Here is a 57671-nt window from a genome sequence, read left to right as displayed (position 1 = left end):
ACAACCGGTGGAACTTCTGATGCAAGATTTATTAGAAAAATTGCTCCATGTTTAGAATTTGGTCTAGTAGGTAAAACTATGCACAAAGTAGATGAGGCAGTGTCTATTTCAGATCTAAAAAAATTGACTAAAATATATTATAATATTTTAGAAAATTATTTTAAATGAAAACTGGTTTAATAACCTCTGGCACTTATCAAAATCATAATACAGGCGACGGTCATCCAGAGAAAATTGATAGAGTTACAGTAGTTATCGATAACTTTAAAAAGTTAGATAATAAAGATTTAGTTTGGAAAAAACCTTCAAAATTTGACCGATCACTTTTAGAAATAACACACAATTCTGATTATATAAATTTTGTAGAAAAATCTTTTCCTGAAAAAGGATTATCTTTTTTAGATGGAGATACAATAGTCTCCCCTGGGAGTAAGGATGCCACATCAGATGCCGTAGGTTCAATCATAACAGCTATTGATGGTGTTCAAAATAAAGATTTTAAAAATGCTTTTTGTGCCGTTAGACCTCCAGGGCATCATGCAGAGAAAAATAAAGCTATGGGTTTTTGCATTTATAACAATGTCGCTGTTGGAGCCAATTATCTTATAAATAAATATAAACTTAAAAAAATAGCAATTATTGATTTTGATGTGCATCATGGAAACGGCACTCAAGATATTTTTTATGATAATGAAAAAGTTTTATATATTTCTACTCATCAATACCCTTATTACCCAGGCTCAGGCACTAAAGATGAAAAAGGAAAACATAACAATATATTAAATATTCCTTTACCAGCAGGAACAACTTCTGAAGAGTATTTAAATGCTTATGAATTTGTACTTAATAAAATTAAAGAGTTTAAACCTGAATTTATCTTGCTTTCTGCAGGGTTTGATGCTCATAAAGATGATCCATTGGCACAACTTCAATTAGAGTCAAAAGATTTTTATAGTATTACCAAAAGAACACTCGAGTTATCAAAACAATATTGTGATGGAAAAGTAGTGTCAATTTTAGAAGGTGGATACGATCTACAAGCACTTCAAGAAAGCACTGAGATGCATGTAAAAGCTTTACTAGAATTTAATTGATAATTTCTCAATACGCATTAAAGAACTCACAATGAAACTTTACAAAATTAAAAAATCTGACATCGATAAAAAAGGCCGTGGCCTATATGCTGCAAAAGATATCAAAAAAGGTACTAGAATTATTGATTATGTGGGTAAAATTATCACTAAGAAACAAACAGAAGAATCACAAAAGTTTGATAATGCAAAGCCCATATATTTATTTAATTTGAATAAAAAATATGACTTGGATGGAGATGTTTCTTGGAACACAGCACGTTTAATAAATCACTCTTGTTCTAATAATTGCGATTATAACGGGACAGGTTTAAAGTTATGGGTGGTTGCTATAAAAGATATTAAAAAAGGTGAAGAAATTACAGCCGATTATGGTTTTGGCTATGATGAAGATTACAAACAATTTCCATGCAAATGTAAGTCAAAAAATTGTTGTGGCTATATTGTTAGAGCAGAATCTAGATGGAGAATTAATAAAAAATTTAGCATTGGCCGACAAAAAACTAGTAAATAACTTTTTCTAAAAATAATCCCTCAGCAGGTGCTGGTGGTGCACAAAGAATTCTTTTTTTTGATTTAATAACAAATTCAAATTTTTTTAAATCCCATTTATTTTCAGCTAAGTATTTTAAACTACCTACCATTGATCGTACTTGTTGTTGTAAAAATGATTGAGATTTAAATTGTATTTCAATTCTTCCATCTTTTGATTTAATCTTAACAGATTTCATAGTTTTGATTGGACTTTTTGCATTACAGCTTGATGCTCTAAAAGTAGAAAAATCTTTAGTACCTAAAAGTTTTTTTGCCCCTTTTTTCATTAACTCAATATCTAATTTTTTGATTATGTGCCAACCTCTTTCTTTTTCAAGAGAAGGCTTACTTAATCTATTAAAAATTATATATTTATAAATTCTTTGTTTGGCAGAATGTCGTGCATGAAATTTTAGACTTCTTTTTTTAATTGCTAAAACAGAAATACCTTTATCATTTATAAAATGATTAATTGATTTTAATAACTTATCTAAATTTTGAATTTCTTTTTTGCTATCAAAATGGGCTGACTGCTCTATTGCATGAACGCCTGCGTCTGTTCTTCCAGATCCTATCAAAACCACTTTTTCTTTTAAAAATTTTGATAACTTGACTTGTATTTCTTTTTGAATTGATTTTCCTTTAGATTGTATTTGCCAACCAACAAAATTAGTTCCTATATATTCTATTAAGACTTGATATCTAAACATTTGTTATTCTTGAGCCTTTTGTAATTTGAGAACCAAGAACAAATTCTTTAATATTTTGGGGCTTTTTTCCTTGTCTTTGAATTTCAATAATTTTGATAGATTTTTGGTTACCGCAGCTAATTTCTAAATCACTGGACATTACTTCACCTATCTCACCACTTTTATTTCCTAATTCTGCTTTTAAAATTTTGTATCTTTCATCATTAAAAATAAAAAAGGCCCCAGGGCTTGGGTATAATCCGTTTATTTTTCCAATAATACTTTCTGCATTATCATTCCACTTAATTTCACCCTCTGATTTTTCAATTTTAGAAGCATAGGTTGCGCTTGTCTCATCTTGTTCTTTAAATGTTAATTTATCTTCAAATATATTTTCTACATTTTCTATGATTTTTTCTGAAGCTAAAATTGAGAGTTTAGTTGATATTGTTTCTGCATTATCACTATCTTTAATTTTTATTCTATAACTATTGCCAACTGGACCAGTATCAAGTTTTTCTCCTATTTTCATAATACTAATTCCTGTTTCTTTCTCTAAATTCATAATAGACCTTTGAATGGGTGCAGCACCTCTCCACTTTGGCAGAAGGGAGGCGTGAATATTTATAAAACCTTTTTTGGCAAGATTTAAATATTGTTTGGGTATTATTTGACCATAGGCCACAACAATTACCAAATCTAAATCTAGTTGTTTTAAATATTCATATTCTTCTTTATTTGCTTTTAATGTGTCTGGTGTTCTACAATCCATATTATAATCTTCTGCTACAATTTGTATTGGCGACTTATTTATCTTTTGACCTCTTTGAGATTTTTTTGGTGGCTGTGTATATACAGCAGGTATTATATAATTTTTTTCATATAAAGATTTTAAAATTGGTACAGCAAAAAATGGTGTACCCATGAAGACAATTTTCTTTGTCATTTAAACGATTATTCTATTCGACTTAATCTTAGAGAGTTTTTTAATTATCATAGATTTTTTTAATTTAGATAAATAATCTATAAACAAAACTCCTTCTAAGTGATCCATTTCATGTTGAATACAAGTAGCCAATAATCCATCTGCTTTTAATAATTGTTTTTTTCCATTGTAATCTAAATATTCAACTTTACATTCATTTGGTCTTTCTATTTCAGCAAACTGATCAGGAACTGACAAACAACCCTCTTCATATTTTGACATTATATCATTTTTATTTTTGATTACTGGATTAACAAAATATCTTGGCTCCTTTTTGTCTTCATCTCTACTTATATCCATTACTATAATTCTTTTTGGTACCCCTATTTGAATTGCTGCAAGACCTATTCCCGGTGCTGCATACATAGTATCCAACATATCATCCATAAGTCTTCTTTCTTCATCACCAACATTTTCAACTGGTTTAGAAATCTGCCTTAATAGTTTATTTGGTTCTGTTAAAATTGGTTTAACTGACATTATGGTTGATTATTTTAGTATAAATTTTAAACTTTTAAAGGAAGAACTTTAAAGAGTATTTTATTTCTTAGTGGATCCGCATTTAGCTGATTAAGTGTGCTTATAATAAAGTATAACGTATCCTCATCAATAGCATTTAAGCTGTCCTGCCCTATAACCTCAACAATTCTAAGCAATGCAGCAGCCATATCACCGCTGTTAACAAATATTTGAATATCAGATGGTATTTCTGAATCGTTTATTTGGTATAAATCATCATACTTATCTAAAATCTTGACACCATCGGACTTGAAGGTCTCAACTAAAATTACATCTTTTTTAGAAAAAAAATATTTTTTATCTTTTTTTATCTTTTTTAAGAAATCATTTATATCTTTTGTGGGATCATTTTTAGATTTTTCTAATTTTAAATAATTTATTAATTTTGATTGATGTAAAATTTTATTATTTATTTTAATATTTGCTTGTTCTGTCTCTTCATTACCTAAATTATTTTGATAAAATGTTGTAAAATTTGAAGGCACCTTGTTCTCTTCTATATCTTTTAAAAAATTTTTTAATTCTATATTAAATGCATTTTCAATACCGTCATTCTTGAAAGAATTTTTGAGGGCGTTCATTAACTGTAACTTATTCTCAATTTCAGTAGTAATTAAAATTCCTTGATAAATAAGCGCTCTTGTTTCTGTTTTTGAGAGTACTTTTGTTGATTCTTTAATATTTAATAATTGATTAATATTAAATTGAAATCTCTTATAAAGTTCAAATAATTCTTTTTCTGCATAATTTCCCTCATGTGTTGCTTTTTCAATGCTCGTAATTTTCTCTATATCTGTAAGCTCAATATCACTGATATCATCTAATAGATTTGAAGTTGATAGATATTTCCATATTTGCCTGGATGTAGTATTTTTTGGTTCAAATTTAAATTCTGGGTTCGTTCTGTGAGATAAATGGAAATCTAAAATTGTTTTTTCTGAAACTTCTGTTGCTGGTTCTGTATTATACCCCATTAAATAATCAATTTTTTTATTAAAAAACTTATCTGCAATGCCTAATTCTAATTGAAGATCGATAAGCAATTGAGCTTCATCTCTTTTATTATTATTAATTAAGCAATAAATGTTGAATTTAGATAAATATAAATCTTGTATCGGTTCATTAATTTTAGAAAAAATTTCACAAGCTTTTTCAACATCTGATTGAGACAAATAATGATCTACTAAATGTTTGGTAAGTTTTGGATGCTCATTAATAATCTCATTATTTAATAAATATTTTTCAATCAAGTCAAAGTTTGAGCGCTTAATAAGCCACTTTGATTTAATTTCTAAAAATTGTTCTTTTGAAATATTCATTTCTGGATAATGTGCATTTGTTAATAATAAAACATCTAAAATCTCTGCAGCATCTCTTGAAAGTTCCAATTTATCTATTCTTTTAAAGATATTTAAAATTTGATCTCCATTAGAATTGGACCACATATTAATATCCAACCCATTTTCTGCAGGGTCATAAATTCCGATTAATTTTTTTTCTTTTGAAATTAAAGTTTGCGTTTCTTCTATGCTTAATTCCACTTCTTTTTGGGATTGCATATCATAAATACTATTCTGGGGAATATTTTTTTCCAATTCATCTTCTATTAAGATTAAGTTTTCTTTAGGTTTTTTTTCTCCCACTTCCCAGATATCCACTGGTTCTTGTGAGTTGGTTGCAAAACCAAAAAATAAAGAAAATAATATAACTAAAAAATAGTTTTTACTTAACAATTTTAAGTTTTTCATTAGGGATGATTTTTTCAATGTCTTTATTTGGAGATGGAAATTCAATTTTACCAAGTAGTACTATGGCTCCAATAAAAATAATTAACACAAATACTATTTTGATTAATAAACTTTTACTACTCCGATTACTTGTGTTTTTTGAAAATTGCATATATTCTTTAGTAATTTCAAATTAAGACATATTTGTGTTTTTTCAATAAAGAAAGCTTATGAATTCAAATAAAAACCTCGTTTTTTTAGGTATGATGGGGTCAGGCAAATCTTCTATTGGGGCTATGGTTTCCAAAAAATTGAATATTCCATTCATTGATATAGACAATTTAATTGAAGAACATGCTGGTAAGACCATCTCAGAAATATTTAAAGTAAATGGCGAGGCATACTTTAGAAATTTAGAAGAAAAAATAACTATTAAGTCTTTAAAACATAAAAAAGTTGTTGTTTCTTTAGGTGGGGGCAGTTTTATTAATGACAAGATAAGAAAAGATATTTTAAAAAATCATTTTTCTTTTTGGCTCGATTGGGATGATTTAATTTTAATTAAAAGAATTAAAGGTAGTAAAAAAAGACCCTTAGCCTCAAATTCAACTGATCTTGAAATTAAAGCCATTATTAATAAAAGAAAGAAAGTATATTCAAAAGCTAATTTTAAAATAAACTGTAATAAATTAACAAAAAGTGAAATAGTTAAAACAATAATAAAAACATATGAGCTTAATTAAATTAAAAGTTAACACCAACAGTCAACAATATTCAATTATTATTGGAAATAATATTTTAAAAAAAATAAATAAATTTTTGAAAGAAAATTCTATTGATTTTAATCAATGTCTTCTAGTAATTGACAAAAATATTCCAAGAAATTTAGTAAAAGATACTTTAAAATCTTTGCCAAAAGGATCTGTTTCAATTCATTATTTTAATGCGAGTGAAAAAAATAAAAATCTAAAAAGTGTCAATGAAATCACATCAATTCTTTTAAAAAAAAGTTTTAATAGAAATGATTGTTTAATTTCTATTGGTGGTGGTATTACTGGTGATGTATCAGGCTTTGCAGCAAGCACTTTTAAGCGAGGCTTAAAGTTTGTAAATATACCAACTACACTACTTTCACAGGTCGACTCATCAATCGGAGGCAAAACAGGTGTAAACACCAAATATGGTAAAAACTTAATTGGCTCATTTTATCAACCTAGTCTAGTTATATCAGATACTAACTTTTTAAACTATTTACCAAAAAGAGAAGTTGTATGTGGCTATGGTGAAATTTTAAAACACTCACTTATTAATGGAAAAAAATTTTTTTATTTTTTAGATAAAAATGGAAAAAAAATTATCCAATTAAAAAGTCCCTTTATACAAGCGGCTATTCATCAAAGCTGCTTGATTAAAAAAAAAGTAGTTGAAGCTGACGAAAAAGAATTAGGTATAAGAAAAATACTAAATTTTGGACATACCTTCGCTCATGCCTTTGAAGCAACACTGCGTTATTCAGCAAAGTTAAATCATGGTGAAGCAGTTATCCTCGGTGTTAAAACTGCTGCTAGATTTAGTTTATTAAATAAAATTTTAAATAAAAAAGAATTTGAATTAATTGATGGTCACTTAAATGACCTAAATCTTCCAAGAGATATTAATAAATTCTTTTCAATAAAAAATTTAAATACAATTTTATCTTTTATGAAAAAAGATAAAAAAAATAATACAAAGAAAATTAGTCTAGTTTTGCTTAAAAGAATAGGTTCTCCAGTTTACAAATTACAGTTTAATGAAAAAACTATTAATCTCTTTTTAAAAAAAGAATTAACTAAGTAGTATTTGGATAGAATGTATGTGTTCTTTCAGCTCATACTCTAAAATATTATAGATTTTCTTGGTTGATTTTATCTTATTTAATTTTTTAAGCTCTTCAGATTTAATAATTAATTTTAGATGGAACATTCCTTCTTGATTTCCTTTATGATTTTTATGTAAAAAACTTTTATCTTCGATTTTAAGATCTTGTATAATAATTTTTGCTTCAAGTTTATTTTTAACAATTTTAATTAATTCGTTTATATTCATAAATAATAATTTATTACTATACAGCATGAAAAATATTTGTGATTGGAATAATTGCTTTGATACTGGTGAATATAAGGCACCAATTGAGAAAGATAATAGCAAACGCTACAGATTGCTTTGCTTAGCTCATGTTAAAGAATTTAATAAAAATTGGAATTATTTTAAAGGAATGGATGATGAGCAGGTATTTGATTTTTTAAAGTCTGACATGACCTGGCATAAACCCACTCAAAGCTTTGGCTCTTCAGATAATTTTTTTAAAGTTCTGTGGAACAATACGTTAAAAGATGAATTTGATAAAACCAAACTTAGAGGTGAATATAACCACATGAATCAATTCAAATTTGATGCTAATGATATTAAAGCTTTTAGTATTCTGGGTGTTTCAGTTGGCCAAAAATGGGAACAAATACAAGATCAGTTCAAAACTCTTGTCAAAAAATTTCACCCTGATATTAATTTGGGAAATAAAGAATACGAAGAAAAACTTAAATTAATTACTTTAGCTTATACTCAGCTAAAAAATACTTATAAGGAAAAAATTGACACCTAATTTAAACATACAGCCAGACATTAAAATATCTTTAAAGCAAAGTTTTGGAATTGACTCAGATATGGAAGTTGACGCTTTCTCTAAAAGAAGTGAATACGTTCCCGAAATAGATAAAAATTATAAGTTTGATAGAGATACTACCCTTGCTATCATATCAGGTTTTGCTTTTAATAAACGTGTCTTGGTTCAAGGTTATCATGGTACAGGAAAGTCTACTCACATTGAACAAATCGCAGCTAGATTAAACTGGCCTTGTATTAGAGTAAATTTAGACAGTCATGTAAGTAGAATTGATCTTATTGGAAAAGATGCAATTGTTGTAAAAGATGGAAAACAGATTACTGAGTTTAAAGAAGGTATTTTACCTTGGTCCATTCAAAACCCTGTTGCACTTGTTTTTGATGAGTATGATGCAGGAAGACCAGACGTGATGTTTGTTATTCAAAGGGTGTTGGAAGCTGAAGGTAATTTCACTCTTTTAGATAAAAATAAAGTTATAAAACAAAATAAATTTTTTAGATTATTTGCGACTTCAAATACAGTTGGTCTAGGGGATACAACAGGATTGTACCATGGTACTCAACAAATTAACCAAGGGCAGATGGATAGATGGAATATTGTAACATCTTTAAATTATCTTAGTCTTGATAGAGAAATGGAAATCGTTCTTGCTAAAAATAAAAATTTAAACAACCCAAAAGGTAAAGAAAAAGTCTCTAACATGATTAAAGTTGCATCTTTAACTAGAAAGGGCTTTATAGCTGGAGATATATCAACTGTAATGAGTCCAAGGACGGTACTTCATTGGGCTGAAAATGCTGAAATTTTCAAAGACACAGGTTATGCTTTTAGGGTCACTTTTTTGAATAAGTGTGACGATATAGAAAAAAATACAATAGCTGAATATTATCAGAGATGCTTTGGAGAGGAATTACCAGAGTCGATGGTTAATATTCAGATCTAAATGAGCTCAAAAGAAAACAATTTTAAAGAGCAATTTAAACAAGCATTAATTTCTACAGCTAAAGTAATTTCCGAAGATTATAAATTAGATGTTAAAAAATTAGATAAAGATTTAAGTAATAAAAAAACTAATTTTTTTGATATAACCAATTTATCAAATAAAAATGATTTTGTTAAACTAAGAGCAGAAACTGACTCTGGTGCCTTAAAGAAAAAATTTTCAAATAAAGAAATATTTAATAAAAACCTACCTAATAATCCTTCTTGTAAATCTTTATATAATATTGCCGAAAAAATCAGGTATGAGCTTCTTGGCAGCAAAATGCTTAAAGGTGTTGGAAAAAATTTAAGTGAAAATTACAACCAAAAAATACTTTCTAATCATAAAGAACAATTAAAAAATAAAGAAGATGTTCCTGTGAATGAAGCTTTTGAATTATATATGTTAAACAAATTCTTTAAATTAGAACTCAATGATGTGTCTACAAAAATGTTAGATTTTTGGAAGAAAGAATTTGACGAATCTATTGATAAGCATTTTGATTTTTTAAGTAAAAATTTGGAAGATCAAAATAATTATAGTTTAAAATTTTCAGAAATTTTAGAGAATATGGATGTCTTTGCTTCAAATAATGAAGAAAATAATGAAGAAAACGATGAACAAGAAAATGAGCAAGACAATAAATCAGAGAACGATAATGACGGCCAGTCTGATGACAAAGAGGAAGAAAATAAACAAGATGATAGCCAGAGTAGTTTAGATGCTGGCTTTGATCTAAGCGACCAGCAGATGGAAGAGCAATTAGAAGACTCAGATTCTTTAAAAGAGAGTGCAGAAAGCGTTTTACAAAAAACAAATGTTGATAATATTGATCAAGATTACAAAGTATTCACCACAGAATTTGATGAAATTGCAAAAGCTGAAATATTAGAAGATATAAAAGAAACACAAAAATTAAGAAAAAATTTAGACCAACAACTTGTCGGGTTTCAAGATTTAATTACTAAGCTTGCTAACAAACTACAAAGGCAGCTCCTTGCAAAACAAAATAGAGCATGGGAGTTTGACTTAGAAGAAGGTTTATTAGATAGCTCAAAATTAACTAGAATAATTATGGATCCTTATAATTCTTTATCTTTTATGAAAGAAAAAGATCTTGATTTTAAGGACACAATCGTAACTTTGTTAATAGACAATTCTGGTTCCATGAGAGGTCGGCCAATAACAATTGCTGCACTTTGTGCAGATATATTATCTAGAACCTTAGAAAGATGCTCAGTGAAAGTAGAGGTTTTAGGCTTTACTACAAAAAATTGGAAAGGTGGTAAAAGCAGAGAAGCTTGGACTAAAAATGATAAGCCAAAAAATCCTGGAAGATTAAATGATTTAAGACATATAATTTATAAAGGTGCAGACACACAGTGGAGACAGGCAAAAAACAATATAGGCTTAATGCTTAAAGAAGGATTATTAAAAGAAAATATTGATGGGGAAGCTATTTCGTGGGCCTATAATAGAATTAAAAAAAGAAAAGAAGAAAGGAAAATACTGATGGTTATTTCAGATGGTGCCCCAGTTGACGACTCAACTTTATCAGTTAATTCAGGAGATTTTTTAGAAAAACATTTAAAAAAAATGGTTAAATTTATAGAAACTAAGAGTGACGTTGAAATTTTAGCTATCGGTATTGGGCATGATGTTTCTAGATATTACAATAAAGCTATTAAAATAACAGATGTGCATGAACTTGGAGATGTTATGGTTTCACAATTGAGTGGCTTATTTGAAAATAAAAAAAAACTACATTAAAGTTTTAAAAGATCTTCATTTTTCCATTTAATACTTACTTCAGCCCCACTTCTTGTTTGGGAATTTCTGCATAAAATATTTGCATAATTTTTTTCAAGTAAAGTTTTGCCTATAAAAATTCCAAGACCTAATCCAGATTTAGATTTTATTGAAGACTTAAAAGATTTAATATAAGGCTCTCCAATTTTACTCAAAACATCTTTTGGGTACCCCTCACCATCATCTTCAATCATAATTTCTGTGAAATCACTATCACTTTTTATATTAATAAAAATCTTATTTTCAGAAAACTTATTTGCATTACCAATAAAATTTCTTAGTCCATAAACAATTTCTATTGATTTAGTTATATTTAGTGGATTTGAATTTTGATCATAATTTACAATAAAATCTTTTTTACTTGTTTCTTGGAATGATTTGACTATTTCACTCACGTATTCTGCCATTGTTAAATCACGATCAATAAAATTATCTTCGATTATTGGGTTTAATGTTAATTTTTTTAAAATTTCACTACATCTCTCTAATTGACTGGATAATAACTCAATATCTTTTTTAACATCTTCATTATCTTTAAATCGCTTCAATAAATCAGTGGAGATAATCTTCATTGTTGAAAACGGTGTACCTAATGAATGTGCAGCGGCAGCAGCCTGCCCTCCTAATGATAATAGCTCATGTTCTTTTGACATGATTTCTTCCATTTTATTTAGTGCCTCTTTCCTTATTCTAGATTCTGATCCAAAGGTTAAGGCAAAATAATTTAAAAAAATTAAAGCAATAATTAATGCGATTGGAATTGAATAGTAATAATAGCTGTCTACGTGAAAATGTTCTTTAATTGGATAGGGCAAAGGTTGATTAAAAAAAGTAAGAAAAATAATCACTAAAACTGTGAAGCTGACTAACAATAAATTGCTCCTAAAACCTAAATTAGATGAGGAAAATATAGCTGGGATAATCAAAAAAATTGAAAAAGGATTTATAATTCCACCTGTTAAATAAATCAAACAACTCAGTTGTAAAATATCAATAGATAAAAAAAGAAATGCTGTTTTATCTGACAGTTGTGTGTTTTTGTTAATATAGATTAAATAAAGATTGCTTAGCGCTCCAATCAAAATTATTGAATTTTCTAGAATTAGATTAAATCTAAAATCAAAAACAAAATAAATAACATTAACTGTTATAAGTTGGCCAATAATAGCAATCCATCTTAGATTGATGTAGGTCGATTTTTTTAATGAAAAATATTTAGAAGTTTCGAAAAACTTCATTATTAGATATCTAGATTTTGAACATTAATTGCATTTGAAACAATAAAATCTTTTCTCAATGCAACATCATTACCCATTAATGTGTGTATTAAATCTTGATCTTTTTTTATATCTTTTGAGTATTGTACTTGTAATAAATTTCTTGTTTCAGGATCTAACGTAGTATTCCATAGCTCTTCTGGGTTCATCTCTCCTAATCCCTTAAACCTTTGAATGCTCATTCTAGATTTTTCATCTTCATAAGCTTTAGTGAATTCTTTTGTTCCTTTTTTAATTTTTTGTAATTCTTTATTATTCTTTAAAATATAATCCTCTAACTCTTTCTCATCTTTTATATAAATGCCTTTTGTTCCCTTATTGATCTTGAATAAAGGTGGCTGTGCAAGATAAACATGTCCATTTTCAATTAGTTTATTAAATGGCTTATTGTTAAAGAATGTTAGTAATAATGCTCGTATATGAGAACCATCAACATCAGCATCAGTCATGATAATAATTTTTCCATATCTTAAATCTTTCAAATCAATATCTTCAACTTTTGGATCAAGGCCAAGTGCGTTAATTAAAGTCACAACCTCATTAGATGACATCATTTTTGATAAAGATTTTGTTCTATGTTCGCTACCATCTCTATTGCTATTTTTTTTAAGAACAATTTCTTCCACATAGGTATTAAGAATTTTACCTCTAAGTGGTAAAACAGCTTGATTTGACCTATTTCTTCCTTGTTTAGCAGAGCCACCCGCAGAATCTCCCTCAACAATAAACAATTCTGTTCCTTCTTGTTTGCCTATTTGACAATCTGCTAATTTTCCAGGTAATCCACTTAATTCTAAAGCACCTTTACGTCTAACATTTTCTCTAGCTTTTCTAGCAACGTCTCTTGCTAGAGCTGCCTGCATTACTTTAGCTAAAATAATCTTAGATAAAGTTGGGTTTTGATCAAACCATATTGAAAGTTTTTCACTAACAATGCTTTCTACAATCATTCTAACTTCTGATGAAACAAGCTTATCTTTTGTTTGAGAAGAAAATTTAGGATCAGGTATTTTTGCTGAAATTACACATGTAAGACCTTCTTTAATATCATCTCCTGAAATAGTTAATTTATTTTTTTTTAATAAATTATGCTCTGTAGCGTATTTATTGATAACTCTAGTAAGAGCGCTCCTAAATCCTAATAAATGAGTACCACCATCTTTTTGATAAATGTTATTTGTATAAGGATAGATGTCTTCTCCATAACTTGCATTCCACTTTAAAGAACATTCAATTTCAATATTGTCTTTTTTTCCTTCAATATAAATAGGCTTCTTAAATAAATCATTTCCCGTTTTATTTACAAGTTTTTCTCTTTTTTCGTCTAAAAAATCAACAAATTCTAAAACTCCTCCATCAAACTTAAATACAATTATTTTTTCTTTTTTTTGATTTAAATCGTTAACAGTTATTTTTATTCCCTTATTCAAGAATGCAAGTTCACGCATTCTTTTAATAATTATACTTGGAGTAAATTTAATTGAAGAAAATATTTCTTTTGATGGTAAAAAAGTTATTTGTGTTCCAGTTTCTTTTGATTTTCCTATAACTTTAAGAGGTGCTTTTGAGGCTCCATCTTTAAATTCTATAAAATATCTATTTCCATCTCTATCGATTTCTAATTTTAATTTTTCTGATAATGCATTTACAACTGAAACTCCAACACCATGTAAACCACCCGATACTTTGTATGAATCATGATCAAATTTTCCTCCAGCATGAAGCTGAGTCATAATAACTTCTGCGGCAGACATTTTTTCACCCTTATGCATATCAACAGGTATTCCTCTACCATCATCTCTAACTGTAATTGTTCCGTCAGAGTTTATTTTAACATCTATATTTTTACAGTGTCCTGCTAAAGCTTCATCTATTGAGTTATCAACAACCTCATAAACCATATGATGCAAGCCCGTTCCATCATCGGTATCACCAATATACATTCCTGGTCTTTTTCTAACAGCCTCAAGACCTTTTAAAACTTTAATGGAGTCTGCTTGGTATGTGGAACTATTTTTCATTTTTGATTAATATAAGTTATTATTTATACCATTTATTTAAAAAATTATCTTAATTTTTAAATTTCCTAAAAATTTTTGTTTAAATAAGTATTGATTTTCAGGGCTTATTTACTAAATGAAAACTCTATTTTTGGATGATGCTTAAAACATTCTTGATCTAAATTTTCTAAAGGGAACTGATAGTTAAAATCATTTTCATAATTTACCAGGTTTGTCTTTTTCACAAAACTAATTTCTACCACATCAAAGAAATAGTCACTATCTTTAGGTTCTATATAATTGTTTGCATGTATGTGTATAATCACAAAGTTTTCTTTTAACCGTTTAATGGAATTTTCAAATAAACTTTTATTTTTATTTATCCAGTGAAATTCAATAATTAACATCTCAATACTTGATTGGAATTTAACAATTTTATCAATTATTTGATATTCACTTCCTTCTATATCTATTTTTAATAAATTATTATTTTCAGATTTTAGTCTAAAAAAAATTTTTTCTAAATTTATATCATTTTTTTCTTTAATTGTAGCAACTACTTTTTCTTTAAAAAGTTTTACATTTTGTTGTTTTATAAATTTTTGAAAATTAAATAAATTATTTACACTATCTGTTATTCTAAAAAAATTTGTCCTAAAGGTTAAAAAACGTCTTGAATATTTTAAGATTATTTTAAAAAATAACATATAACTAACTGTGTAGTCATAAAGGTGAATATTTTTTGGTTTTACTAGTCTATCAAAATCTCTCTCAAAAGATATATCATCTCCAACACCAAGCGTTATTAAATTTTTACACTTATTTAATGTATCCTTGCACACTAAATACCCACCATCATTGTCTCTTCCTAGTCTAACTAAATTCTTAATTTTTTTTGGTAGTAAATAATTTAGTTCTACTTTAAGTGTTTTCATGTGTGCAATTTAATTATAAATATTTAGTTATAATAATACAAAAAACATAATTAATGAAGAATATTTTAGTAATTGTTGGACATCGTGGTATTGGAGATTTGATTTATCATTTACCTTTGCTTAGGTCATTACATCAAACTTATAAAAAAAAAATAGTTCTTATTTCTAATAAGATAAATAAAGCAAAAGATGTTTATAGATATGAAAAATTTTATAGTGAAATTTTAGAATTTGATCATAATAGATATTCTTTTATAAAATCAATTAATAAAATTCTCACTTTTAAAAACCTTATCAATAGCTTCAATCCTAGCTTAACTATCTTAACCTCTAATGCCAGCAGGTTGGCTATTCCCGTGCACTTTTCAAATTCTAAAAAAAAAATTATTTTTGATAAAAAAAAATTTTTTTTTATCAGAAATAAAGGTAGCATCTTACTCACAAGCAGTGAAAAATTACACGATCAAACAAAAAAATTAGCTCTCAAGTCAAATTTTATCAATAATTTTTATTTAGATACATCGGAAATAAAAAAAATTAAAATTAAAGATACTTATTTAAAAAAAATATTAATTAATCTTGATTCCCATCATGATCAAAATAATTGGAAAATTGAAAATTTTATTAATCTAATAAAAATATTTTTAACTTATAATTTTAAAATTTTTATTAATTTTTCTCCTTCTAAATTTGAATACTTTAATGCTCATTTAAATGAATTATTTAATAATAATAAGATTACTCCTATTTACAAAAAAAATATTACAGAAATTATTGAAATTATAAATTTTTGTGATGTTGTGATTGGAAATGAGTCTGGCCCTATTTGTTTAGGTGCCTCACTTAAAAAAGAAGTTCATTCAATATATCTTCCAAAACACACAAAGCCTGAAAGCCAGATAATAAATAAAGAAATTAAGTACTATAATATTGATTTACTTACAGATGAAAAAATTACAAATAAAATTTTAAGATCAGTTATGAATAAAAACTGATTTGGCGGAGAGACAGGGATTCGAACCCTGGGTACTTTTAACAGTACACACACTTTCCAAGCGTGCGCTTTAAACCGCTCAGCCATCTCTCCAGCTACTGGTCTTTATTAATTTTAAGCACTCCTATAAATGCTTCTTGTGGTATTTCAACTTTTCCAAACTGTTTTCCTCTAGCTTTTCCTTTTTTCTGCTTATCTAGTAGTTTTCTTTTTCTATCTCTAGCTCCACCACCATGAATTTTTGTTAAAACATCTTTTTTAAAACCTTTAATAGTTTCTCTTGCTATAATTTTTCCTCCAATTGCTGCCTGCACTGGAATCATAAAATTATGACGTGGAATTAAATCTTTTAATTTTTCACAAACTTCTCTTCCAACTGTTTGAGCAAAATCTTTATGAACCATCATTGATAAAGCATCTACTGGCTCAGCATTAACAAGTATTCCTAATTTTACTAAATCTCCTTCTCTATGACCTATGATCTCATAATCAAAACTTGCGTAGCCACTAGTCATTGATTTAAGCCTATCATTAAAATCAAAAACAACTTCATTTAGAGGGATTTCATAATTTAAAACAGCTCTATTACCCGAATAGCTTAAGTTTGTTTGTACTCCTCTTTTATCCTGACAAACTTTTATAATTGCTCCTAAATATTGATCTGGTGTAATAATTGTTGCTTTAATCCAAGGCTCTTCAATAAACTTGATTAAAGTAGGTTCTGGTAAACTTGAAGGGTTTTGTAACTCTATTATGTCTCCTTTGTTCATATGAACTTTATAAACAACCCCTGGTGTTGTGGTTAATAAATTTATATCAAATTCTCTTTCTAATCTTTCAGTTATAATTTCTAGATGCAGGAGACCTAAAAAACCACATCTAAAGCCAAGACCTAACGCAGATGAAGATTCTGCCTCATATGAAAAACTAGCATCATTTAATTGAAGTTTACCTAAACCATCTTTTAATTTTTGATATTCAGAGCTGTCAACAGGAAACAAACCACAAAATACAACTGGCTTACTTGGTTTAAATCCAGGTAGCGCTTCTTGAGGTGGTTTAGTTGCATCACAAATAGTATCTCCCACTTTTGTTTCTGATAAAATTTTTATTCCTGTTGTTATAAAACCAATTTCTCCTGCATTTAATTCATTAACATCAGTTGCTTTTGGAGTAAATACACCTACTTTTTCAATTATATATTCTTGGTCAGTAGACATCATTTTAATCTTCATATTTTTTGAAATTTTTCCATTAATAACTCTAACTAGAATAACCACCCCTAAGTAAGTGTCATACCAACTGTCAACTAATAAACATTTTAAATCAGCATCTTTTTCTCCCTCTGGAGCTGGTAGTGACACAATAATTTGTTCTAGAATGTCTTCTATACCCTCACCTGTTTTCCCAGAGCAAGGTATGGCATTTTCAGTATCAATACCTATGACCTCTTCTATTTGCTTCTTTGTTTTTTCTAAGTCTGATGCTGGTAAATCAACTTTATTTAGTACAGGTACTATCTCATGCTTGGTGTCTAAAGCTTGATAAACATTAGCCAATGTTTGAGCCTCTACTCCTTGGGTACTATCAACAATTAAAATAGATCCCTCACATGCATACAGAGATCTACTAACTTCATAGCTAAAATCTACGTGTCCTGGAGTATCAATTATGTTTAGAATATAGTCTTTACCATCTTTTGCTTTATAATTAAGTTTAACTGTTTGAGCTTTAATAGTTATGCCTCTTTCTCTCTCAATATCCATTGAGTCTAGAACTTGTGCCTTCATTTCTCTTTCGGTTAGACCACCACAACTATGAATTATCCTATCTGCAATTGTTGATTTACCGTGATCAATATGCGCAATGATTGCAAAGTTTCTGATGTGATCAATTTTTGTCATGATTATGATCTAATCTTAGCACCAGTTTTGGATTCAACAGCAGAAATAATAAGTTGATTAATTTTGTTTAAATCATCCTCAGCCAAAGTTTTTTCTAAAGATTGAATAATTACATTTAATGCAATTGATTTTTTACCTTCAGGAATATTTACTCCTTCATAAACATCAAATACTTTGACAGATTTTATTAACTCTTTGTCTACATTAGAGATGGTTTCAATTAATTCTTGAACTTTAAAATTTTTATCTAAAACAAAAGCAAAATCTCTTTCTGATTTTTGAAAATCTGAATATTTATACTGAGTTTTTTGATCTTTTAATGATTTTTTTGGCTGTTTTAAATTGTCTAAAAATATTTCAAAACCCACTAAAGACTCAACTTTAATATCTAATTTTTTTAATATACCTGGGTGAATATCACCAAAAAAAGCAACTATTTTTTCTTTTCCTTTGTTAAGAAATATTCTTCCTGATTTTCCAGGGTGATAATAGCTTGGTGTTTCATCATCAATATAGAGCTTATCTTTATTATAACCTGCTTCAACTAAACTTTTGATAACATCACTTTTAACATCAAACACATCTATTAATCTTTCTTTTTCCAGCCAGCTTTGCCTAGCCAATTTTCCTGATCTTAATCCAGTAGCGACTGTCTGTTGCTCACCTGGCTCAGATCCTAAAAAAGTTGGACCTATTTCAAAAAATGACAAATCTTTAAATCCTCTTCCTAAATTCTTATTTAAATGAATTATCAAATTAGAAAAAATTGAACTTCGCAAAACGTTCAAATCAGAACTTATAGGATTAATTATTTTAATTTCTTTGTTATTTTCAATGAATAGTTGATTAATTTTACTGTCGGTAAAAGACCATGTGATAGCTTCAAAATACCCCTTAGAAGCAATAGATCTTTGTAAAAAATGAAATAATTTTTGTTTTAAATTTAATGTTTGTTTTTTTCTAACTTTTTCAGGTTCAATAATTTTAATTTGATCATAGCCCTTAATTCTTACAAGTTCTTCTACCACATCAACCTCCTGTGAAATATCTGGTCTCCAAGATGGTATAACGGCATCTAGCATTCTCTTGTTTTCTTTAATTTCAAATCCTAGGTTATCTAAGATTTTTATCATTTCTTTTATATCAATATTAAATCCAGTAATTTTTTCAAACAAAGAAGGATCAAATTTTAATGATTTTTTTTTAACATCTTCAATTTTTTGAATATCAAATTCACTAACTTCACCGCCACATATTTCTTGTATTAAATTAGCTGCTCTTTCAAGTCCTTGATCAATTGATAATGGATCAATACCTCTTTCAAATCTAAATTTTGCATCCGTATCTATATTCAAGATTTTAGATGATTTTCTGATTGATCGCGGACTAAAGTAAGCGGACTCAATTAACACATTCTTTGTATCTAGTTCAGTTCCAGTTCTTGTGCCTCCTATTATGCCTCCAAGACCTAATACGCCTGACGCATCTGATATGACACACATCTCATCCTCTAATTTATACTCCTTATTATCTAATGCTTCAAATGTTTCACCTTTTTTAGAATTCCTTACAACTATTCCTTTATCTATTTTATCAACATCATATGCATGAAGTGGTCTATTCAAATCAAACATTACATAATTTGTAATATCAACTATTGCCGAAATAGGTTTTTGGCCTAGAGCAATTATTTTGTCTTTTAGCCACTCTGGACTTTCAGTATTTTTTACTCCTTTAATTAAACAACTACCAAAGGATATGCATGCTTGATTTTTTTCATTTTCAATTTTTACACTAATTGTTTGTTTATTTTTTTTATCAAGTTTTTTTTCTTTTTGATTTATTAATCTTCCCGCGCCTGCAGCAGCTAAATCTCTTGCTATTCCTCTAACCCCTAAGCAATCTGCTCTATTTGGTGTAATAGAAATATCAATTACATTTAAATTTTTTTTTGGAAAATAATTTTCTCCTACTTTTTTGTTATATTTTTCTGGTAAAAGCTCTGTTATGCCATCACTTTCGTTTGATAGATTAAGTTCAGATTCTGAACAAAGCATTCCATATGAGGTTACACCTCTTATTTTACTTACCACCAATTTCATTTGACTTTTTGGCACTACAGCGCCAGGAGGAGCATAAATTGTTAATAAACCCTCTTTAGCATTTGGAGCTCCACAAACAACTTTTACTGGTTTGCCCGAACCTATATCAACATCACATACTCTAAGTCTATCTGCATCAGGATGCTTTTCAGTCTTCAGAATTTTAGCAATTACAAATTGATCAAGCTCTCCTGATTGACTATCAACACCCTCTACTTCTAAACCAATATCTGTAAGTTTATCGATGATTTGATTTTCATTAAGTTTGGTATCTAAATGATCTTTGAGCCATGCTGTTGTAATCTTCATCGGCTTAAGCCTCTATAGTTTGTTGGGACATCTATTGGATCAAATCCAAAATGATTTAGCCATCTATAGTCACAATCAAAAAAGGCTCTTAAATCATTAATGCCATATTTCAACATTGCGAGCCTATCTATTCCTATTCCAAATGCATAACCTTGGAATTCATCAGGGTTTACTTTAACATTTTTTAAAACATTGGGATGAACCATTCCACAACCTAAAACTTCTAGCCATTTATCACCTTCCCCAATTACTATTTTTCCATCTTTTATTTCATAGCCAATATCAACTTCTGCAGATGGCTCTGTAAATGGGAAATGACTAGGTCTAAATCTCATTTTAATTTTATCAACCTCAAAAAACTCTTTAATAAAATAATTTAAGCATCCTTTTAAATGCCCCATATTTATATTTTTATCAATATGTAGTCCTTCAACTTGATGAAACATTGGAGTATGAGTTTGATCGCTGTCAGATCTATATGTTCGCCCTGGTGCTATTATTTTAAAAGGTGGTTTATCATTAAGCATTGTTCTAATTTGAACTGGTGAAGTATGTGTTCTTAAAAGTAGCTCTTTTGTATCATCTAGATAAAAAGTATCATGCATATCTCTTGCAGGATGGTTATCAGGTGTATTTAACGCAGTAAAATTATTATATTCATTTTCAACATCTGGTCCCTCTTCTACACTAAAACCAATTTCTGAAAAAATTGAAGAAATTTCATCTATAACTTGAGATACAGGATGAATTTTTCCCTGAACAAAAGGTCTCTCTGGTAAAGTTATATCTATTTTTTCTTTTTCTAATTTTTTGTTAATCTCTTTTTTTTCAATATCATCAATTTTTATAGTAATTAAATTTTCAAGTTCACTTTTGACTAAGTTTAAATCTGATGCAAATTTTTTTCTTTCTTCTTCTGCTAATTTTCCAAGCTGTTTAAATTGCGAGCTGATTAACCCAGTTTTACCAAATAGTTCTGTTTTAATTTGATTAACTTGATTTAAATCCAAATTTTCTTTTAACTTTAAAAGAAATTCATCTTTTATTTTTTTAATATCAGACATATTGAGAGATTATTTCTTCACCGAAGAAAAACAATAGTGAAGATTAATTTAGTGCCGATTGAGCTTTTTGAACGATCGTTTTAAAGGCTTCTGGGCTATCGTATGCTATTTCAGCTAGTATTTTTCTATCTAACTTAATTCCACATTTAGTTAAACCATTAATAAATTTTGAATAAGTTATTCCTTCAGATCTAACACCTGCATTAATTCTTTGTATCCATAAAGATTTAAATTCTCTTTTTTTAGTTCTACGATCTCTGTATGCATATTGCATAGCTTTTTCCATAGCTTGCTTTGCAACTCTTATAGTGCTTTTTCTTCTGCCCCATTGACCTTTGACAGCTTTTAAAACTTTTTTATGTTTTGCGTGACTTGTTACGCCTCTTTTTACTCTAGCCATTTTATCCTCTTAAACTGTAAGGCATGTATGATTTAACTATTTTGCCATCTTGTTTTGACATAGCAGTCGTGCCTCTTAATTTTCTAATTTGTGAATTTGTTCTTTTTATCATACCATGTCTCTTTCCAGCTTGAGCCATCATAACTTTCCCTGTAGCTGAGATTTTAAATCTTTTTTTTGCTGAACTTTTAGTTTTTAATTTTGGCATAATTCTGCGGACTTATACAAATATTGGAATGGATTTACAACCTCTATTAAGCCTTATAAAGGCTGAATAACCATGATCATTTGCTTACCATCAAACTTTGGGTGCAATTCAACTTTGCCAATATCTTGCATATCAGCTTTTATTTTATCCATTAATTCTCTACCTAGGTGTGAGTGTTGTAGCTCTCTACCCTTAAATCGTATTGTAAATTTTACCTTGTCACCTTTTCCAATAAATTTTTTAGCATTTTTAACTTTAAAATCATAATCATGAGTTTCTGTAACTGGTCTCATTTTAATTTCTTTTAATAAAACTATTTTTTGTTTCTTTTTAGCAACATTTGCTTTTTTTTGAGCATCATATTTAAATTTACCCATATCAATAATTTTACATACAGGTGGTTTTGCGTTTGGAGCTATTTCAATTAAATCCAATCCTTGCTCTTTGGCCATTGATATGGCTTCATTTGTATTTATGATTCCTATATTTTCACCATCGCTTCCAATTACTTGAACCTCAGGTGAAGAAATTCTATTGTTAGATCTTGGACCTTTATCTTTAGTTCTTCTTTGAAAATAATTTTGTTTAAAATCTGCCACTTACTTTGAGGATGCTTTGTTTAAAGCTGAGAAAGTTTCTAAGAATAAGTTTAATTCCATATTTTCTTGTTTGTTCGTATCCAATCTTCTAATCGTTACTGAGTTACTGTCAACTTCTTTTTTTCCACAAATCAATAAAAGTGGTATTTTTGATAGTGAATGTTCTCTAATTTTATAATTTAAGTTATGGTTTTTTAAATCTACCTCAGAGCTTATGCCTGCATTATTAATTTTTTCATTTACTTCTTTTGCATAAGTATCAAATTCCTCTGAAATTGGAATTACAACAGCTTGTAAAGGAGCTATCCAAAATGGAAATTTGCCTGCATAATTTTCTATAAGAATTCCAATAAATCTTTCTAATGATCCAAATAACGCCCTGTGAAGCATTACAGGAATTTTTTTAGTTCCATCTTTATCAACAAAAGAAGCATCTAATCTTCCTGGTAAATTAAGGTCTACTTGTAAAGTTCCACATTGCCAATCCCTACCAATAGCATCTCGTAAAACAAATTCAATTTTTGGACCATAGAATGCTCCCTCTCCTTTATTAATTGTGTATTGAAGCTTTGAAGCTTTAACTGCATCTAATAAAGCTTTTTCAGCTTTGTCCCAAACATTATCATCACCAACTCTTAAGTCTGGTCTATCTGAGTATTTTAATATTACATCTTCAAATCCAAGATCTTTATAAATATCTAAAATTAAATTAGTAACAATCAAACATTCTGATGTAATTTGATCTTCTGTGCAAAAAATATGAGCATCATCTTGAGTAAAAGCTCTAACTCTTAAAAGTCCATGTAAAGCACCTGAAGGCTCATATCTATGTACTTTTCCAAATTCTGAAATTCTTAAAGGAAGATCTCGGTAACTTTTTAATCCTTGATTAAAAACTTGTACGTGACCTGGACAATTCATTGGTTTTATTGCAAATATTTTTTCATCTGGTGTTTGAGAAGTATACATATGCTCTCCATATTTTTCCCAGTGGCCAGATTTTTCCCAAAGAGATCTATCTAAAATTTCAGGAGTGTTCACTTCTTTGTAGCCAGCTTTTTCTTGTCTAGCTCTCATATATGCAACTAATTTTTGAAATAACTTCCAACCTTTTTCATGCCAAAATACTGATCCTGGACTTTCTTCCCTAAAGTGAAATAAGTCCATTTCTTTTCCAAGTTTTCTGTGGTCTCTTTTTTCTGCTTCTTCTATTCTTTTTAAATATTCATCTAAATCTTTTTGTGATGCCCAACTTGTTCCATAAATTCTTTGCAACATTTCATTATTTGAGTCACCTCTCCAATAAGCCCCTGATACCTTTGTTAATTTAAAGTACTTACCAATTTTTCCCGTTGAAGAAAGATGAGGGCCTCTGCATAAATCATGCCAGTCTCCATGAAAATATATAGAAACATCTTCACCCTGTGGAATACTTTCAATAATTTCAGCCTTGTATATTTCTCCTTTATCTTTGAAATGAGATATGGCTTTATCTCTTTTCCAAACTTCTCTTGTAGTTGGAACATCTCTATCAACGATTTCTTTCATTTTATTTTCAATTTTATTTAAATCATCTTCTGTAAAGGGTTCTTTTCTTGAAAAATCATAATAAAATCCATTTTCTATAATTGGACCAATGGTTACTTGCGTTCCCGGAAAGAGTTCTTGAACTGCCATTGCAGTTATATGGGCCGTATCATGACGAATAGTTTCTAAACCTTCTTTATCTTTTGAAGTAAAAATTTTAACTGAGCAATCCTCATCTATAACAAAACTTAAATCCTTAAGTTCTTCATTAACACTAATAATAGTTGCCTGCTTTGATAAAGATTTACTAATCTTTTCAGCAACCTCAAGTCCTGTTACTTTATTTGGAAATTCAATAGTGTTTCCATCTGGCAATGTTATTAATGGCATTTAATTTAATAATTTTTTGTATTCTGAATATGTAGAAAAACACATTTTTTCAACATTAAATTTTTTAATTATATTTTTTCTACCTTCTATACCAATAGATTTCAATCTAGATTCGTCTAATTGTAAGACTTCTATTATTTTTTTACTCAAAGCTTCTGCATTACCAGACTGAAATAAAAAACCTGTCACGTTATCAATAATAGTTTCGTTAGATCCCCCAATATCACTTGCTATTATTGGTTTTTCCATTGATTGAGCTTCAACTGCAACCCTTCCAAAAGCTTCAGGTTCTACTGAGGCTGAAACAACAATGTCTGATATTTTATAAGCTAACGGCATATTTTTACAATGTTCTATAAATTTTAACTGACTAGTTAGCCTATATTGCTCAGCCAATCTTTTAATTTTTTTGGTATAAATGTCTCTTCCTTGATCGCTACCCAAAATAATAGCATTAAAAGACTCATACCCCAGTTCTTTATTAACAAGATTTAATGCCTCAATAAATGTCTCCTGACCTTTCCAAGCAGTTAACCGACCTGGCATTAGGATAGTTTTTTTATTTCTATCAACTTCCCAATCTGAAATAATTCTGTTTTCTTCACTGTCTAAAATTGTTGATAATTCAAAATAATCAACATTAATTCCCCTAAAAATTACTAAGAATTTTTTTTTTAAATCTAAATATTTTGAATAATTTTGATTAATATGTGAAAAAATAAAATTTGATCCTGCTATAATTAAATCTGATCTAACCATTACTGAATTATATAATTTTTTAATTGAGTTTTTAAAATTATAAGTACCATGAAAGGTTGTAACAAACTTTCTTCTTGTAATTTTTGTTGCAAACAAACAAGACCAAGCTGGAGCACGACTTCTTGCATGAACAATTGATATATTATTTAGTAAAATAATAAAAATCAAAGCTATTGAATTAAAGAGCATTAAAAATGGATTTTTACTATGGACGGGAAGTTTTATTACTTTTACTTTTTTTTTATCAATAAATTTTAATAACTCTCCTCCACTAGTTACTATATAAGAAATACAATTATTTTCTGGTAAATAGTGTGCAAGATCGTAACAGCCTGTTTCTGCACCACCATATCCAAGTTTAGGAATTACTTGCAGTACTTTTAATTCTGAAGACATTTGATAGAACTATATATTAAGAATTAATTCTAATAAACTTATATGAATAAATTTAAATACATTAAGATCCTTAATAACAGGCAAATAAGATATTTAAGTAAGGATTATAGAGATAATCTTTATATTATTTTTTTACATGGTTTTATGTCAAGCATTGAAGGTGAAAAACCTCAAGCAATACTAAAATTTGCAAAAAAAAATAAGCTTGGTTTTCTTGCTCTTGAATATTCTGGTCATGGAAAATCCTCAGGAAAATTTACCAAGGGAAATATCACACAATGGTCAAAAGAAGTTGAAATAGTAATAAAAAAAATAGTTAAAAAAAATAAATTTATCTTAGTTGGTTCAAGTATGGGAGCGTGGCTCTCCTTAAATCAATTTAAATATTTTAAAGATCAAATTAAAGGTTTTTTAGGAATTGGTTCTGCTCCAGAGTTTTTACAAAACCTAATGTGGAAAAAATTTACAAAAAAAATGAAAAATGAAACTATAAAGAAAGGAATTTATAACTTAAAACATGGTAATTATGAGTATCCAATCACTTATCAGTTAATAAAAGATGGTAGAAAAAATAAAATCTTGAATAAAAACATTAAATCCAAAATCAATGTAACTATGATTCATGGAAGTAAAGATGAAGTTGTTCCAACAAGTTATTCTAGAAAAGTTCTTAAGTTATTTACTAAAGCTAATAAAAAATTAGTGATAATAAAAAATGGTGATCACAGCTTATCAAGTAAACGAGGTTTAAAAAAAATACTCTTAGAGCTAAATAAAATTACAACTAATATGGTTTAATCCTTCGATATAGCTTGGAAATTTTAAATTATAATCAAAATAACTTTTCATCTTTTTGTTGCTAACTTTTTTAGACTCATTATAAAAATTTTTCAACATCTCACTTTTAATTTGGTCAACTTCAATTTTTTCGATATTTTCAATATTTAATATCTTTGCTCCAAATAAAGTAACCTCTTCAGATGTAGAGGGTTTATCATCAGATAGATTGTATATTTCTCCTGACTTAAATTTTGATAAAGATTTAAATAATATATTTGAAATATCATCTACATGAATTCTAGAAAAAAAATGATTTTTTTTGTTGATCAATTTCACGCCTCCTGATTTTAGACGTATTAAAATATTTTTTTCATTAGAATAAATTCCAGATAACCTAAATATCTGAATTGGTATTTTCTTATTTTTTTCTAGAGAAAACCATGCATTTTCAGCTTTCAATCTTGCTATACCATTATTTGAAATTGGGTTTGTTTTGCTATTTTCATTAACCCACTCTCCCTTATGATCACCATAAATACTAGTCGCTGATAAGTATGTTATCCATTTTACTTTGGAATTTTCTATAAATTTAGAAAAATTTTTTATAACTAAATCTTCTTGATTTTCTGGTGGTATAGAAACTAAGATATGATCTGCTTCTTTTAATTTTACAACTAAATTTTGATCAAATTTTTCGCTATTAAATAGATAGCTATTATAATTAATACCATTGAATGTTTTTTTTGAAGACTCACTTCTAGAGGTTGCTGACAAATTGATATTATACTGCTCAACACTAAGCTTCTTTATAAAATTTTTTGCTACTTGGCCAAAACCAAAACAAAAAATATTTATATCCTTCATTTTAACTAACTTCTTTTATAATAGATTTTAAACTTATTGGGTTTTTTAGCTTATCAATCATTTCTTTTGGACAAACTTGAATAAAATTAGAAATTTCTCTATCAAAATTTTCTATGATCTTTTTAGAAAAATCTGAATTTGTCTCTTGGTGATGTTCTTGAACTAAATTTTTTAAATAAGTTATCCAATAATCTGTTTCAGGCGTTTGCCATACTACAGTCTCTGGGTTTACTTTTTTATCAAATTTCTTATTTATATCGTAAATAAAAGCCATTCCGCCAGTCATTCCAGCTCCAAAATTGTCTCCTACATCGCCTAGAATTACAACTGTACCACCAGTCATATATTCACAAGCATTAGAATCGCATCCTTCAATAACTGAAATTGATCCTGAATTTCTTACCGCATACCTTTCTCCAGCTTGACCTGCTGCAAAAAGTTTTCCAGATGTTGCTCCATACAAAACTGTATTTCCTATTATGGTATTCTCATGTGAAACTAGATTACTTTCGTCTGGAAGTTTAACTACGACTGTTGCGCCTGATAAACCTTTGCCAACATAATCATTAGCATCACCTTTTAAAATAAGTTTTAAGCCTTTTATTGCAAATGCACCAAATGACTGTCCAGCTGATCCTTTAAACTTTAAAGATAAAAAGCCATCTTCTAGTTTTTCAGATCCATATTTTTCATAAAGATGATTAGAAATTCTTGTTCCAACTGTCCTATGAGTATTTTTAATAATATATTCCTTTTCAATAATTTTTACTTTTCCAATTTGTTCTTTAATTTCAGGTAAAATTTCTTGATCCAAAGTATCTGGAACAGAATTTATTTCTGGAACTGTACAGTATCTTGTGTTCTCACCAGCATCTGTTTGAACAAATAAAGGATTTAGATCTAAATCATCTAAGTTTGGTGAAGCTTTACTTACCTGTCTTAATAAATCAGTTCTACCAATTATTTCATTTAATGATTTAAATCCTATTTGTGCTAAAATTTCTCTTACTTCCTCGGCTATAAATTTAAATAAGTTGACTACCTTTTCTGGCGTACCAGAAAATTTTTCTCTTAGTTTTTCATCTTGAGTACAAACTCCAACTGGACATGTGTTTGAGTGACACTGTCTAACCATTATACATCCCATGGCTACTAAAGCTGTCGTAGCTACTCCATATTCTTCTGCTCCCATCATGGCTGCAATAACAACATCTCTTCCTGTTTTAATTCCACCATCTGTTCTTAGAGTAACTTTATGCCTTAAATTATTTAAAGTTAAAACTTGATTAGCCTCAGTTAATCCCATCTCCCAAGGTATCCCCACATATTTAACACTTGTTTGCGGTGTAGCTCCTGTTCCTCCATTATGTCCAGAAATTAAAATTATATCTGCTTTAGCTTTAGCTACCCCAGCTGCGATTGTTCCTATCCCAGAAGATGCTACTAATTTTACACCAACTCTTGCTTTTGGATTGGCTTGTTTAAGATCGTAAATTAATTGAGCTAAATCCTCGATAGAATAAATATCATGGTGAGGTGGTGGTGATATTAGGGTTACACCCGGAGTTGAATGTCTTAATTTGGCAATTTCTTCCGTAACTTTAAACCCTGGTAATTGACCTCCCTCACCAGGTTTTGCTCCTTGTGCAATTTTAATCTCTATTTCGTTACAGTTATTTAGATATTTAAGTGTTACTCCAAATCTTGCTGAGGCTATTTGCTTAACTCTAGAATTAGCACTATCTCCGTTTTCCATCTTAATAAATCTTTTTTCATCTTCTCCACCTTCACCACTACAAGAGGCTCCTTTAATTCTATTCATTCCTATAGCTAATGTTTCGTGTGCTTCTTTCGATAATGCACCATGAGACATACTTCCACTTCCAAATCTTGTTAAAATATTTTCGATTGGTTCTACTTCTGAAATATCTAAGGATGGGTTTAAATTTTTATCTCTAAATCCAATCAAGTCTCTAAGGTGTATAGGAGGAAGATTATAAATACCTTCTGCATATTTTTTATAAGCTTCAAAAGAATTTGATGAAACTGCACTTTGCAAAAGATGAATGAGCTTACCTTGATATTGATGAGTTTCACCATCCTTTCTATATCTATAAATTCCTCCGATTGGTAAAACTGCATCCGTTCCTTCAAATGCTTCTTTGTGAATAGTTCTTAATTTTTTTTCTATTCCATTTAACCCTATGCCTGAAATCTTTGATAAAATTCCTGGAAAGTATTCTGATGCTACTGTTCTACTCAAACCAACTGTTTCGAAATTACATCCACCTCTATAAGAGCTTATGACCGAAATTCCCATTTTTGACATTATTTTCAGAAGTCCATAATTTACCGATTGTATATATCTAGCTATGCATTCATCGTACTCAAACTTTCCAAATAATTTTTTTTCAAACCTTTGATATAAACTATCCAGTGCTAAATAAGGATTAACAGTAGTTGCTCCAACACCTATAAGTGTTGCAAATGAATGCGTGTCTAATGCTTCTCCAGTTTGAGCATTGATTGATGCATAGCCTCTTAATTTTTTTTTAATAAGATAAGTATTTATTGCACCAACACATAATAGCATTGGGATGGGTAATCTTTTTTCAGAAATATTTTTATCACTTAAAACTAATTGCGTAAGGCCTTGTCGAACTGCAATTTCAGACTCTTTTCTAATTCTCTCAATAGAAGTTTCAAGATTTTCACTTTTATCAAAAGTACAATCAATTGTTATTGATTTTTCCCCAAAAAAATTAATAAATTTTTCTAATTGAGAATTTGATAATATGGGGCTGTCTAAAACGTATATGTTTTCTTCTGTTAAATTAGTAAAATCTAAAATATTTCCAAGATTACCAAAACGAGTTTTTAAACTCATAACCTTGTTTTCTCTTAAAGAATCAATTGGTGGATTTGTAACTTGACTAAAATTTTGTCTAAAAAAATGGTAAAGCGGTCTATAACGGTCAGACAATACTGCAAGTGGAGTGTCATCACCCATAGAGCCAATGGCTTCTTTCGCATCTTCTGCCATCGGATGAAGAATAAGCTCCAGATCTTCTAAACTATAACCAAATGTATGTTGTCTTTTTTTTAGCTCATCACCTGAAAAAGTAGATTTTTCATTCTTTATTGGGAATTTCTTTTCTAAATCAATTATTTGATTGTTAAAATGTTTAAACTCTTTTGCTAGATAGTCTTTTATTTCAACATTAGAAAATACTTTACCTTTAGCTATTCTAACTCCAAGAATTTCACCAGGTCCTAATCTGCCTTTTTTAAGAATTTGCTTCTCATCGATTTCAACCATTCCCGTTTCTGATCCTGCACACAATATTTTATCTTTTGAAATAGTATATCTCATTGGGCGTAACCCATTTCTATCAGCAGCTACTATAGCCCATTCATTATCGGTAGCTGCAATAGCAGCTGGTCCATCCCATGGCTCCATTGTGCTATTTAAAAAATTAAATAGTTGCTGGTGATCTTTTGATAATGTTTGACTTTTTTTAGACCATGCATCTGGAATTAACATTAATTTTGCAAGGGGTGCTGATTGGCCAGAAATATTTAAAAGTTCAAAAACACTATCTAGTGCAGCAGAGTCTGATGATCCTGGTTGTATAACTGGTTTTAAATTTTCCATATTATCAAATAATGGACTATTCATTTCTTGCTCATGAACTTTCATCCAGTTTGTATTTCCTTTGAATGTATTTATTTCTCCATTATGAGCTAATGCTCTAAAAGGTTGTGCCAGATCCCAACTAGGTGCTGTGTTTGTTGAAAATCTTTGATGAAATATTGCAAATCGAGATATAAACCGCTCATCCTTTAAATCTAAATAAAAATCTGCAATAGACTCCGCTAAAAACATGCCCTTATAAATAACTGACTTAGAACTTATTGAACAAATATAAAAACCTTCTATCGCATCTTTAATAGCTTCTTTTTCAATTTTTCGTCTTGATTCATAAATTTTTCTTTCTAACTCTTTTTCTGTTAAATCTTTATTATTATGTTTAAATAATACTTGAGTAATTTCTGGTCTTGTAAGATTTGCCTTTTCACCTAAAACTTTTGGATTTACTGGAACCTGTCTCCATCCATAAATACTAAAATTACTTTTTGTTAATTCACTTTCAACTAAAGTTCTTGCATTTTCTTGTGCTTGATAATTATTTCTGGGTAAAAAAATCATACCCACACAAATTTCTGAGCCATCATGGTCGTGACCTGTGATTTCTATCTTTTCAGCAAAGAAGTCTGAGGGAATTTCTAAATGGATTCCGGCTCCATCACCTGTTTTTCCATCAGCATCAACTGCTCCTCTGTGCCAAACCGCTTTTAGGGCATTAATTCCATATTCTACTACTCTCCTTGATTTTTTACCTTCTGTAGAAGCAATTAACCCTACTCCACAAGCGTCATGCTCCATTTCTTTAGAATAAACATGACCATCCTCAAGAATTTTAAGATTTTTTTTATAATTTTTCATTAAGCAACCTTCTCTTTACTGAGTTCTTTGGTCTCTAAAAAATTTTTTATTGATACTGCTACATCTCTTCCATCTTTTATGGCCCAGACAACTAAAGATGCACCCCTAATAATATCTCCTGCTGCAAACACACCTGGTAAATTTGTCTCCATAGTATCAAAATTAGTTTTTAATGTTCCCCATTTAGTAACTTGTAGATCCTCAGAACCAAATAGTTTTGGTAAATTTTCTGGATCAAAACCAAGAGCCTTAATTACTATGTCTGCTTTAATATTAAAGTGAGAATTGTTCTGAATTTCTGGTTTACGTCTTCCACTGTCATCAGGTTCCCCAAGTTTAATTTTATCCACCATCAAACCTTCAACTTTATTTGTTCCGATAAATTCTTTGGGACTAGATAGCCATACAAACTCTACTCCCTCTTCCTCTGCATTAGCTACCTCTCTTGCAGATCCAGGCATATTTTCTTTGTCTCTCCTGTAAAGGCATTTAACTGATTTTGCTTTTTGTCTGATTGAAGTTCTAACACAGTCCATTGCAGTGTCACCTCCTCCAATTACTACAATATTTTTTCCTTCAGCATTTAAAGTTCCATTATCAAATAACTCTACTTTGTCTCCTAATCCTTTTTTATTTGAAGCTGTTAAAAATTCCATGGCTGGAAATATATTTCCCAAATCTTTTCCTGGAAGATCTATTTCTCTAGCTTTATAAACTCCAGTTGCAATTAAAAGAGCATCATGTTTTTTTCTTAATTGCTCTAATGTAGCATCTTTTCCAACTTCAAAATTTTGAACAAATTTAATTCCACCTTCTTCTAATAATTTGGTTCTTCTCTCTACAACAAATTTTTCTAATTTAAAATTTGGAATGCCATAAATCATTAAACCACCAGCTCTATCATATCGATCGTATACTGTAATTTGATAACCTGACTTACGTAACTGCTCCGCAGCAGCTAGACCAGCTGGGCCTGCTCCTATAATTCCAATACTTTGACTCTTTTCATTTTTAACCTTTATTGGATTTACCCATCCTTGTTCCCAAGCATTATCAGTAATATACTTCTCAACTGAACCTATGGTTACAGTTCCATGTCCTGATTGTTCAATTACACAATTTCCTTCACACAATCTATCTTGTGGACATATTCTTCCACACACCTCTGGCATGTTGTTAGTGCTTTGAGATAATTCGTAAGCCTCTTTTAATCGTCCTTCTGCAGTTAATTTTAACCAATCTGGAATATTGTTACTTAATGGACAATGGACCTGGCAAAAAGGAACTCCACATTGAGAACACCTGCTAGATTGTTCACTTGCTTTATCGTTAATAAATTCCTTATAAATTTCGTTAAAGTCTTCTTTTCTATTTCCAACTTCTCTTTTAGGTGGAGTTTGTTGACCTATTTTAACAAATTTAAGCATATTTTCTGACATATTTAACTCTCAATAAATTTAGCATATATTAAGGTTTTATGTAATAAAAGACAAACAAGGTCAGTATATATGACCTTAAATTTTAAATAAATCCAATTAAATCTTAATATTTTAATTTATGCATATCTAATATGTTAAAATGGAATTGTTTAAATTATTGAATATTTAAGCTACGAAGCATTAAATGTTCTCAAATATTATTGAAATTATAATCTTATCAATAGTCCAGGGAATATCAGAATTTTTACCAATAAGTTCATCAGCTCACTTAAATATTGTTGAGATAATATTTGAGTTTAATTCTAACTCACTAATGATTGATGTTAGTCTCCATCTTGGCTCTTTACTTGCAATAGTTTTTTATTTTAGAAGAGAGTTATTAGACCTTAGAAATAATCAAAAGTTATTATCTTTATTAATTATTGGCTCAATACCAATTGTAATAGCTGGCTACGTAATCAGCTCCACAGGTCTAGTTAACCTATTAGAAAACAATTTAAAGATAATCGCTTGGACAACATTAATTTTTGGAATTATCTTATATCTCGCAGATAAAAGTAAATTTGATAAAAAAATATCATCTAACTTAAATTTTAAAACAATACTATATATTGGTTTGTTCCAAATGCTTGCTTTAATACCTGGTGTGAGTAGGGCGGGAATTACAATAACGGCTGCAAGACTTTTTAGATTTAATAGATTTGACTCAAGTAAAATTTCTTTTTTACTAGCTATACCTGCTATAGCTGGAGCAAGTGTACTGCAATTAAAAAATGTCATTGGTCAAAGCTTTGAGCTTAACTATCTTGTGCTAATATCTATCACTCTTTCTTTTTTATTTTCTTATTTTACAGTTAAGTTTTTCCTAGATTATATAAACAAATTTTCTTTAAATGTTTTTGTTATTTACAGAATAATTATTTCAATAATTCTATTTATAATAATATATAATTAATTTTTTTTTAATATTGGTGCTAATTGTGAAAACAAAACACCAAATAAAATAAATAAACATCCAAATAAATTATTTATATCTAAAATTTGATCTAATAAAATCCAAGCAGCTATTGTCGCAAAAACACCTTCTAACGAAAAGATTATTGCTGAGGGTGCAGGGGATATATTTTTTTGTGCATATATTTGTAAAACAAATGCAAGGCCTCCAGATAAAATTCCAGCATATAAGATTTGAAATTTTTCTTTAAGAATATTAGACCAAATAAAATCTTCAAAAATCAATCCTATAAATAATGACAAAGAGGAAACAATTAAAGTTTGAATCGCACCAATTGTTAATGGAAGATTATATTTTTCTATAATTTTACCAGTAAAAATAATGTGTGTACTCCAGAAAAATGCACCCATTATTATAAGTGCATCACCATTTCTAACTGTTGCGCTATAAAAATTAGTTAACAAATAACCTCCCATCACACAAAGAAGAACAGAAGGCCAAATACTCCAGTGAATTGGCTTTTTATACATGAAAAAAATTATAAACGGGACCATTGGCACATAAAAAATCGTAAAGAATGCAGCATTAGCAACATCTGTATAGAGTAAAGCTACTTGTTGAAGTGCTGATCCCAAAAATAAAGATAGGCCTATTAAAATAGCCAAGTTGATAAATTCTTTTTGATTTTTTTGTACTGATTTTGATATTTTTTTTCTTTCAAAAATAAAAGCTAAAGGAGCTACTACTAAAAAACCAACAAAAAACCTGACCGCATTAAAAGTGAAAGGGCCAATGTCGTCCATTCCAGTATCTTGAGCTATAAAAGTCGTTCCCCATATGAATGTACATAATAATGCACAAAATAATGATGATGTTTTTGACATTAATATCTATACAGCTAATTTATAAGCAAAATTTTTGCCTAAATTTTCTTTTAGATCATTATTAAATCTAGCTGCTTCAGCTCCATCAATTATTCTGTGATCATATGATAAAGAAAGCGGTAGCATTGTTCTTGTTTCAAATTTCCCATTAATAAAAATTTGTTTTTTTTGTGCCTTGCCTACTCCCAATATAGCAACTTCTGGATAATTTATTATTGGTGTAAAGAATGAACCTCCAATTCCTCCAAGACTCGTAATAGTCATAGATCCTCCAAAGAATTCTTTCTTATCTATTTTTAAATTTCTACATTGGTCACTTACTATTTTCAATTCATTGCTAATATATGAGATGCTTTTATTGTCAGCATTTCTAATTTTTGGCACCATTAAACCATGTGGGGTATCCACTGCAATTCCAACATGAAAATAGTTTTTCATTGTAATTTTTCCATTTTCAATATCATCTATTGAAGAGTTGAAACTAGGAAACTTTTTTAAAGATGCAACTAAAGCTTTAACAATAAAAGCTAATGGAGTAATTTTTTTTCTCTCACCTGTATACATATCGGTAAGTGAAGTTCTAAAATCTTCCATTTCAGTTATATCTGCTTCATCATGATTTGTGACATGAGGTATTGTTGTCCAAGAATTAACTAAATATGTAGAGGCTAATTTTTTAACCCTAGGCATATCTTTAACTTCAATTTCACCAAAATCAGAATGGGAATATTCACTAACAATTTTTTTTGATTGAACTTCGGTCTTATCTGGAGCTTTATTAATTTTAGAGGATATAAAATTTTTTACATCATCTTCCACAATTCTTCCCTGTCTTTCACTACCAACTATTTCATTAATATTAACCCCAAGTTCTCTAGCAAATTTACGTACTTTTGGGCTTGCAGATGAAATTTCTGAATTATCTTTTTTTATTGTATTTTGTGCTGGATTGACTTTTGCAATTTTTTCTACTTGATTTTGATTTGTAACTTGTTCTGCTTCTTTAATAGTTTTTTGTTCTATCTTTTCTTCTTCTTCTCCGGACTGTTCTATAGTTAATATTAAATCACCTTCTGAAACCCTATCTCCCACTTTAATTTTAACAGACTTAACCTTTCCATCAAAAGAAGCTGGTATTTCAACACTAGATTTGTCACTCTCAATTGTAATAAGTGGATCATTTTTAGAAACTGACTGGCCATTTGAAACTAGCACCTCAATTACCTCAACGTCTTTAAATTCACCAATATTTGGTACTTTAATCTCTTTATCTGACATCTTATAGTTTTGTTGGCATTGGTTTGCTGCCATCAATATTATACTTCTTTATGGCTTCTTTAGCGTATTTAGAAGCTATCAGTTGCTCTTTTGCTAACACACTCAGTCCATAGGCAACAATATGCTCTTTATCAACTTCAAAAAATTTTCTAAGGTTTTTTCTAGTGTCACTTCTTCCATAACCATCTGTCCCTAAAGAATAAAAACTTTTATTTGTATAAGGTCTAATTTGATCAGAATTCATTCTCATATAATCTGAGGCTGCCATAATCGGTCCTTCAGTTTTTCCTAAACACTGTTCTACAAATGAAACTTTTTGTTCTTTATCAGGGTTTAAGAGGTTATACCTTTCAACTTCCATACCATCTTTTCTCAACTCATTAAAGCTAGTAACACTCCAAATTTCACTATCTATCTGATATTCATTTTGAAGAATTTCTGCTGCAGACATCATTTCTCTCAATATTGTACCTGAGCCTAAAAGTTGAATTTTTGTTTTTCCATATCTATTAAATTCTTTAATCTTGTACATTCCTTTAAGAATTCCTTCTTCACAATTTTTATCTTTTGGCATTCCTGGATGTGAATAGTTTTCATTCATGGTTGTGATATAATAAAAAACATTTTCATTTTTTTCATGCATTCTTCTCAAGCCTTCTCTAAAAATAACAGCTAACTCATAATGAAAAGTTGGGTCATATGTTACACAATTTGGTATCGTTGAAGCTATCAAGTGACTGTGTCCATCTTGATGTTGTAATCCTTCACCAGCCAAAGTAGTTCTTCCAGCTGTTGCTCCAATTAAAAAACCTCTGGCCTGACTATCTCCAGCAGCCCATGCAAGATCTCCTATTCTTTGAAAACCAAACATTGAGTAAAAAATATAAATTGGAATCATTTCAATATCATGATTCGTGTAAGCTGTTGCAGCTGCAATCCATGATGACATTGCTCCAGCTTCATTAATTCCTTCCTCTAATACTTGTCCACTTTTATCTTCTCTATAAGAACTTAACTGCGCAGAATCTTCAGGTTCATATTTTTGACCTTCATGCGCATATATTCCTATCTTTTGAAAAAATCCTTCCATGCCAAAAGTTCTTGCTTCATCGGGAATAATTGGGACTAACCTCGGTGAAACATTCTTGTCTCTTAGTAAATTTGTAAACATTCTAACTAATGCCATGGTTGTAGACATTTCTTTTTCACCTGTTGATACTTTCATAAAATCAAAAATATCTTTTGCTGGTGCTTTTATTGGCTTTGCGTAAGTTGTTCTCTCTGGCAAAGAACCCCCAAGGTTCATTCTTCTTTCCTTGATATATTTAATTTCCGGAGATTTTTCATCTGGCTTAAAATACTCTACATTTTTTACTTGATCGTCAGTTAAAGGCACATCAAAACGATCTCTATAATATAGCAAATCATCTACGTCTAATTTCTTAGTTTGATGGGTTGTGTTAACACTTTCACCTGTTTTTCCCATGCCATAACCTTTGATGGTTTTAGCGATTATAACCGTTGGACTGCCTTGATTTTTTGATGCCTGATCATATGCTGCATAAACTTTATGAGGATCATGACCACCTCTATTCAATCTCCAAATATCTTTATCTGACAAACTAGAAACTAGCTCTTGTGTCTCTGGATATTTTCCAAAAAATTTTTCTCTAACGTAAGCTCCATCTCTAGCCTTCATTGCTTGATACTCACCATCAACAGTTTCGTTCATAGCTTTAACTAAATGACCTGTTTTATCATTAGCAATCAGTGAGTCCCAGTAAGAACCCCAAATTACTTTAATTACATTCCAACCAGCTCCTCTAAAACTTCCTTCTAGTTCTTGAATAATTTTTCCATTACCTCTAACAGGTCCATCTAATCTTTGAAGATTACAGTTTATTACAAATATTAAATTATCCAGTTTTTCCCTAGAAGCTAACCCTATAGCACCTAAAGACTCAGGCTCATCCATTTCTCCATCACCAAGAAATGCCCAAACTTTTCTACCTTCATCTTTAATTAATCCTCTATTAATTAAATATTTCATATATCTCGCCTGGTAAATTGCAAGCATAGGTCCTAATCCCATTGACACAGTTGGAAACTGCCAAAACTTTGGCATCAACCAAGGGTGTGGATATGAAGAAAGTCCCCCTGGTTTTACTTCTTGTCTAAAACTATCTAATTGTTTTTCATTTAATCTGCCTTCTAAAAATGCTCTAGCATAGATGCCTGGTGCACTATGACCTTGAAAATAAACTAAATCACCACCAAATTTATTATTTTTAGCTCTCCAAAAATGATTCATTCCTACATCATAAAGTGTTGCTGCAGATGCGAATGTTCCTATATGACCACCTAATTCAGGAAATTTTTTATTTGCTCTCACAACCATGGCTGCTGCATTCCATCTAATTAAAGATCTAATTCTTCTTTCAATGTTCTGATCTCCATTGGACTTGACTTCTGCCTCTGGTGGGATTGTATTTATGTAAGGAGTGTGTTGTGTATAAGGAATATTTGCACCTTCTTGATATGCTTTATTAATTAATTCTTTTATCAAAAAATGAGCTCTTTGATTTCCATCTTTTTCAACAACTGCAGATAAAGACTCTAACCAATCTTGTGTCTCTAATGGATCAATATCATTTTCATTTGTAACTTGAATTATTGTTTGTTTTTTTTCTGGGGCTGGACTTTGTTGAATAGCTTCTTCTTTTTTTTCATTCTTTAAAACAGATTCTGCTTGTTTAATAATACTTTCTGTATCTTTAGGAATTGGCTTTTCTGAAGGGCTTTCTTTTGAAGACTCAATACTTAATAATATGTCTCCTTTAGAAACTTTATCACCCACTTTAATATTTACAGATTCTATCTTACCAGAAACTGTTGATGGAATTTCAACACTAGATTTGTCACTCTCAATGGTAACAACAGGATCATTTAAGTTTATTTGATCTCCAACTTTTACTAAAAGTTCAATGACCTCAACTTTTTCAAATTCACCAATGTCCGGAACAAGTAATTTTTCACTCATTATTTTAAATCGATTTATACACTTAAAAAAAACTATATCTCATGTTATTTTAGCACAATAATAAGCCTTTTTGTGCAAACCTGTATTTTTATTGAACAAAAAACTTTAAAATTAACAAATAAATAAGAGGTTAATTTCTCTGAATGCACATGGCTATTCCCATTCCACCACCAATACAGAGGGTGGCACAACCTTTGCTTTTATTTCGTCTAATCATCTCATGAATAAGGGTTACTAAAATTCTGGTTCCTGAAGCCCCAATTGGATGTCCTATTGCAATTGCCCCACCATTAACATTTACAATCTCTTTAGGAATTTTAAGATCTCTAATTACAGCAATACTTTGAGCTGCAAATGCTTCATTTATTTCAAATAAATCGACATCTTCTCTCCTCCATTCAGCTTTTTCTAAAGCTAAATTAACAGCCTGAATTGGACCTAACCCCATCAACGAGGGTTCAACACCACAAGTTGCCCAAGAGACTACTTTAGCTAAAGGCTCTATATCTCTAAGTTCTGCTTCTTCTCTAGACATTAATATAGTTGCAGCAGCACCATCATTGATTCCCGATGAATTACCTGCGGTGACTGTTCCATTTTCTTTAAAAACAGTTTTTAATTTTTTTAAATCCTCTAAGTTTAGATTATTTCTTGGATGTTCATCTTTTTCGAAAATAAAATTTTTATCATCTGTATCAATCTTTAATTTGATCAGCTCATTTTTAAATCTATTTTCATTTGTAGCTTTTTGAGTTTTTTCTTGAGAATTTAATGCAAATAAATCTTGTTCATCTCTAGAAATTTTATATTTTTCTGCAACATTTTCAGCAGTTATTCCCATGTGATAATTGTTAAATGAGTCTATTAATCCATCATTAATCATCGTATCTACTAACTTATTTTCATCTAGTTTTTTATTTTCTCGATAAAATATAGCATGTGGTGCTCTAGACATATTTTCTTGTCCACCAGCAACTATAATTTTATTTTCACCTAGTTTAATAGACTGATATCCTGAAATTACAGATCTTAATCCAGATCCACATACTTGATTGATTATATGTGCAGGTTTTGAAACTGGAATTCCAGCATGAATAGAAGCTTGTCTTGCTGGGTTTTGCCCTAATCCAGAAGTCAAAACATGTCCCATAATCACCTCATCAATATCGTCTGATTTTAATTTTGATTTATAGACAGCTTCTTTAATAGCTAATGCACCTAATTTATCAGCACTCAAACCTTTTAAAGATCCTTTATATGTGCCTATAGGTGTTCTTAATGCAGCTGTAATAACTACATCATCTAGTTTTTTGGTCATTGCTAATACAACATAATATTTTATAAGTTAAATTACATTAAAAACTTTGATATACTGAGTAAATTATTTAATTAAGGACCGCTGGCCAAATTGGATAAGGCGCTCGGCTACGAACCGGGAGATTCCAGATTCGAGTTCTGGGCGGTCCACCAAAAAGGATAAATAACAATGTTAGATTGGCTACTAAAATCATCATTACAAAAATCAGTTATATATTTTTTTATAATTGTTTTTATAATTTTATTAATTTTAACTTTCATACTATAAATAACTATGAGTAATGAATTTGAGCAAATAAGTATTAAGCCTGGTTTTATGAAACACAATGGTGGTGTTTTATTTAGAACTATTTCTGAAACAGAATATGAATTTAAAACTACAATTAATGAAAATCATTTAAATGCTGCTGGGATAACTCACGGTGGTTATTTATCAGCCTTAATTGATGCAGGAGCGGGGACTGCTGCACATAGAGCATCTGGAAATGCACCTTGTGTAACCATTTCATTAGACTTAAAATTTATTGGTGCATCTAAAGTGGGAGATGAAATCACCGGTTTTACAAGAATTTTAAAAAAAACAAATTCACTAGTATTTTTGTTTTGTGAACTAAAATGTAACGATAAAATTATAACCTCTGCTTCAGGTATATGGAAAATTTTAAAAATAAAATCTTCTAACTTAGGTCCAGGTGGTTAATTTTTAATAATTTTATAAACTTTAAAATGAGAACTTTTCTCTAATGATTCGGTCATGTTTTAACCTATTTTTGTTCTTTATGGACAACAATATATGGTGGAGTAAAAATTTAAGGTACCATCAATAGAAATGTCTAAAAATAAAATTACAGCTGTTCTTGGTCCAACAAATACCGGCAAAACCTATCTTGCAATAGAAACAATGCTTTCTTTTGATTCGGGAATGATTGGATTTCCATTACGTTTACTTGCAAGAGAGGTATATGACAAAATTATAAAAAAAATAAGCTCTGATAAAGTTGCATTAATCACGGGTGAAGAAAAAATAATTCCTCCTAATGCAAAATATTTTCTTTGCACAGTAGAATCTATGCCAATCAATAAGCATTTAGATTTTGTGGGTATTGATGAAATACAAATGTGTGCAGATCATGAGAGAGGTCATATTTTTACTGATAGATTGTTAAATCTTCGTGGCGAAAAACTAACGATGTTTATGGGCTCTAGCACTATTAAAAATATAGTTAATAAATTGAATGAAGACACTGAGTTTATAAATAGAGAAAGACTTTCAAAACTTACCTATGTAGGGCATAAAAAAATATCAAGAATAAATAGAAAAACTGCAATAATAGCTTTTTCAACTGAAGAGGTTTATGCAATTGCGGAACTTGTACGTAGACAAAAAGGTGGAGCAGCTATTGTTATGGGCTCTCTAAGTCCAAAAACAAGAAATGCACAGGTTGAATTATATCAATCAGGAGATGTTGATTTCCTAGTTGCTACAGATGCAATTGGTATGGGAATTAATATGGATTTAGAAAATGTATATTTTTCAAACCTTAAAAAATTTGATGGTAAAAAATTAAGACGTCTTAATATGTCTGAGATTGGGCAAATTGCAGGAAGAGCAGGCAGATATTTAAATGATGGTAGTTTTGGAGTGACTGGAGACTGCAAAGATATTTCAGCTGAGGAAGTAGAATTACTTGAAAATCATAAATTTGAAGAAATTAGAATGTTATTTTGGAGAAATTCTAATTTAAATTTTAATAACGCTTTAAGTTTAATTAAATCACTTGAAGAAAAACCCAATAAAGATTGGTTAAGGAAAATACACGAGTGCGGAGATGAAAAAGTATTAAAATATTTTTTAAAAGATATGGAAGGTAACAAAATTGAAAACAACAGAGAAACACTTGAATTACTTTGGGAGTGTTGTCAAATTCCAGACTTTGTGAAAAAAACATATGGAAATCATATTGAAGTTGTTGGCAAGGTATTCAATTTTTTAAATAGTAATTATGGTAAAATTACCAATGATTATATGAGATTACAGTTGATGAAATTAGATAAATTAGAAGGAAATGTAGATTCTTTGTCAAATAGAATTGCAAATGTTAGAACTTGGTCTTATGTTTCCAATAAAATTAATTGGGTTGAAAACCAAGATTATTGGATAGAGAAAACAAAACTATTAGAAGATAGATTATCAGATAGACTACATGAAGAACTTACAAAAACATTTATTGATAAACGAGCCAGCGTACTCGCACGAGGCTTAAACCAAGATATGGATTTTAAAACTGAAATAATGGAAAACGACAAAGTAATAATTGATGAGCAGTTTATTGGTGATTTAAAAGGTCTAAAATTTGAAATGGACTTAAAAGTTGGGGCTTTAGAAACTGACATTAAATCATTGAAAAAGGCAGCAAGACAGACTGTGGGGCCCGAGCTTCAAAAAAGAGTTCAGTTAATCATAGAAACAGGTCTAATTGAATTAAAAGATGATTTTAAAATCTATTGGAAAAATTTTCCTATTGCAAAATTAGTAACCGGAAAAGATTATTTAAATCCAGATATACTTTTAATAGTAGATGATCTTTTAGATAATAATGACAAACAAAAATTATCAGAATTTATTGAAAAATGGGTTAATGAAAAAATTAATTTAATACTAAAAAGTTTAATTGATCTAAGAAATTTAAAAGAAAGTAACTCATCCATTAAAGCTTTAGCTTATCAATTGTATGAAAGCAATGGTGTAGTTAAAAGAGAAATGGTTACCGAATACTTAAAAAAACTTGGGCAAGATGAAAGAAAAATTTTAAGAGACTTAGGGGTGAAGTTTGGGCGTTATCATATTTTTTTATTCAAACTATTAAAACCTGAAGCAGTTTCTTTAAGAACTTTATTATGGAAAAATTTTAACCAAAAGTATTTTGAGTTGACGCCACCTACGTTTGGTTTAAATTTTTTAGATGACAAAAATAAAAGAAATAAAAAATTTATGCTTTTATGTGGATTTGAAAATTTTGATAATTATTTTGTTAGAATTGACATCTTAGAGAGATTATTTATGCTAATTATTAACGCTAGCCCCGAAAAGGATAAAGAAATTAAACTAGTACCAGAGATGCTTAATTTATTAGGATGTAGTAAAGATAACTTTAAGAAATTGATTGAAAAAATGAATTATAAAACTTTAGAAAAAGACAATGATATGTATTTTAGATATAATCCAAAAAAACAAATTAAAAAAACTTTTAAAAAAATAGATACTTCAAACAGCCCATTTAGAGTATTGAAAAACTTAAATTTGAATTAATGATTAGCTTTTTTAAAAATAAAGAAAAAAATGAACCTCAGGATAACTCTTATTCTAAAATTGCTGCCTTGCTAATTCATGCAGCAAAAATAGATGAGGCTTATGAAAAAAAAGAAGAAGATATTATTAAAGAAACGCTTATTGATTTAGGCGCACCGGTCTCTGAGATAGATAAAATTATGTCTGAAGCAATAATTGTTGAAGATAACTCAAATCAAATATTAGATTTTACAAGAGAAGTAAAAAATGTTCCAGATTCTGATAAAATTAAAATAATTGAGTCATTATGGAAAATAATCTATTCAAACGATAGTGCTGACATTTATGAAACAAACTTAATGAGAAGACTCTCAGGTTTACTATATGTGGATGCCAAGACAATGGGAGACTTGAAGTTAAAAGTAAAAAGTGAATTGGGAAAATGACATACGTTGTAAATGATAAATGTATTAAGTGTAAACTAATGGACTGCGTTGAAGTCTGTCCTGTTGATTGCTTTTATGAAGGCAAAAATATGCTTGTAATTAAACCGGAGGAGTGTATAGATTGTGGCGTTTGCGAGCCAGAATGTCCAGTAGATGCGATAGTAGCAGATACTGAGTCTGGGAGCGAAAAATGGCTTGAACTAAATACAAAGTATTCTGAAATTTGGCCAAATATAACTATTAAAAAAGATCCTCCAGAGGATAATGAAAAATATAAAAATGAAGAAAACAAGTACGACAAATATTTTAGCGAAAATCTTTAAAAAAACTCCTGAGAAAAAATTAAAAAAAAAAACTAAAGCAAAGGTAGCAAAAAAGCCTACGCTTCCTAAAGCTAAAGTTGTAAAAAAAAAAATTCCAGTAAAAAAAACTAAAACAATAAAAACAACTCCAACTAAAATTAAAAAAAATTTAAAAACAGTCTCTAAAAAAGCTGTTCCAGAAAAAGTAGAAATTAAAACTGATAATTTAAGAATTTCAAAAAGTAATGAAGTTAAGCCTGAAATTAAAAAGGTAAAAAAACAAGAAACAGAAAAAAGAGAATATAAAGTTAAAGATTACGTTGTTTATCCAAAACATGGCGTTGGCCAAATTACAGAGTTTAAAAAAATTAACATTGGTGGAATTGATGTTGAAACTTATGTTCTTAAATTTGAAAAAGACAAAGCCAATGGTATGGTTCCTGTAAATAAGCAATCTCATCTTAGACCTCTTGCAACAATAAATCAGGTCAATAAATGTATATCTATTTTAAAAAGCAAGCCAAAAATTAAAAGATCTATGTGGAGTAGAAGAGCACAGGAATATGAAGCAAAAATTTCTTCAGGCAAAATCTATGAGCTTGCAGAAGTTGTTAGAGATTTAAATAAAGGTGACGACTTAATGGTTGATCAATCATACAGTGAAAGACAGTTGTTTGAAAAAGCTTATGAAAGAATTTTATCTGAATTTCAAATAGTGATGGGTGTATCATTAGAAGATACCCAGAAAAAATTAGATAAAGCTTTAAAGAGAAATTTGGAGGGCCAAGCAAAAGCTGTGGCTGCACCAACTAAGATTAAAGAACCTATCACAGAATCTGACACAGACTCAGAGCCAATTACCGATACTGAGGATTAAAAATTAGGGCAAAAAAAAACGCCTCTCACACATAACGTTATGAGAAGCGTTTTTTGAAAAGTCTAAGATACTATCTTTTTCTTTTCTTCGCTTTTTTAGCTTTTTTAGCTTTTTTCTTAGTTTTCTTTTTAGCTTTTTTAGCTTTTTTCTTTGTAGCCATCTTTAGCTCCCTGTTTAAGTTAAACGAATCAAAGTGATTCGCTGTTAACTTATTTTTATTTTTTTATACAAGTGATGTCAATTCATTAATTAATTGGCAAATTACAAATTTATTTTTTAAAAAAAATTTTTTTTAAAATTTTTGTTATGTTAAAAACATTAACGTTTATGCGACTTATGATGTCTTTTATAAAAATTAATTAAAAAGTTTTTCTAACTCATTTTGATAAGTTTTTATAATTTTATATCTTTTTAATTTTAAAGTAGGGGTCATCATATTGTTTTCAATTGTAAATTGATTTTTAATTACAAAAAACTTTTTTATTTTTTCTATTTTACTTAAATTTTTATTTATTTTTTCTATTTCTATTTTAATTTCTTCATTCTTTATATTTTTATATTCTGAGCTTAAAACAATTAAACAAACTAGATAAGGTTTATTATCACCATAAACTAAACTTTGCTCTATGTAATTAGATTTATTTAAATCACTCTCTATTTTGATTGGAGAAATATTATCTCCACCTGGAGTTATAATTATATCTTTTTTTCTATCTGTTATTTTTAAAAACTCGCCATCAAACTCTCCAATGTCACCTGTAGATAACCATCCATTCTTTAAAACTTTATTTGTTTCTTCTTCATTATTCCAGTAACCCAACATCACATTTTCTCCTTTAACCAGAATCTCACCATCATTTGCAATTTTAACTAGATTTCCCCTAAATGGTTTGCCCACAGTTTCTACCCTGATTTCATTAATAGAATTACAGCTTACTACAGGAGATGTTTCGGTTAATCCGTACCCTTGTAACGTTGAGAGACCAATTGCATTTAAAAAGCAACCCACTTCTTTATCTAACGCTCCTCCTCCTGAAATAAATGCCTTTAAATTTCCACCGAATTGTTCTTTGATTTTCTTTCGTACTAAAAGATCACAAACCAAATTTATTAAGCTTTCTATTAATGAAAATTGTACTCTATTTAATTTCTTATTTCCAAGTTTGATAGTTTGATTGATTAAGAATTTTTTTATTCCTGTGGCTTTACTAAAATTAGTATTTATTTTTTGATGTAAATTTTGATAAAATCTAGGAACGGCCGTCATTATCTCAGGTGAACAATTTCCCATATTTTTTATAAGTTTTTCTATACTCTCAGCATAGAATACCTGTGCTCCCACGACTATTTGAACAAATTGGACTGTATGTTCGTATGAATGAGAAAGGGGTAACCATGTCAAAAATTTAGGTTTTTTTGAGACAAACTCTTTTAATAAACCGAGGGCTCCCTCACAATTGTTTAAAATTCCACCATGGCTTAATACAACTCCTTTTGGATTGCCCTGGGTACCAGATGTATAAATTATAGAAGCAATATCTTTTCTTTGAATTTTTAATTCAGAAAAATTTAAGGAATTAAAGTTTTTATTAGCAAAAATTTGATTAATACTTACATGAAGTTCTTGGTCAAATTCTTCAATTACATCAAAAAAAATAATTTTTTTTATAAATTTTTTTTTAGGTATAATATTTTTTACTTTTAAATACTGTGTCTTATCAGAAATGATTAAAACAGTTGGCGTACAATCATCAATTATATACTCATAGTCTCTTTCTACATAAGTTGTGTAAGCTGGAACTGTTATGCCCTCTGAAAGCATAATAGATAAATCTGATATCATCCACTCTGGTCTATTTTCTGATATTAACAAGCATCTATCACCTTTTTTTATATATCTTGATATTTCTTCAGAAAGTTTAATGACATTTGAATACACATCCTCCCAAGAATATTTTTTTTCAACTTCTTTTAAGGACTGTAAAAACACACTTGTTTTATCTTGTGTAAGATACTGTTTATAAAATAGTTCTAATAAATTATTAATTTTGTTTATTTCCATAAAATATTGGTGGGCGAAGAGAGAATCGAACTCTCACTTCTTGCGAAACACGATTTTGAGTCGTGCGCGTCTACCAGTTCCGCCACTCGCCCTTTGTTTTCCTTATTATAACTATAAAATTAAATAGTATAAGAACATAATTTATATTAAAAACAAAAAAATGCTTAATGAATTATATCAAAAAACTTTAAAACTTGCTGCCCACAAGAAGTCAAATACTTATCTTGCAATTTTATCTTTTACTGAAAGTTCTTTTTTTCCAATCCCACCTGACGTTATGATTGCTCCAATGGTTATTGCAAAAAAAAATGATTACTTAAAAATTTTTTTAATAGCTACTTTGTTTTCTTCACTTGGAGGTATCCTTGGATATTTTATTGGATCTTATTTTTTTGATCTTGGAATGATTGTAGTAGAATTTTATAATTATGAAGAAAAGGTAATTAATCTTAAAAATAGCTTATCTGAGGGAAGTGGTCTTTATGTGTGGCTTGCTACATTATTTCTTGCTGGGTTTACGCCTTTGCCCTTTAAAGTATTCACAATAACAAGTGGTATGATTGGTTTTAATTTGCCTATATTTTTCCTTATTTGTCTATTTTCTAGAGGGTTGAGATTTTTTATCGTCTCATACCTATCATATAAATTTGGTGATATTTTTACCAAGTTTATGAAAACTGATGCTGCAAAATGGTTTACAATTTTAGGTATTATAATTGTATTAATTTTTACCCTAATATATTTTGCAATTAAATAACACAAACATGATTAACCGAAAAACTACACTTCATCTTATATTGTTATTCAGTATTTTTGCTCTTTTAGCAGCCTATTTTATTGAACATATTTTGGGTCATCAACCGTGCAATCTTTGTTTAATTGAAAGAATACCTTATGTTGTTTCAATAGTTATAATTTTACTTTTTATTTTTATTCAAAAGTTTGAAAGATTTTTTTTAATAATTTTAAGTATTACATTTATTATAGCATTCTCTATTTCGTTTTATCATTTTGGAATAGAGCAAGGCTTTATAAAAGAGTCTTTAGTTTGTGACCTAAATTCTAATAATGCAAATTTGACTAAAGAAGCTCTTCTAAATCAGCTAAAAGAGGTTACAGTTAGCTGTAAAGATGCAACGTTTAAAATTTTAGGATTATCTCTTGCTACAATAAATATTTTTATCTCTTTAATAATCACAACTATAACTATAAAACTTTTCTTAACTTATGAAAAAAACAAATAAAGAAAAAGTAAAAGAATTTATTCGAGTTGATCACGCAGGTGAACGAGGTGCAATAAAGATTTATGAAGGCCAATTACTAGCTCTAAATACATTTGTTAAAGATGAAAACCTTAAAAAGAAAATTGAAGAAATGAAAATTCACGAAAAAGAACACTGTGAATATTTTGAAAATGAAATTAAAAAAAGAAATATAAAACCTACAAAGTTTTTACCTTTATGGGATTTGCTTGGTGTAGGACTTGGTTTTGGCTCAACAATGCTTGGGAAAAAAGCTGCTATGCTATGCACTGCCTCAGTGGAAGAAGTAATTGACGAACATTATCTAAATCAAATTAATGAGTTAGAAAACGATGAGAAAAAATTAAAAGAAAAAATAATTAAATTTAGAGAAGATGAGCTGCATCATAAAGATATAGCCTATAAAGAAGGTGCAACTAAAAAAGGAATGTATTCTATTCTGGATAAATTAATTAAAACTGGATCAAAAATTGCTATTAATATTTCTGAGAAAATTTAATTAAGCTTCTAACTCAACATCCCAATACAAATAATCCATCCAGCTCTTGTGTAGGAAATTTGGTGGGAAATTTTTACCATTTTTATGTAGGTCTTCTGTAGATGGCTGATATGGCTTTTGATTTAAGCCCATATCCAAATTTTTTAATAACCTTCCACCTTTTTTTACATTGCATGAAGAACAAGCAGTTACAACATTATCCCAGTTGGTTTGTCCACCTTTGGATCTTGGAAGTAAATGATCAAAAGTAAGATCTTCACCACTTCCACAGTATTGACATGAAAATTTATCTCTTAAAAAAACATTAAATCTTGTGAAGCTAGGATTAGACTGTGGTTTTATAAAACTTTTTAATGCAATAACACTTGGTAATCTCATATTAAACGATGGACTCCTAATAACTCTGTCATAATTACTAACTATAACAACTCTATCCAAAAAAACAGATTTTATAGAATCTTGCCAGCTCCATAAAGACAATGGATAATAACTTAAAGGCCTATAATCTGCATTTAACACTAGCGCAGGACATTTTTCTAAAGACAAATTCTGATCGTTAAAAATCATTATAAAAAACTCTAACTGAAAAAAAATAATTTATCAATAAGTAGAATTTAATTATATTTGAAAGTTATTTTTAATATAATTTAAAGCCGCGCTTGATGCCTCAATAGGAATATGATGTTCACAATTCTTTATCATTTTGGTTTCAATTTCAATATTATTTCTAATTAGGAAATCTTTTGCCTCTAATAAAAATGTTGGTGACACAACTGCGTCTTGATCACCATGTATCAATAGCATTTTAGTAGAAGAAGATTTTCTCATACTAAGATCATCTTGATTAATTATCTTACCAGAAAAACCAACAATACAATTATAATTTTGATTGCTAGTTAAACCTAAATTAATAGACATCATGCATCCTTGACTAAATCCTGATAAGCAAATTTGAGAATTATTAAGATTATATTCACTTTTAACTTCTTCAATATATTTTTGGAGTTTATTTTCTGCTTTTTTAGATTCTTCTAGAATATAACTTGGATCATCTTTAGTTAAATCAAACCATTGAAAACCTGCTGGGTTAATTTTACATTCTTCATGACCATCTGGACATAAAAAAATAGTATTAGGCAAAAATCTTTTCCAATTTAAGGTCAACATACTTATGTCTTTCCCATCACCCCCATAACCGTGCAGTAAAATAATAGCATTTTTAATTGGTATATCTTTTTCTGGCTTAATAATTGTAGTTGATAGACAAAGTGTCATAGATGTTTTTATTATGTTTTTTTTATTAAAAATTATTCTACAATAGTTTCATGATAACAGGAACATTAGTTAAAATTTTAGGTATTGTGCTTTTAATAGTTGTAGCAGTCGTCTTGATCTTAGGAATTGGAACTTTGTTCAAAGGTGGCGAAACTAGCAAAAAATATTCGAATAAACTGATGCAGCTAAGAGTGTTGCTGCAATTCATTGCTATAGTAGCATTGGTTAGTTTTGCTTATTTCTTTAAAGATTAATCGTATTGTTTTAGCCAATTAATAAAATCCAAATTATTAAAATCAATAGATCCCATAATACGCCCAAACTCTTCACCTTTTTTATTAAATAAAATAGTTGTAGGAACTCCCCTTAAAGAAAATTTTTTAGCCAAAGTAATTGGCGCATCAAAATATATCTCTAGATTTTGAATATTTAGTTCTCTAAAAAAAGAATCTGATTTAGAGAAATTTTCCTGACCAATATTAATAGGAAAAATTTTTAAGTTATCAAAATTACTATTTGACTGTAAGTCATCTAGAGATGGCATCTCCTCTCTGCAAGGAGCACACCAAGTAGCCCAAAAATTCAATATTAACAATTTTCCTTTAAAATCATCTAAATTTACATCATAATTATTCGAGTCTTTAAAAACTACTCCCTCATATATTTTTGTATTTTTTGATAAAACTAAATTTTTTATATTAGGTTTTTCTAGTGCATAACTAATGTTGCTAATTATTAGGTAGATAAATATTAATAATAATTTCATGCTAAATATGTATAATTAATTATCATGGTAAAAAATAAAAACAATATGGCAATATGGGGATCAAGAATAAAGAAAGATGCCTCAACTTTGTTTCAAAAAGTTGGTAATTCAATAGATATTGATAAAAAGCTTTTTCAAGAAGATATTTTAGGATCAATCGCACATGTTGAGATGTTATTTAGACAAAAAATTATTTCTTTTAAAATTAAGAATAAGATAATTTTTGGACTTAATAAAATTGAGAAAGAAATTTTAAAAAATAAATTTGAATATAATAAAAAATATGAAGATATTCATATGAATATTGAAAAAAGATTATTTCAAATTATAGGAGAAGAGGCTGGATATGTTCACACGGCTAGATCTAGAAATGATCAGGTAATTACTGATTTTAAAATGTGGACGACTTCAGCAACTAAAGAAATTAATAAGAATTTAGACAATATTATTAAAACCATTCTCAAAATTTCAGAAAAAAATATTGAAACCATAATGCCTGGGTTTACTCATTTAAAAAATGCACAAGCTGTATCTTTTGCCCATTATTTAATGTCTTATGTAGAAATGTTTAATAGGGACAAAAAAAGATTTACCTATAATTTAGAAAGTTTATCAGAAAATCCTTTGGGTGTTGCCGCTTTAACAGGTACTTCTTTTAATATTGACAGAAATTTTACTTCAAAAAAACTAGGCTTTAAAAGACCAACAAATAATTCAATTGATACTGTTGCAGATAGAGATTTTGTTCTAGATTTTTTATATAGCGCTTCTGTTTGTTCAATGCATATTTCAAGAATTGCTGAAGAGCTTATTATTTGGAACTCTGATGGATTCAACTTAATTGCACTTTCAGATAAAGTGGTAACTGGTTCTTCGATAATGCCTCAAAAGAAGAATCCCGATTTGTTAGAATACTTAAGAGGGAAAACTGGAATGGTTTATGGAAATTTATTTTCAATGCTGACAATTCTTAAAGGACTTCCCATATCTTATTTTAAAGATCTTCAAGATGACAAAGAAATACTCTTCAAATCTAATGAAATCCTCAATAATAGTATTGCTATTCTTAATGAGGTTTTAAAAAATCTAAAGCCTAATAAACAACAAATGTTAGACCTTGCTAACTCAGGCTATATTACAGCTACTGACTTAGCTGACTATCTTGTTAAAAATCATTCAATGCCATTTAGAAAAGCGTATCAAACTACAGCTTCTATTGTGAATTATGCAGAGAAAAAAAAGAAAAAATTGAATGAATTAAATATTGACGAACTAAAGAAAATTGAACCAAGGCTCACAATTGAAGTTTTAAAGATATTTAATGTGAAAAACTCTGTTAACTCTAAAAAATCTTATGGTGGAACGTCTTTTGATAATATCAAAAAAATGATAATGAAATATAAAAAGACGTAAAATGATAAAAAAACTAATTTTAATTTTTATAATTTGTTCTTTCTTGTTTTCATGTGGAAAAAAAGGAGATCCTCAATATGAGGGGAATGAAATGGTTTTTCCAAAGTCAGTAGATTGATGAAATATATAAATAAAAACTTAACAATTGAAAAAGTTAATGTTCAAAAAATAGCAAAAAAGTTTGGTACACCAACTTATTGTTATTCACACAAACGGCTAACAGAAAATATAAAAAATTTTAAAAAAAATTTTAGCTCTTTTTCTCCATTGATTTGTTTTGCTGTCAAATCCAATACTAATGTAAATCTGATAAGAGAAATTAGAAAATTAGGGCTAGGTGCTGATGTTGTTTCAATGGGTGAGTTAATGATGGCTCTAAAAGCAGGTATAGACCCAAAAAAAATTGTTTTTTCGGGCGTGGGTAAAACTTCAAAAGAAATAAGTTATGCAATTGATAAAAAAATTTTATTAATAAATGCTGAGTCTAAAAGTGAAATTATTGAAATTGAAAAAATTGCAAAATCAAAAAAAAAAATAGTTAATATAGGTATTAGACTTAATCCCAATACAGATGCTAAGACATTAAAACAAATTTCAACTGGAAAAAAAGAAAACAAATTTGGTGTAGATGAAAAAACTTTTTTTGAATTAGTAAATTTTACAAATCATTCTAAAAATATTAACCTTAAATGCTTAAGTGTTCATATTGGTAGTCAAATTTTAGATCACAAACCATATGAAAAAATGCTCAATGTAGTGAATAAAATAATAAAAAAAAGTGGTCATATCTTTGAATTTATTGATCTAGGTGGGGGCATGGGTATTTCTTATGAAAAAAATAGTAAAAAACTTAACTATCAAAAATATAACATTGCTATACAAAAATTTTTAAAGGACCAAAAAACAAAAATAATATTTGAACCTGGTCGATCTATAGTTGGTAATATTGGATTTTTAATTTCTCAAGTTATTTATATAAAGGAAAATACTAAAAAAGATTTCATCATATTAGATGCTGCAATGAATGATCTTATGAGACCTGCATTATATGGTGCAAATCACCAAACTATACCTGTAGTAAAAAATAATAGAATTTCAAACAAAACTTATGAATTTGTAGGACCAATTTGTGAAAGTACAGACAAATTTACAACTATAAAAGGTTTTCAGAAATTAAAAGAAAAAGATCTTGTGATAATGTGTGATGTTGGAGCTTATGGAATGTCACTAAGCTCAAATTACAATGTAAGACCAAAACCAGCAGAATTAATAATTAAAGGATCAAAGATTAATATTATTAAAAAAAGACAAAAACTAAAAGATTTGATTTAGTTTTTGATTAATATGATAAGAAATTTTTTATTTTCATTATTTTTTTTCTTAGGAATAGTTTTAATTTCCATAATTTTCTTGCCAGCAATTTTACTACCAAAAAAAATAGTTTTATTTGGTGGAAAAATTATGGGCTTTTGGACTTCTTTATGTTTAAAAATATTTTTATCAACAAAGATAATCATTAAAGGTAGGGAAAACATAATTAGAGGAAAAAAATTTTTTATAGCTGCTTCACACCAGTCAATGTTTGAAACTTTTTTTTTACAAACTATTTTTAATTCTCCTGTTTTTATTTTAAAAAAAGAATTGCTAATGATTCCTATATTTGGCTGGTATTTAAAAAAAATAGGGTCAATTTCAATTAAAAGAAATAAAATTTCTAAAGAAAACTTAGGTTTTTTCGATGATATTTCTAAACAAGTGAAATTATCTGAAAGACCTTTAATAATTTTTCCACAAGGAACAAGACTTTCTGCAGAAGATAGAACTCCTTTTAAAAAAGGATCTGGTAGAATTTATGAAGAATTAAATATTCCATGCCAACCAATCGCAATCAATTCTGGTAATACCTGGCCAAAACATGGTTGGAAAAAAATTAATACCACTCTAACTGTTTCAATTTTAAAACCTATTGAACCTGGACTAAGCAAGGAAATTTTTACAAAAGAATTGGAAAAAACTATTTATACTGAACTTGATACTTTAAGCTAGCCTTTCATAGGCATTACAACAAATATACTGTCAAAATCGCCTGGATCTTTAATTAATGCCGGAGACCCAGTATCATTGAAAAAAATTTCAATCTTATCTCCATCAAGTTGTGCTGCTACATCAATTAAATATCTAGAATTAAAACTTATTTCTAGATCATGATCAAACTTTACAGTTAAACTTTCTTTTCCATCACCACTATTTGTGTTGTTAACTGATAAGTTTAAAACGTCTTTTGACAAATTAAATTTAACTCCATCTTTTTTATCTAATGAAACTGAAGCAACTCGATCAACAGAGTCTAAAAATAATTTTAAATCTATTTCTAACTTCTTTTGATTATTCTTAGGTATTACCTGAATATAATTTGGAAATTTTCCATCAATTAACTTAGATATTAATATACTATTATTTAATTCAAATTTTATTTTAGATTTAATATTTGAAATTTTAACATCACCATCATAACTTTCTAACAATGAGCATAGTTGAAAAATTGTTTTTTTAGGAAGTATTATTGGTTCAAAATCTACTTGCTGGTCTAATCTTATTTTTGAAATAGACATTCTATGACTGTCTGTAGCTGCTGCTGTTAAAAAATTTTTATCTTCAGTTTGTGTTTGATGAAAAAAAATTCCACTTAAATAGTGTCTTGTTTCATCATTTGAAACTGAAAATTTACATTTATTCAATAATTTCAATAATTGTTTTGATTTTATAGAAAATTCATTTTGATTAAAGTTTTCATCTGTTAGTGGAAACTCAGATGTACTAATACAATTTAAATTAAAAACAGACTTTTCAGACTCAACTTGAAGTTTGCTAACGTCTGTTAAAGATAAATTAATTTTTTTTCCTGACGAAAATTTTCTTATGATGTCATACATAATAGATGACGTGGTAGTTGTGTTTCCTTCTTCTATAACTTCTACATTGTTAATTTGATGAATAAATATTAAATCTAAATCTGTTGCTGTAATTGTTAGGTTAGAATTACTCGCATTTAATAAAACATTTGACAAAATAGGGAGTGTGCTTCTTTTTTCAATTACGCCTTGGCAATAATTAAGTGCTTGTTGCAGATCTTGTTGATTAACGTTAAATTTCATTTTCTTTATTATACAATATCTGATTTTTTAGATTATTAATATTGTTTGTCATTTCTGGATCTTTTTCCTTCAATTTTTCAATGGTTTTAACTGAATGAATGATTGTTGTATGATCTCTATTAGAAAATTCTCTTCCAATTTCAGGTAATGACTTAGATGTCAAAATTTTTGTTAAATATATTGCTGTTTGTCTTGGTCTTACAAGATATCTAGATCTTCTTGAAGAAAGCATCTCACTTTTACTAATTTTGAAGAACTTACATACGGTTGATTGTATTAAATCTATTGTTACTTTGTTTTCTCCAATATTTAATAGATCTTTTAAAACTACTTTAACCTCTGATAAATTTGGAACTTTGTTGTAAATTCTTGAAAAAGAAACAACTCTATTAATTGCTCCTACTAACTCTCTAATACTTGTGGTTATTTCTGTGCTTATAAACTTTTGTATTTCTTCTGAAATATTTACTTGATTTGAGTAAAAAATGTTTAGTTCCTCTGTTTTTTGTTTAACAATTTTACTTCTAAGTTCATAGTCAGGTTTTTGTATATCCACAACAAGACCTCCAGCAAATCTTGATTTAATTCTATCTTGGATTCTTGATAATTTGTTCGGAGCTCTATCGGCAGAGATTATAACTTGTGAGCCTTTATCTAATAGTGCATTAAACGTATGAAAAAACTCTTCTTGCATTGCTTCTTTACCATTCATGAATTGAATATCGTCTATCAATAATATGTCAGTATTTCTAAAATACTCTTTAAACTTCACCATATCATTAGATTTGATTGATTTTACAAACTGATACATAAATCTCTCAGCAGAAATAAACATAACTTTGTTTTTTTCTTTTAATGAAAGACCAATTGAATTTAATAAATGTGTTTTTCCCATTCCAACTCCTCCATAAATATAAAGTGGATTATAATGAGAAATATTTTCTGAAACTTTCATGGATGCTTCATAGGCAAGTTTATTACTTGTTCCTGTTATAAAATTATCAAATCTTTTATTTGGGTCTATTCTGTTATATTGTAAGTATGTATCTTTAATGAATGATACGTTTTCATTATTTTCATTTTTAGTAAAATTATTTTCTATCTCATTTTCAGAATTTTTTTCAATAATCTTAAACTCTATTCTTGTTAAATCTTTCTTATACGTTTTTACTATTTGCAAAATTTGGTCTAAATATCTTGAAGTAATCCAGTCTCGAATAAATCTAGTAGAAACCGAAAGTAAGACATAGCTATTCATCTCTTCAACAAAGTCTATCTTTCTAAGCCAGCTTTCATATATATCGCTACCTAGCTTATTTTTCATATCCTTTTGAATTAAAGCCCAATCTAAAGCTTCAGATGAAACATCTTTTGTACTTTGTGTTGTGTTGTTGCTTGTCAT

The 57671-nt window shown here is 28.8% G+C and carries 52 protein-coding genes and 3 tRNA genes (1 of these 55 running past the window's edge); 24 read left to right on the top strand and 31 right to left on the bottom strand.

Going from position 1 to position 57671, the window contains the following annotated elements; all coding sequences use genetic code 11:
• The 3 genes in view from dapE to AC5SL0_RS00265 are tightly spaced (at most 31 nt apart) and all read left to right on the top strand, a layout consistent with a single transcriptional unit that may run on beyond the window.
• On the top strand, positions 1–168 hold the 3' end of the coding sequence (gene dapE / locus AC5SL0_RS00275; RefSeq protein ID WP_494618295.1) for a succinyl-diaminopimelate desuccinylase. The gene continues 990 nt to the left of window position 1, outside the view; the window shows 168 of its 1158 coding nt (coding positions 991–1158); its start codon lies beyond the left edge, outside the window; its stop codon occupies positions 166–168.
• Positions 165–1094: a histone deacetylase family protein gene (locus AC5SL0_RS00270; RefSeq protein WP_006997443.1), complete on the top strand. Its 930-nt coding sequence runs from the start codon at positions 165–167 to the stop codon at positions 1092–1094. Before dapE ends, AC5SL0_RS00270 begins: the two co-directional genes overlap by 4 nt.
• 31 nt (positions 1095–1125) lie before the next feature.
• Entirely contained in the window at positions 1126–1605 is a 480-nt protein-coding gene (locus AC5SL0_RS00265) for an SET domain-containing protein (protein ID WP_006997444.1), read from the top strand.
• Here AC5SL0_RS00265 and truA read toward each other — a convergent pair.
• The 4 genes from truA to AC5SL0_RS00245 are packed head-to-tail and all read right to left on the bottom strand — an operon-like array spanning position 1595 to position 5566.
• Positions 1595–2335: a tRNA pseudouridine(38-40) synthase TruA gene (gene truA, locus AC5SL0_RS00260; RefSeq protein WP_027306798.1), complete on the bottom strand. Its 741-nt coding sequence runs from the start codon at positions 2333–2335 to the stop codon at positions 1595–1597. The genes AC5SL0_RS00265 and truA overlap by 11 nt on opposite strands.
• On the bottom strand, positions 2328–3260 hold the full coding sequence (fmt, locus tag AC5SL0_RS00255; RefSeq protein WP_494618293.1) for a methionyl-tRNA formyltransferase: 933 nt from the start codon (positions 3258–3260) through the stop codon (positions 2328–2330). Before fmt ends, truA begins: the two co-directional genes overlap by 8 nt.
• Positions 3261–3779, bottom strand: coding sequence for a peptide deformylase (def, locus tag AC5SL0_RS00250; RefSeq protein ID WP_018413777.1), 519 nt, complete (start codon positions 3777–3779; stop codon positions 3261–3263).
• 26 nt (positions 3780–3805) lie between these two features.
• Entirely contained in the window at positions 3806–5566 is a 1761-nt protein-coding gene (locus AC5SL0_RS00245) for a hypothetical protein (RefSeq protein ID WP_494618291.1), read from the bottom strand.
• A gap of 209 nt (positions 5567–5775) precedes the next feature.
• Between AC5SL0_RS00245 and AC5SL0_RS00240 the strand changes: the two genes are divergently transcribed.
• Together AC5SL0_RS00240 and aroB are read left to right on the top strand one after the other, a co-directional pair.
• Entirely contained in the window at positions 5776–6288 is a 513-nt protein-coding gene (locus tag AC5SL0_RS00240) for a shikimate kinase (protein ID WP_018413774.1), read from the top strand.
• Positions 6275–7381, top strand: a complete 1107-nt coding sequence (gene aroB, locus AC5SL0_RS00235; protein ID WP_494618289.1) for a 3-dehydroquinate synthase — start codon at positions 6275–6277, stop codon at positions 7379–7381. Before AC5SL0_RS00240 ends, aroB begins: the two co-directional genes overlap by 14 nt.
• Here aroB and AC5SL0_RS00230 read toward each other — a convergent pair.
• A complete protein-coding gene (locus AC5SL0_RS00230; protein ID WP_494618287.1) occupies positions 7370–7630 on the bottom strand; it encodes a BolA/IbaG family iron-sulfur metabolism protein in 261 nt (86 codons plus the stop codon). The genes aroB and AC5SL0_RS00230 overlap by 12 nt on opposite strands.
• A gap of 25 nt (positions 7631–7655) precedes the next feature.
• Here AC5SL0_RS00230 and AC5SL0_RS00225 point away from each other — a divergent pair, with 25 nt between their 5' ends.
• The 3 genes from AC5SL0_RS00225 to AC5SL0_RS00215 are packed head-to-tail and all read left to right on the top strand — an operon-like array spanning position 7656 to position 10956.
• Positions 7656–8183 (top strand): J domain-containing protein, encoded by a 528-nt coding sequence (locus AC5SL0_RS00225; RefSeq protein ID WP_494618286.1) that lies wholly within the window; start codon positions 7656–7658, stop codon positions 8181–8183.
• Positions 8173–9147: a cobaltochelatase subunit CobS gene (gene cobS / locus AC5SL0_RS00220; RefSeq protein ID WP_494618284.1), complete on the top strand. Its 975-nt coding sequence runs from the start codon at positions 8173–8175 to the stop codon at positions 9145–9147. The genes AC5SL0_RS00225 and cobS overlap by 11 nt, the downstream gene beginning before the upstream one ends.
• Positions 9148–10956, top strand: coding sequence for a cobaltochelatase CobT-related protein (locus AC5SL0_RS00215; protein WP_494618282.1), 1809 nt, complete (start codon positions 9148–9150; stop codon positions 10954–10956).
• Here AC5SL0_RS00215 and AC5SL0_RS00210 read toward each other — a convergent pair.
• The 3 genes from AC5SL0_RS00210 to AC5SL0_RS00200 form a co-directional block, all read right to left on the bottom strand.
• Positions 10953–12233 carry an ActS/PrrB/RegB family redox-sensitive histidine kinase gene (locus tag AC5SL0_RS00210; protein WP_494618281.1) on the bottom strand — a complete coding sequence of 427 codons (1281 nt, stop codon included), beginning with the start codon at positions 12231–12233 and terminating at the stop codon, positions 10953–10955. The two genes, AC5SL0_RS00215 and AC5SL0_RS00210, sit on opposite strands and share 4 nt — an antisense overlap.
• A 2-nt stretch (positions 12234–12235) precedes the next feature.
• Complete coding sequence (locus AC5SL0_RS00205; protein ID WP_494618279.1) at positions 12236–14293, bottom strand: DNA gyrase subunit B; 2058 nt, start codon at positions 14291–14293, stop codon at positions 12236–12238.
• Between the two features lie 104 nt (positions 14294–14397).
• The gene (locus AC5SL0_RS00200; RefSeq protein WP_494618278.1) at positions 14398–15207 is read right to left on the bottom strand and encodes an FkbM family methyltransferase; all 810 of its coding nucleotides are present in this window, start codon (positions 15205–15207) and stop codon (positions 14398–14400) included.
• Between the two features lie 53 nt (positions 15208–15260).
• Here AC5SL0_RS00200 and AC5SL0_RS00195 point away from each other — a divergent pair, with 53 nt between their 5' ends.
• Entirely contained in the window at positions 15261–16202 is a 942-nt protein-coding gene (locus tag AC5SL0_RS00195) for a glycosyltransferase family 9 protein (protein ID WP_494618277.1), read from the top strand.
• Positions 16203–16204: 2 nt separating this feature from the next.
• Here AC5SL0_RS00195 and AC5SL0_RS00190 read toward each other — a convergent pair.
• The 9 genes from AC5SL0_RS00190 to AC5SL0_RS00150 all read right to left on the bottom strand — a co-directional run bounded on the left by AC5SL0_RS00190 (position 16205) and on the right by AC5SL0_RS00150 (position 25859).
• Positions 16205–16294, bottom strand: a tRNA-Ser gene (locus AC5SL0_RS00190).
• Positions 16295–16296: 2 nt separating this feature from the next.
• Positions 16297–18105 carry a translation elongation factor 4 gene (gene lepA / locus AC5SL0_RS00185; RefSeq protein ID WP_011281713.1) on the bottom strand — a complete coding sequence of 603 codons (1809 nt, stop codon included), beginning with the start codon at positions 18103–18105 and terminating at the stop codon, positions 16297–16299.
• A 2-nt stretch (positions 18106–18107) separates the two neighbouring features.
• A complete protein-coding gene (gene pheT, locus AC5SL0_RS00180) occupies positions 18108–20516 on the bottom strand; it encodes a phenylalanine--tRNA ligase subunit beta (protein ID WP_494618276.1) in 2409 nt (802 codons plus the stop codon).
• The gene (gene pheS, locus AC5SL0_RS00175) at positions 20513–21580 is read right to left on the bottom strand and encodes a phenylalanine--tRNA ligase subunit alpha (protein ID WP_006997460.1); all 1068 of its coding nucleotides are present in this window, start codon (positions 21578–21580) and stop codon (positions 20513–20515) included. The genes pheT and pheS overlap by 4 nt, the downstream gene beginning before the upstream one ends.
• Positions 21581–21623: 43 nt before the next feature.
• The gene (rplT, locus tag AC5SL0_RS00170) at positions 21624–21980 is read right to left on the bottom strand and encodes a 50S ribosomal protein L20 (protein WP_006997461.1); all 357 of its coding nucleotides are present in this window, start codon (positions 21978–21980) and stop codon (positions 21624–21626) included.
• Position 21981: 1 nt separating this feature from the next.
• Positions 21982–22188 (bottom strand): 50S ribosomal protein L35, encoded by a 207-nt coding sequence (gene rpmI / locus AC5SL0_RS00165; protein ID WP_006997462.1) that lies wholly within the window; start codon positions 22186–22188, stop codon positions 21982–21984.
• A gap of 53 nt (positions 22189–22241) precedes the next feature.
• Positions 22242–22787 carry a translation initiation factor IF-3 gene (infC, locus tag AC5SL0_RS00160; RefSeq protein ID WP_006997463.1) on the bottom strand — a complete coding sequence of 182 codons (546 nt, stop codon included), beginning with the start codon at positions 22785–22787 and terminating at the stop codon, positions 22242–22244.
• Positions 22788–24704, bottom strand: a complete 1917-nt coding sequence (thrS, locus tag AC5SL0_RS00155; protein ID WP_494618274.1) for a threonine--tRNA ligase — start codon at positions 24702–24704, stop codon at positions 22788–22790.
• A complete protein-coding gene (locus AC5SL0_RS00150) occupies positions 24705–25859 on the bottom strand; it encodes a glycosyltransferase family 4 protein (protein WP_494618272.1) in 1155 nt (384 codons plus the stop codon).
• Positions 25860–25901: 42 nt separating this feature from the next.
• Here AC5SL0_RS00150 and AC5SL0_RS00145 point away from each other — a divergent pair, with 42 nt between their 5' ends.
• Positions 25902–26657, top strand: coding sequence for an alpha/beta hydrolase (locus AC5SL0_RS00145; RefSeq protein ID WP_271626089.1), 756 nt, complete (start codon positions 25902–25904; stop codon positions 26655–26657).
• Here the strand turns inward: AC5SL0_RS00145 and AC5SL0_RS00140 are convergent.
• Genes AC5SL0_RS00140 through AC5SL0_RS00130 form a run of 3 tightly spaced genes read right to left on the bottom strand, consistent with a single transcriptional unit; the run spans position 26628 to position 33449 of the window.
• The gene (locus tag AC5SL0_RS00140; RefSeq protein WP_271485607.1) at positions 26628–27503 is read right to left on the bottom strand and encodes a Rossmann-fold NAD(P)-binding domain-containing protein; all 876 of its coding nucleotides are present in this window, start codon (positions 27501–27503) and stop codon (positions 26628–26630) included. The genes AC5SL0_RS00145 and AC5SL0_RS00140 overlap by 30 nt on opposite strands.
• Before the next feature lies 1 nt (position 27504).
• Entirely contained in the window at positions 27505–32010 is a 4506-nt protein-coding gene (gltB, locus tag AC5SL0_RS00135; RefSeq protein ID WP_494618271.1) for a glutamate synthase large subunit, read from the bottom strand.
• Positions 32010–33449 carry an NAD(P)-dependent oxidoreductase gene (locus AC5SL0_RS00130; protein WP_018413760.1) on the bottom strand — a complete coding sequence of 480 codons (1440 nt, stop codon included), beginning with the start codon at positions 33447–33449 and terminating at the stop codon, positions 32010–32012. The genes gltB and AC5SL0_RS00130 overlap by 1 nt, the downstream gene beginning before the upstream one ends.
• A gap of 184 nt (positions 33450–33633) precedes the next feature.
• Here AC5SL0_RS00130 and AC5SL0_RS00125 point away from each other — a divergent pair, with 184 nt between their 5' ends.
• Entirely contained in the window at positions 33634–34404 is a 771-nt protein-coding gene (locus AC5SL0_RS00125) for an undecaprenyl-diphosphate phosphatase (RefSeq protein ID WP_494618269.1), read from the top strand.
• Here the strand turns inward: AC5SL0_RS00125 and AC5SL0_RS00120 are convergent.
• From AC5SL0_RS00120 to AC5SL0_RS00105, 4 genes are all read right to left on the bottom strand, one after another.
• Positions 34401–35288, bottom strand: coding sequence for a DMT family transporter (locus tag AC5SL0_RS00120; protein ID WP_027306820.1), 888 nt, complete (start codon positions 35286–35288; stop codon positions 34401–34403). The genes AC5SL0_RS00125 and AC5SL0_RS00120 overlap by 4 nt on opposite strands.
• A gap of 6 nt (positions 35289–35294) precedes the next feature.
• Complete coding sequence (locus tag AC5SL0_RS00115; RefSeq protein ID WP_494618760.1) at positions 35295–36566, bottom strand: 2-oxo acid dehydrogenase subunit E2; 1272 nt, start codon at positions 36564–36566, stop codon at positions 35295–35297.
• A gap of 1 nt (position 36567) precedes the next feature.
• Positions 36568–39606, bottom strand: coding sequence for a pyruvate dehydrogenase (acetyl-transferring), homodimeric type (gene aceE, locus AC5SL0_RS00110; protein WP_027306822.1), 3039 nt, complete (start codon positions 39604–39606; stop codon positions 36568–36570).
• A 130-nt stretch (positions 39607–39736) separates the two neighbouring features.
• Positions 39737–40924 (bottom strand): acetyl-CoA C-acetyltransferase, encoded by a 1188-nt coding sequence (locus AC5SL0_RS00105; RefSeq protein ID WP_494618268.1) that lies wholly within the window; start codon positions 40922–40924, stop codon positions 39737–39739.
• 75 nt (positions 40925–40999) lie between these two features.
• Between AC5SL0_RS00105 and AC5SL0_RS00100 the strand changes: the two genes are divergently transcribed.
• The 6 genes from AC5SL0_RS00100 to AC5SL0_RS00075 all read left to right on the top strand — a co-directional run bounded on the left by AC5SL0_RS00100 (position 41000) and on the right by AC5SL0_RS00075 (position 45837).
• Positions 41000–41076: transfer RNA gene (locus tag AC5SL0_RS00100), tRNA-Arg, on the top strand.
• Positions 41077–41197: 121 nt separating this feature from the next.
• On the top strand, positions 41198–41623 hold the full coding sequence (locus AC5SL0_RS00095) for a PaaI family thioesterase (RefSeq protein ID WP_494618266.1): 426 nt from the start codon (positions 41198–41200) through the stop codon (positions 41621–41623).
• 129 nt (positions 41624–41752) lie between these two features.
• The gene (locus tag AC5SL0_RS00090; protein ID WP_494618265.1) at positions 41753–44233 is read left to right on the top strand and encodes a helicase-related protein; all 2481 of its coding nucleotides are present in this window, start codon (positions 41753–41755) and stop codon (positions 44231–44233) included.
• Positions 44233–44658 (top strand): tellurite resistance TerB family protein, encoded by a 426-nt coding sequence (locus tag AC5SL0_RS00085; protein ID WP_006997481.1) that lies wholly within the window; start codon positions 44233–44235, stop codon positions 44656–44658. Before AC5SL0_RS00090 ends, AC5SL0_RS00085 begins: the two co-directional genes overlap by 1 nt.
• A complete protein-coding gene (fdxA, locus tag AC5SL0_RS00080) occupies positions 44655–44981 on the top strand; it encodes a ferredoxin FdxA (protein ID WP_006997482.1) in 327 nt (108 codons plus the stop codon). The genes AC5SL0_RS00085 and fdxA overlap by 4 nt, the downstream gene beginning before the upstream one ends.
• Positions 44923–45837 carry a CarD family transcriptional regulator gene (locus AC5SL0_RS00075; RefSeq protein WP_494618263.1) on the top strand — a complete coding sequence of 305 codons (915 nt, stop codon included), beginning with the start codon at positions 44923–44925 and terminating at the stop codon, positions 45835–45837. The genes fdxA and AC5SL0_RS00075 overlap by 59 nt, the downstream gene beginning before the upstream one ends.
• Positions 45838–46192: 355 nt before the next feature.
• Here the strand turns inward: AC5SL0_RS00075 and AC5SL0_RS00070 are convergent, their stop codons facing one another.
• A complete protein-coding gene (locus tag AC5SL0_RS00070; protein ID WP_494618262.1) occupies positions 46193–47899 on the bottom strand; it encodes an AMP-dependent synthetase/ligase in 1707 nt (568 codons plus the stop codon).
• 7 nt (positions 47900–47906) lie between these two features.
• Positions 47907–47991: transfer RNA gene (locus tag AC5SL0_RS00065), tRNA-Leu, on the bottom strand.
• A gap of 68 nt (positions 47992–48059) precedes the next feature.
• On the opposite strand from AC5SL0_RS00065, the gene AC5SL0_RS00060 reads away from it, so the two are divergent.
• Genes AC5SL0_RS00060 through AC5SL0_RS00050 form a run of 3 tightly spaced genes read left to right on the top strand, consistent with a single transcriptional unit; the run spans position 48060 to position 49660 of the window.
• Positions 48060–48656, top strand: coding sequence for a YqaA family protein (locus tag AC5SL0_RS00060; RefSeq protein WP_494618260.1), 597 nt, complete (start codon positions 48060–48062; stop codon positions 48654–48656).
• Positions 48643–49143 (top strand): disulfide bond formation protein B, encoded by a 501-nt coding sequence (locus AC5SL0_RS00055; protein WP_494618258.1) that lies wholly within the window; start codon positions 48643–48645, stop codon positions 49141–49143. The genes AC5SL0_RS00060 and AC5SL0_RS00055 overlap by 14 nt, the downstream gene beginning before the upstream one ends.
• On the top strand, positions 49127–49660 hold the full coding sequence (locus AC5SL0_RS00050) for a demethoxyubiquinone hydroxylase family protein (protein WP_006997488.1): 534 nt from the start codon (positions 49127–49129) through the stop codon (positions 49658–49660). Before AC5SL0_RS00055 ends, AC5SL0_RS00050 begins: the two co-directional genes overlap by 17 nt.
• On the opposite strand, the gene AC5SL0_RS00045 is transcribed toward AC5SL0_RS00050, so the two are convergent.
• Entirely contained in the window at positions 49661–50227 is a 567-nt protein-coding gene (locus tag AC5SL0_RS00045) for an HNH endonuclease (protein ID WP_494618257.1), read from the bottom strand.
• 51 nt (positions 50228–50278) lie between these two features.
• Entirely contained in the window at positions 50279–50935 is a 657-nt protein-coding gene (locus AC5SL0_RS00040) for an alpha/beta hydrolase (RefSeq protein WP_271480236.1), read from the bottom strand.
• Positions 50936–50985: 50 nt separating this feature from the next.
• On the opposite strand from AC5SL0_RS00040, the gene AC5SL0_RS00035 reads away from it, so the two are divergent.
• Positions 50986–51189, top strand: coding sequence for a twin transmembrane helix small protein (locus AC5SL0_RS00035; protein ID WP_018413748.1), 204 nt, complete (start codon positions 50986–50988; stop codon positions 51187–51189).
• Here the strand turns inward: AC5SL0_RS00035 and AC5SL0_RS00030 are convergent.
• On the bottom strand, positions 51186–51701 hold the full coding sequence (locus tag AC5SL0_RS00030) for a TlpA family protein disulfide reductase (RefSeq protein WP_494618256.1): 516 nt from the start codon (positions 51699–51701) through the stop codon (positions 51186–51188). The two genes, AC5SL0_RS00035 and AC5SL0_RS00030, sit on opposite strands and share 4 nt — an antisense overlap.
• 24 nt (positions 51702–51725) lie before the next feature.
• Here AC5SL0_RS00030 and argH point away from each other — a divergent pair, with 24 nt between their 5' ends.
• From argH to AC5SL0_RS00015, 3 genes are all read left to right on the top strand, one after another.
• Positions 51726–53114, top strand: a complete 1389-nt coding sequence (gene argH, locus AC5SL0_RS00025) for an argininosuccinate lyase (RefSeq protein WP_484013970.1) — start codon at positions 51726–51728, stop codon at positions 53112–53114.
• 117 nt (positions 53115–53231) lie between these two features.
• Positions 53232–54446, top strand: a complete 1215-nt coding sequence (lysA, locus tag AC5SL0_RS00020; RefSeq protein WP_271625606.1) for a diaminopimelate decarboxylase — start codon at positions 53232–53234, stop codon at positions 54444–54446.
• A 12-nt stretch (positions 54447–54458) separates the two neighbouring features.
• A complete protein-coding gene (locus AC5SL0_RS00015) occupies positions 54459–55160 on the top strand; it encodes a lysophospholipid acyltransferase family protein (RefSeq protein WP_011281690.1) in 702 nt (233 codons plus the stop codon).
• Here AC5SL0_RS00015 and dnaN read toward each other — a convergent pair.
• Together dnaN and dnaA are read right to left on the bottom strand one after the other, a co-directional pair.
• Complete coding sequence (dnaN, locus tag AC5SL0_RS00010) at positions 55157–56269, bottom strand: DNA polymerase III subunit beta (protein WP_494618254.1); 1113 nt, start codon at positions 56267–56269, stop codon at positions 55157–55159. The two genes, AC5SL0_RS00015 and dnaN, sit on opposite strands and share 4 nt — an antisense overlap.
• On the bottom strand, positions 56259–57671 hold the full coding sequence (gene dnaA / locus AC5SL0_RS00005; RefSeq protein ID WP_020169003.1) for a chromosomal replication initiator protein DnaA: 1413 nt from the start codon (positions 57669–57671) through the stop codon (positions 56259–56261). Before dnaA ends, dnaN begins: the two co-directional genes overlap by 11 nt.

This window comes from Candidatus Pelagibacter sp. PS_16, assembly GCF_059417965.1.
The sequence above is the reverse complement of the archived record's forward strand: the minus strand, read 5'-3'. Positions and strand labels throughout refer to the sequence as shown.

Excerpts from the sequence above, each read along its gene's own strand:
- AC5SL0_RS00270 (WP_006997443.1), top strand. The coding sequence starts at position 165 with ATGAAAACTGGTTTAATAACCTCTGGCACTTATCAAAATCATAATACA.
- AC5SL0_RS00265 (WP_006997444.1), top strand. The coding sequence starts at position 1,126 with ATGAAACTTTACAAAATTAAAAAATCTGACATCGATAAAAAAGGCCGT.
- truA (WP_027306798.1), bottom strand. The coding sequence starts at position 2,335 with ATGTTTAGATATCAAGTCTTAATAGAATATATAGGAACTAATTTTGTT.
- fmt (WP_494618293.1), bottom strand. The coding sequence starts at position 3,260 with ATGACAAAGAAAATTGTCTTCATGGGTACACCATTTTTTGCTGTACCA.
- def (WP_018413777.1), bottom strand. The coding sequence starts at position 3,779 with ATGTCAGTTAAACCAATTTTAACAGAACCAAATAAACTATTAAGGCAG.
- AC5SL0_RS00245 (WP_494618291.1), bottom strand. The coding sequence starts at position 5,566 with ATGAAAAACTTAAAATTGTTAAGTAAAAACTATTTTTTAGTTATATTA.
- AC5SL0_RS00240 (WP_018413774.1), top strand. The coding sequence starts at position 5,776 with ATGAATTCAAATAAAAACCTCGTTTTTTTAGGTATGATGGGGTCAGGC.
- aroB (WP_494618289.1), top strand. The coding sequence starts at position 6,275 with ATGAGCTTAATTAAATTAAAAGTTAACACCAACAGTCAACAATATTCA.
- AC5SL0_RS00230 (WP_494618287.1), bottom strand. The coding sequence starts at position 7,630 with ATGAATATAAACGAATTAATTAAAATTGTTAAAAATAAACTTGAAGCA.
- AC5SL0_RS00225 (WP_494618286.1), top strand. The coding sequence starts at position 7,656 with ATGAAAAATATTTGTGATTGGAATAATTGCTTTGATACTGGTGAATAT.
- AC5SL0_RS00215 (WP_494618282.1), top strand. The coding sequence starts at position 9,148 with ATGAGCTCAAAAGAAAACAATTTTAAAGAGCAATTTAAACAAGCATTA.
- AC5SL0_RS00210 (WP_494618281.1), bottom strand. The coding sequence starts at position 12,233 with ATGAAGTTTTTCGAAACTTCTAAATATTTTTCATTAAAAAAATCGACC.
- AC5SL0_RS00205 (WP_494618279.1), bottom strand. The coding sequence starts at position 14,293 with ATGAAAAATAGTTCCACATACCAAGCAGACTCCATTAAAGTTTTAAAA.
- AC5SL0_RS00200 (WP_494618278.1), bottom strand. The coding sequence starts at position 15,207 with ATGAAAACACTTAAAGTAGAACTAAATTATTTACTACCAAAAAAAATT.
- AC5SL0_RS00195 (WP_494618277.1), top strand. The coding sequence starts at position 15,261 with ATGAAGAATATTTTAGTAATTGTTGGACATCGTGGTATTGGAGATTTG.
- lepA (WP_011281713.1), bottom strand. The coding sequence starts at position 18,105 with ATGACAAAAATTGATCACATCAGAAACTTTGCAATCATTGCGCATATT.
- pheT (WP_494618276.1), bottom strand. The coding sequence starts at position 20,516 with ATGAAGATTACAACAGCATGGCTCAAAGATCATTTAGATACCAAACTT.
- pheS (WP_006997460.1), bottom strand. The coding sequence starts at position 21,580 with ATGTCTGATATTAAAAAAATAAAAGATGAATTTCTTTTAAAGTTAAAA.
- rplT (WP_006997461.1), bottom strand. The coding sequence starts at position 21,980 with ATGGCTAGAGTAAAAAGAGGCGTAACAAGTCACGCAAAACATAAAAAA.
- rpmI (WP_006997462.1), bottom strand. The coding sequence starts at position 22,188 with ATGCCAAAATTAAAAACTAAAAGTTCAGCAAAAAAAAGATTTAAAATC.
- thrS (WP_494618274.1), bottom strand. The coding sequence starts at position 24,704 with ATGCCATTAATAACATTGCCAGATGGAAACACTATTGAATTTCCAAAT.
- AC5SL0_RS00150 (WP_494618272.1), bottom strand. The coding sequence starts at position 25,859 with ATGTCTTCAGAATTAAAAGTACTGCAAGTAATTCCTAAACTTGGATAT.
- AC5SL0_RS00145 (WP_271626089.1), top strand. The coding sequence starts at position 25,902 with ATGAATAAATTTAAATACATTAAGATCCTTAATAACAGGCAAATAAGA.
- AC5SL0_RS00140 (WP_271485607.1), bottom strand. The coding sequence starts at position 27,503 with ATGAAGGATATAAATATTTTTTGTTTTGGTTTTGGCCAAGTAGCAAAA.
- gltB (WP_494618271.1), bottom strand. The coding sequence starts at position 32,010 with ATGAAAAATTATAAAAAAAATCTTAAAATTCTTGAGGATGGTCATGTT.
- AC5SL0_RS00130 (WP_018413760.1), bottom strand. The coding sequence starts at position 33,449 with ATGTCAGAAAATATGCTTAAATTTGTTAAAATAGGTCAACAAACTCCA.
- AC5SL0_RS00125 (WP_494618269.1), top strand. The coding sequence starts at position 33,634 with ATGTTCTCAAATATTATTGAAATTATAATCTTATCAATAGTCCAGGGA.
- AC5SL0_RS00120 (WP_027306820.1), bottom strand. The coding sequence starts at position 35,288 with ATGTCAAAAACATCATCATTATTTTGTGCATTATTATGTACATTCATA.
- AC5SL0_RS00115 (WP_494618760.1), bottom strand. The coding sequence starts at position 36,566 with ATGTCAGATAAAGAGATTAAAGTACCAAATATTGGTGAATTTAAAGAC.
- aceE (WP_027306822.1), bottom strand. The coding sequence starts at position 39,606 with ATGAGTGAAAAATTACTTGTTCCGGACATTGGTGAATTTGAAAAAGTT.
- AC5SL0_RS00105 (WP_494618268.1), bottom strand. The coding sequence starts at position 40,924 with ATGACCAAAAAACTAGATGATGTAGTTATTACAGCTGCATTAAGAACA.
- AC5SL0_RS00095 (WP_494618266.1), top strand. The coding sequence starts at position 41,198 with ATGAGTAATGAATTTGAGCAAATAAGTATTAAGCCTGGTTTTATGAAA.
- AC5SL0_RS00090 (WP_494618265.1), top strand. The coding sequence starts at position 41,753 with ATGTCTAAAAATAAAATTACAGCTGTTCTTGGTCCAACAAATACCGGC.
- AC5SL0_RS00085 (WP_006997481.1), top strand. The coding sequence starts at position 44,233 with ATGATTAGCTTTTTTAAAAATAAAGAAAAAAATGAACCTCAGGATAAC.
- fdxA (WP_006997482.1), top strand. The coding sequence starts at position 44,655 with ATGACATACGTTGTAAATGATAAATGTATTAAGTGTAAACTAATGGAC.
- AC5SL0_RS00075 (WP_494618263.1), top strand. The coding sequence starts at position 44,923 with ATGAAAAATATAAAAATGAAGAAAACAAGTACGACAAATATTTTAGCG.
- AC5SL0_RS00070 (WP_494618262.1), bottom strand. The coding sequence starts at position 47,899 with ATGGAAATAAACAAAATTAATAATTTATTAGAACTATTTTATAAACAG.
- AC5SL0_RS00060 (WP_494618260.1), top strand. The coding sequence starts at position 48,060 with ATGCTTAATGAATTATATCAAAAAACTTTAAAACTTGCTGCCCACAAG.
- AC5SL0_RS00050 (WP_006997488.1), top strand. The coding sequence starts at position 49,127 with ATGAAAAAAACAAATAAAGAAAAAGTAAAAGAATTTATTCGAGTTGAT.
- AC5SL0_RS00045 (WP_494618257.1), bottom strand. The coding sequence starts at position 50,227 with ATGATTTTTAACGATCAGAATTTGTCTTTAGAAAAATGTCCTGCGCTA.
- AC5SL0_RS00040 (WP_271480236.1), bottom strand. The coding sequence starts at position 50,935 with ATGACACTTTGTCTATCAACTACAATTATTAAGCCAGAAAAAGATATA.
- AC5SL0_RS00035 (WP_018413748.1), top strand. The coding sequence starts at position 50,986 with ATGATAACAGGAACATTAGTTAAAATTTTAGGTATTGTGCTTTTAATA.
- AC5SL0_RS00030 (WP_494618256.1), bottom strand. The coding sequence starts at position 51,701 with ATGAAATTATTATTAATATTTATCTACCTAATAATTAGCAACATTAGT.
- argH (WP_484013970.1), top strand. The coding sequence starts at position 51,726 with ATGGTAAAAAATAAAAACAATATGGCAATATGGGGATCAAGAATAAAG.
- lysA (WP_271625606.1), top strand. The coding sequence starts at position 53,232 with ATGAAATATATAAATAAAAACTTAACAATTGAAAAAGTTAATGTTCAA.
- AC5SL0_RS00015 (WP_011281690.1), top strand. The coding sequence starts at position 54,459 with ATGATAAGAAATTTTTTATTTTCATTATTTTTTTTCTTAGGAATAGTT.
- dnaN (WP_494618254.1), bottom strand. The coding sequence starts at position 56,269 with ATGAAATTTAACGTTAATCAACAAGATCTGCAACAAGCACTTAATTAT.
- dnaA (WP_020169003.1), bottom strand. The coding sequence starts at position 57,671 with ATGACAAGCAACAACACAACACAAAGTACAAAAGATGTTTCATCTGAA.